53 protein-coding genes (1 of these 53 running past the window's edge) are annotated in these 56660 nt (G+C 62.1%); 30 read left to right on the forward strand and 23 right to left on the reverse strand.

Features of this window, described 5'->3' with window-relative positions:
* From G3O01_RS39640 to G3O01_RS39650, 3 genes are all read right to left on the reverse strand, one after another.
* On the reverse strand, positions 1-248 hold a 248-nt coding region (locus G3O01_RS39640), incomplete at its 3' end, for a DUF3348 family protein (RefSeq protein ID WP_205812933.1).
* A gap of 191 nt (positions 249-439) precedes the next feature.
* Entirely contained in the window at positions 440-1456 is a 1017-nt protein-coding gene (locus tag G3O01_RS39645) for an alcohol dehydrogenase (protein ID WP_205812934.1), read from the reverse strand.
* Between the two features lie 220 nt (positions 1457-1676).
* Entirely contained in the window at positions 1677-2771 is a 1095-nt protein-coding gene (locus G3O01_RS39650; protein ID WP_241024666.1) for a nucleoside hydrolase, read from the reverse strand.
* 321 nt (positions 2772-3092) lie between these two features.
* Between G3O01_RS39650 and G3O01_RS39655 the strand changes: the two genes are divergently transcribed.
* The 4 genes from G3O01_RS39655 to G3O01_RS39670 are packed head-to-tail and all read left to right on the forward strand — an operon-like array spanning position 3093 to position 8117.
* On the forward strand, positions 3093-5513 hold the full coding sequence (locus G3O01_RS39655) for a penicillin acylase family protein (RefSeq protein ID WP_205812936.1): 2421 nt from the start codon (positions 3093-3095) through the stop codon (positions 5511-5513).
* On the forward strand, positions 5510-6508 hold the full coding sequence (locus G3O01_RS39660; RefSeq protein ID WP_205812937.1) for a diacylglycerol kinase family protein: 999 nt from the start codon (positions 5510-5512) through the stop codon (positions 6506-6508). The genes G3O01_RS39655 and G3O01_RS39660 overlap by 4 nt, the downstream gene beginning before the upstream one ends.
* Entirely contained in the window at positions 6505-7359 is an 855-nt protein-coding gene (locus G3O01_RS39665; RefSeq protein WP_205812938.1) for a metallophosphoesterase, read from the forward strand. The genes G3O01_RS39660 and G3O01_RS39665 overlap by 4 nt, the downstream gene beginning before the upstream one ends.
* Positions 7359-8117 (forward strand): phosphatase PAP2 family protein, encoded by a 759-nt coding sequence (locus tag G3O01_RS39670; protein WP_205812939.1) that lies wholly within the window; start codon positions 7359-7361, stop codon positions 8115-8117. The genes G3O01_RS39665 and G3O01_RS39670 overlap by 1 nt, the downstream gene beginning before the upstream one ends.
* Before the next feature lie 12 nt (positions 8118-8129).
* Here the strand turns inward: G3O01_RS39670 and G3O01_RS39675 are convergent, their stop codons facing one another.
* The 3 genes from G3O01_RS39675 to G3O01_RS39685 all read right to left on the reverse strand — a co-directional run bounded on the left by G3O01_RS39675 (position 8130) and on the right by G3O01_RS39685 (position 10194).
* A complete protein-coding gene (locus G3O01_RS39675) occupies positions 8130-9077 on the reverse strand; it encodes a DMT family transporter (RefSeq protein WP_205812940.1) in 948 nt (315 codons plus the stop codon).
* A 227-nt stretch (positions 9078-9304) separates the two neighbouring features.
* Positions 9305-9814, reverse strand: a complete 510-nt coding sequence (locus G3O01_RS39680; protein WP_205812941.1) for a DUF1269 domain-containing protein — start codon at positions 9812-9814, stop codon at positions 9305-9307.
* A 128-nt stretch (positions 9815-9942) separates the two neighbouring features.
* Positions 9943-10194, reverse strand: coding sequence for a hypothetical protein (locus G3O01_RS39685; protein ID WP_205812942.1), 252 nt, complete (start codon positions 10192-10194; stop codon positions 9943-9945).
* Positions 10195-10380: 186 nt separating this feature from the next.
* Between G3O01_RS39685 and G3O01_RS39690 the strand changes: the two genes are divergently transcribed.
* The 6 genes from G3O01_RS39690 to G3O01_RS39715 all read left to right on the forward strand — a co-directional run bounded on the left by G3O01_RS39690 (position 10381) and on the right by G3O01_RS39715 (position 16655).
* Positions 10381-10866, forward strand: coding sequence for an adenosine-specific kinase (locus tag G3O01_RS39690; RefSeq protein ID WP_205812943.1), 486 nt, complete (start codon positions 10381-10383; stop codon positions 10864-10866).
* A gap of 26 nt (positions 10867-10892) precedes the next feature.
* The gene (locus tag G3O01_RS39695) at positions 10893-11795 is read left to right on the forward strand and encodes a DUF4922 domain-containing protein (RefSeq protein ID WP_205812944.1); all 903 of its coding nucleotides are present in this window, start codon (positions 10893-10895) and stop codon (positions 11793-11795) included.
* A 114-nt stretch (positions 11796-11909) separates the two neighbouring features.
* Positions 11910-12752, forward strand: coding sequence for a MaoC family dehydratase N-terminal domain-containing protein (locus G3O01_RS39700; RefSeq protein WP_205812945.1), 843 nt, complete (start codon positions 11910-11912; stop codon positions 12750-12752).
* Between the two features lie 33 nt (positions 12753-12785).
* Complete coding sequence (locus tag G3O01_RS39705; RefSeq protein WP_205812946.1) at positions 12786-13949, forward strand: acyl-CoA dehydrogenase family protein; 1164 nt, start codon at positions 12786-12788, stop codon at positions 13947-13949.
* Positions 13950-13963: 14 nt separating this feature from the next.
* The gene (locus tag G3O01_RS39710; protein ID WP_205812947.1) at positions 13964-15142 is read left to right on the forward strand and encodes a CaiB/BaiF CoA-transferase family protein; all 1179 of its coding nucleotides are present in this window, start codon (positions 13964-13966) and stop codon (positions 15140-15142) included.
* 118 nt (positions 15143-15260) lie between these two features.
* Positions 15261-16655 (forward strand): MFS transporter, encoded by a 1395-nt coding sequence (locus tag G3O01_RS39715; protein ID WP_205812948.1) that lies wholly within the window; start codon positions 15261-15263, stop codon positions 16653-16655.
* A gap of 13 nt (positions 16656-16668) precedes the next feature.
* Here G3O01_RS39715 and G3O01_RS39720 read toward each other — a convergent pair whose 3' ends face one another.
* The gene (locus G3O01_RS39720) at positions 16669-17616 is read right to left on the reverse strand and encodes a LysR substrate-binding domain-containing protein (protein ID WP_205812949.1); all 948 of its coding nucleotides are present in this window, start codon (positions 17614-17616) and stop codon (positions 16669-16671) included.
* A gap of 311 nt (positions 17617-17927) precedes the next feature.
* On the opposite strand from G3O01_RS39720, the gene G3O01_RS39725 reads away from it, so the two are divergent.
* The 3 genes from G3O01_RS39725 to G3O01_RS39735 all read left to right on the forward strand — a co-directional run bounded on the left by G3O01_RS39725 (position 17928) and on the right by G3O01_RS39735 (position 24061).
* The gene (locus G3O01_RS39725) at positions 17928-21932 is read left to right on the forward strand and encodes a hemagglutinin repeat-containing protein (RefSeq protein WP_205812950.1); all 4005 of its coding nucleotides are present in this window, start codon (positions 17928-17930) and stop codon (positions 21930-21932) included.
* Positions 21933-21947: 15 nt separating this feature from the next.
* Positions 21948-22217, forward strand: a complete 270-nt coding sequence (locus tag G3O01_RS39730) for a hypothetical protein (protein ID WP_205812992.1) — start codon at positions 21948-21950, stop codon at positions 22215-22217.
* Positions 22218-22279: 62 nt separating this feature from the next.
* Positions 22280-24061 (forward strand): ShlB/FhaC/HecB family hemolysin secretion/activation protein, encoded by a 1782-nt coding sequence (locus G3O01_RS39735; protein WP_205812951.1) that lies wholly within the window; start codon positions 22280-22282, stop codon positions 24059-24061.
* Positions 24062-24179: 118 nt separating this feature from the next.
* Here G3O01_RS39735 and G3O01_RS39740 read toward each other — a convergent pair whose 3' ends face one another.
* From G3O01_RS39740 to G3O01_RS39750, 3 genes are read right to left on the reverse strand one after another with little or no spacing between them, the layout of a single operon-like run.
* Entirely contained in the window at positions 24180-24998 is an 819-nt protein-coding gene (locus G3O01_RS39740; protein WP_205812952.1) for a CoA ester lyase, read from the reverse strand.
* Between the two features lie 24 nt (positions 24999-25022).
* Positions 25023-25955, reverse strand: coding sequence for an electron transfer flavoprotein subunit alpha/FixB family protein (locus G3O01_RS39745; RefSeq protein WP_205812953.1), 933 nt, complete (start codon positions 25953-25955; stop codon positions 25023-25025).
* A 28-nt stretch (positions 25956-25983) separates the two neighbouring features.
* Entirely contained in the window at positions 25984-26733 is a 750-nt protein-coding gene (locus tag G3O01_RS39750; protein ID WP_205812954.1) for an electron transfer flavoprotein subunit beta/FixA family protein, read from the reverse strand.
* Between the two features lie 218 nt (positions 26734-26951).
* Between G3O01_RS39750 and G3O01_RS39755 the strand changes: the two genes are divergently transcribed.
* Positions 26952-27599, forward strand: coding sequence for an ABC transporter substrate-binding protein (locus G3O01_RS39755; RefSeq protein ID WP_205812955.1), 648 nt, complete (start codon positions 26952-26954; stop codon positions 27597-27599).
* A gap of 42 nt (positions 27600-27641) precedes the next feature.
* On the opposite strand, the gene G3O01_RS39760 is transcribed toward G3O01_RS39755, so the two are convergent.
* Positions 27642-28553, reverse strand: coding sequence for a LysR family transcriptional regulator (locus tag G3O01_RS39760; RefSeq protein WP_205812956.1), 912 nt, complete (start codon positions 28551-28553; stop codon positions 27642-27644).
* A gap of 181 nt (positions 28554-28734) precedes the next feature.
* Here G3O01_RS39760 and G3O01_RS39765 point away from each other — a divergent pair, with 181 nt between their 5' ends.
* From G3O01_RS39765 to G3O01_RS39775, 3 genes are read left to right on the forward strand one after another with little or no spacing between them, the layout of a single operon-like run.
* Positions 28735-29262: a lactoylglutathione lyase family protein gene (locus G3O01_RS39765; protein ID WP_205812957.1), complete on the forward strand. Its 528-nt coding sequence runs from the start codon at positions 28735-28737 to the stop codon at positions 29260-29262.
* The gene (locus tag G3O01_RS39770; protein WP_241024663.1) at positions 29259-30269 is read left to right on the forward strand and encodes an alcohol dehydrogenase catalytic domain-containing protein; all 1011 of its coding nucleotides are present in this window, start codon (positions 29259-29261) and stop codon (positions 30267-30269) included. The genes G3O01_RS39765 and G3O01_RS39770 overlap by 4 nt, the downstream gene beginning before the upstream one ends.
* A gap of 21 nt (positions 30270-30290) precedes the next feature.
* Positions 30291-31412 (forward strand): NADH:flavin oxidoreductase/NADH oxidase, encoded by a 1122-nt coding sequence (locus G3O01_RS39775; protein WP_205812958.1) that lies wholly within the window; start codon positions 30291-30293, stop codon positions 31410-31412.
* 22 nt (positions 31413-31434) lie between these two features.
* Here the strand turns inward: G3O01_RS39775 and G3O01_RS39780 are convergent, their stop codons facing one another.
* Positions 31435-32343 (reverse strand): LysR family transcriptional regulator, encoded by a 909-nt coding sequence (locus G3O01_RS39780; protein ID WP_205812959.1) that lies wholly within the window; start codon positions 32341-32343, stop codon positions 31435-31437.
* An 87-nt stretch (positions 32344-32430) separates the two neighbouring features.
* Between G3O01_RS39780 and G3O01_RS39785 the strand changes: the two genes are divergently transcribed.
* Positions 32431-32943, forward strand: a complete 513-nt coding sequence (locus G3O01_RS39785) for an SRPBCC domain-containing protein (RefSeq protein WP_205812960.1) — start codon at positions 32431-32433, stop codon at positions 32941-32943.
* Positions 32944-32953: 10 nt separating this feature from the next.
* Here the strand turns inward: G3O01_RS39785 and G3O01_RS39790 are convergent, their stop codons facing one another.
* Positions 32954-33415, reverse strand: coding sequence for an Rrf2 family transcriptional regulator (locus G3O01_RS39790; RefSeq protein ID WP_205812961.1), 462 nt, complete (start codon positions 33413-33415; stop codon positions 32954-32956).
* 265 nt (positions 33416-33680) lie between these two features.
* Here G3O01_RS39790 and G3O01_RS39795 point away from each other — a divergent pair, with 265 nt between their 5' ends.
* The 6 genes from G3O01_RS39795 to G3O01_RS39820 all read left to right on the forward strand — a co-directional run bounded on the left by G3O01_RS39795 (position 33681) and on the right by G3O01_RS39820 (position 39469).
* Positions 33681-34763, forward strand: a complete 1083-nt coding sequence (locus tag G3O01_RS39795) for an alkene reductase (RefSeq protein ID WP_205812962.1) — start codon at positions 33681-33683, stop codon at positions 34761-34763.
* A 138-nt stretch (positions 34764-34901) separates the two neighbouring features.
* Positions 34902-35198 carry a hypothetical protein gene (locus G3O01_RS39800; protein WP_205812963.1) on the forward strand — a complete coding sequence of 99 codons (297 nt, stop codon included), beginning with the start codon at positions 34902-34904 and terminating at the stop codon, positions 35196-35198.
* Between the two features lie 347 nt (positions 35199-35545).
* Positions 35546-36385 carry an ABC transporter permease subunit gene (locus tag G3O01_RS39805; protein WP_205812964.1) on the forward strand — a complete coding sequence of 280 codons (840 nt, stop codon included), beginning with the start codon at positions 35546-35548 and terminating at the stop codon, positions 36383-36385.
* A complete protein-coding gene (locus G3O01_RS39810; protein ID WP_205812965.1) occupies positions 36382-37125 on the forward strand; it encodes an ABC transporter ATP-binding protein in 744 nt (247 codons plus the stop codon). Before G3O01_RS39805 ends, G3O01_RS39810 begins: the two co-directional genes overlap by 4 nt.
* A gap of 40 nt (positions 37126-37165) precedes the next feature.
* A complete protein-coding gene (locus G3O01_RS39815) occupies positions 37166-38170 on the forward strand; it encodes an NrtA/SsuA/CpmA family ABC transporter substrate-binding protein (protein ID WP_205812966.1) in 1005 nt (334 codons plus the stop codon).
* 51 nt (positions 38171-38221) lie between these two features.
* On the forward strand, positions 38222-39469 hold the full coding sequence (locus G3O01_RS39820) for an acyl-CoA dehydrogenase family protein (RefSeq protein WP_205812967.1): 1248 nt from the start codon (positions 38222-38224) through the stop codon (positions 39467-39469).
* Between the two features lie 46 nt (positions 39470-39515).
* Here the strand turns inward: G3O01_RS39820 and G3O01_RS39825 are convergent, their stop codons facing one another.
* The 6 genes from G3O01_RS39825 to G3O01_RS39850 all read right to left on the reverse strand — a co-directional run bounded on the left by G3O01_RS39825 (position 39516) and on the right by G3O01_RS39850 (position 47096).
* Positions 39516-40580, reverse strand: a complete 1065-nt coding sequence (locus G3O01_RS39825) for an LLM class flavin-dependent oxidoreductase (RefSeq protein ID WP_205812968.1) — start codon at positions 40578-40580, stop codon at positions 39516-39518.
* A 125-nt stretch (positions 40581-40705) separates the two neighbouring features.
* Positions 40706-41836, reverse strand: a complete 1131-nt coding sequence (gene ssuD / locus G3O01_RS39830; RefSeq protein WP_205812969.1) for an FMNH2-dependent alkanesulfonate monooxygenase — start codon at positions 41834-41836, stop codon at positions 40706-40708.
* Positions 41833-43251, reverse strand: a complete 1419-nt coding sequence (locus tag G3O01_RS39835; RefSeq protein WP_205812970.1) for an LLM class flavin-dependent oxidoreductase — start codon at positions 43249-43251, stop codon at positions 41833-41835. The genes ssuD and G3O01_RS39835 overlap by 4 nt, the downstream gene beginning before the upstream one ends.
* Positions 43251-44495: an SfnB family sulfur acquisition oxidoreductase gene (locus tag G3O01_RS39840; RefSeq protein ID WP_205812971.1), complete on the reverse strand. Its 1245-nt coding sequence runs from the start codon at positions 44493-44495 to the stop codon at positions 43251-43253. Before G3O01_RS39840 ends, G3O01_RS39835 begins: the two co-directional genes overlap by 1 nt.
* A 3-nt stretch (positions 44496-44498) precedes the next feature.
* Positions 44499-45749, reverse strand: a complete 1251-nt coding sequence (locus tag G3O01_RS39845; protein WP_205812972.1) for an SfnB family sulfur acquisition oxidoreductase — start codon at positions 45747-45749, stop codon at positions 44499-44501.
* 162 nt (positions 45750-45911) lie between these two features.
* Positions 45912-47096 (reverse strand): acyl-CoA dehydrogenase family protein, encoded by a 1185-nt coding sequence (locus G3O01_RS39850; protein ID WP_205812973.1) that lies wholly within the window; start codon positions 47094-47096, stop codon positions 45912-45914.
* 308 nt (positions 47097-47404) lie between these two features.
* On the opposite strand from G3O01_RS39850, the gene G3O01_RS39855 reads away from it, so the two are divergent.
* Genes G3O01_RS39855 through G3O01_RS39865 form a run of 3 tightly spaced genes read left to right on the forward strand, consistent with a single transcriptional unit; the run spans position 47405 to position 50059 of the window.
* A complete protein-coding gene (locus G3O01_RS39855; protein ID WP_205812974.1) occupies positions 47405-48436 on the forward strand; it encodes an aliphatic sulfonate ABC transporter substrate-binding protein in 1032 nt (343 codons plus the stop codon).
* Positions 48437-48452: 16 nt separating this feature from the next.
* Positions 48453-49307, forward strand: a complete 855-nt coding sequence (locus G3O01_RS39860) for an ABC transporter permease (RefSeq protein WP_205812975.1) — start codon at positions 48453-48455, stop codon at positions 49305-49307.
* Positions 49304-50059 carry an ABC transporter ATP-binding protein gene (locus G3O01_RS39865; RefSeq protein WP_205812976.1) on the forward strand — a complete coding sequence of 252 codons (756 nt, stop codon included), beginning with the start codon at positions 49304-49306 and terminating at the stop codon, positions 50057-50059. The genes G3O01_RS39860 and G3O01_RS39865 overlap by 4 nt, the downstream gene beginning before the upstream one ends.
* Before the next feature lie 199 nt (positions 50060-50258).
* Here G3O01_RS39865 and G3O01_RS39870 read toward each other — a convergent pair whose 3' ends face one another.
* The gene (locus tag G3O01_RS39870) at positions 50259-51764 is read right to left on the reverse strand and encodes an MFS transporter (RefSeq protein WP_205812977.1); all 1506 of its coding nucleotides are present in this window, start codon (positions 51762-51764) and stop codon (positions 50259-50261) included.
* Between the two features lie 188 nt (positions 51765-51952).
* Positions 51953-52585 carry an ABATE domain-containing protein gene (locus tag G3O01_RS39875; protein ID WP_205812978.1) on the reverse strand — a complete coding sequence of 211 codons (633 nt, stop codon included), beginning with the start codon at positions 52583-52585 and terminating at the stop codon, positions 51953-51955.
* A gap of 193 nt (positions 52586-52778) precedes the next feature.
* On the opposite strand from G3O01_RS39875, the gene G3O01_RS39880 reads away from it, so the two are divergent.
* The 3 genes from G3O01_RS39880 to G3O01_RS39890 all read left to right on the forward strand — a co-directional run bounded on the left by G3O01_RS39880 (position 52779) and on the right by G3O01_RS39890 (position 55485).
* The gene (locus tag G3O01_RS39880) at positions 52779-53633 is read left to right on the forward strand and encodes an alpha/beta hydrolase (protein ID WP_205812979.1); all 855 of its coding nucleotides are present in this window, start codon (positions 52779-52781) and stop codon (positions 53631-53633) included.
* A gap of 76 nt (positions 53634-53709) precedes the next feature.
* Entirely contained in the window at positions 53710-54681 is a 972-nt protein-coding gene (locus tag G3O01_RS39885) for a zinc-binding alcohol dehydrogenase family protein (protein WP_205812980.1), read from the forward strand.
* 33 nt (positions 54682-54714) lie between these two features.
* Positions 54715-55485 carry an SDR family oxidoreductase gene (locus G3O01_RS39890; protein ID WP_205812981.1) on the forward strand — a complete coding sequence of 257 codons (771 nt, stop codon included), beginning with the start codon at positions 54715-54717 and terminating at the stop codon, positions 55483-55485.
* Positions 55486-55518: 33 nt separating this feature from the next.
* On the opposite strand, the gene G3O01_RS39895 is transcribed toward G3O01_RS39890, so the two are convergent.
* Together G3O01_RS39895 and G3O01_RS39900 are read right to left on the reverse strand one after the other, a co-directional pair.
* Positions 55519-56304, reverse strand: coding sequence for a DUF2182 domain-containing protein (locus G3O01_RS39895; RefSeq protein WP_241024665.1), 786 nt, complete (start codon positions 56302-56304; stop codon positions 55519-55521).
* 29 nt (positions 56305-56333) lie between these two features.
* A protein-coding gene (locus G3O01_RS39900) for a DUF899 domain-containing protein (protein ID WP_205812983.1) crosses the window boundary here: on the reverse strand, positions 56334-56660 show its 3' portion. Its footprint extends 438 nt past the window's final position; only the last 327 of its 765 coding nucleotides appear in the window; its start codon lies off the right edge, out of view; it ends in the stop codon at positions 56334-56336.

The raw sequence follows: 56660 nt of genomic DNA on the forward strand, positions 1-56660 counted from the left end.
CCCAGCGACGCGCGCAACCGCACGCACTCGCCTTCCGCGCTGCCCGCAGCCCGCGCGCCGGAGGCAACGGCGGGCGGCTTGCTGTTGAGCGCCGTCGACAGCCCAATCGCGTCCGTCCAGCCGAGCCACTGGCTCAACTGGTCTGACAGCGACTGGCCCGAAGCGGAAACATCGGCAGCCGTCAGCCGCGCGAGCAGGCGGACGAGCGTCGGACCGCTTACCGCCGTGCGCTGGAGGGCTTGAACCATACGACCAAAATCTCGAAAAGGCAGCATTTTACGCGCTGCGGGAGGTGAAATTGCCTGGCGGGGTGTCGATCGGGAGCCAAGGGCATGCGAGAGTCGCCGCAAACCCCGGCGAACATTGGCAGAGCGCGATTTACAGCCGCCGTCGCGAAGTTCGCGACGGCGGCCTTCTGGCGCCTTGTAAAACGAAACGGCTACTGCATCGTCAGCACGACACGGAAACGCGCGGCGCCGCTCATCATGCGGTCGTATGCTTCCGCCGCGCGTTCGAGCGGATAGGTTTCGATCATCGGCTTGACATCGGAGAGTGCGCTGAAGGCGAGCGTGTCCTCGGAATCCGCCGACGAACCCGACGGCCAGCCCACCACCGCATTGCGCCCCATGATGAACTGCACCGGCGGCACTTCGATCGGCTTGTCGGCCACGCCGAGGATGATCAGCTTGCCGTCGAGCCCCAGCCCGCCCAGGGTCGCCGTCATCGCGTCGCCGCTCGTCACTGTCGCGAGAATGACCTTCGCGCCGCCGAGCGCCTTCAGCGCGTCCGCGACATTCTGCGTGCGGCTGTCGATGTAATGATGCGCGCCGAGTTGCTTCGCGAGCGGCGCCTTGTCCTCGCCACGCGCGATCGCCACCGTCCGGAACCCCATGCGCCGCGCGAACTGCACACCGAGATGCCCCAGCCCGCCGATACCCAGAATCGCCACCGTATCGCCCGCTCGCGCACCACTGTTGCGCAGCGCGTTGAACGTCGTGATGCCCGCGCAAAGCAGCGGCGCGGCGTCGACGTCGTTGAGATCTTCGGGCATGCGCGCGAGCGCTTCGACGGGCGCGACGAGATAGTCCGCGTAACCGCCGTCGTAGCTGATGCCCGGCACCTGCGCCTTCTCGCACACCACGAAATAACCGCGCCGGCAATTCGCGCAATGACCGCAATGGCCGCCGTGCCAGCCCACGCCAACACGTTCGCCCGCCTTCCACCCTTCGACACCCGCGCCGACGGTATCGATCACGCCCGCCACTTCATGCCCCGGCACGCGCGGAAACTGCAGACCCGGCCACTGGCCTTCCTTGGTCAGCGAGTCGCTGTGGCAGATGCCGCACGCCTGCACCTTGATCAACACCTGGCCCGGTCCCGGCGACGGCACCTCACGTTCCACGAGTTCCAGCGCGCCGCCTGCGCTGCCCACCTGTACCGCTCTCATCTTTCGCATCGAATTTGCTCCAGTCGAAGAACAGTCCCTCCAGCGCGGCCTGTACGCCGATATGCAGCGGCGAATACATCCGACGTGCCGCATCGCAACGCAGCCGGCTGGTCCGAAATGGATACTAGGTGGTGAATGGTGCGTGTGCAATTGAACGGTCGCTTACACACTCGCCTGCCCGCTTGTGTGCCCGCTTGTGTGCCCGCGCGTCTGCCCGATCACGCGCGTGTCACGGCAGTTTCACAGGCACGGGTCGCGTCAGCAGATCGACGTAGAAATCGAAAAACCGTGCGTTATCGAAACGCTTGACGATCGTCATCTTCTGCAACCCTGCGGGCGGCGCACTCGCGTATCCCGTCGACTTGCCGTCGTTCGCGCCGAAGCTCGTGTCGACGTCGACCCAGCGTTCCTCCGTCTGCGTCGCGAAAGTCGGGTCCATCAGATACGCGATGGTCAGCGTGTCCCAGATATCCGTGGTGTAGTTCGGATTGGTTTCGAAGCCGTTCTTGCCGTCGAACCCGTAGCCGTTCAACTGCCTGAACAGCTTGGTGATGATGGTCTGTCTGTTCGGATCGCGCACGACGCGGTCGTAGATGGACTTGTCCATCTTCACGGTGTCGGTGACGTCGAGCGGGATCACCGTCTGCCTGATGGGCAAACGCAGTACTTCGCGCGCTGCTTCGGGATCGAACCACCAGTTGAATTCGGCGGTTGCCGTGGTGTTGCCGGGGACGTCGATCGCGCCGCCCATGTAGATGATCTGCTTGATCAACGGCACGATCTCGGGATGCCGGCGTGCCGCGAGCGCGATGTTCGTCAGTGGACCGATAGCGAGGATCGTTATCTGGTGCGGGTTCGCCTTCACCGTATCGGCGATGAAATCGACTGCGCTCTTGCTCTGCACACGCGTGTGCAGAGCAAAGCCATCGGGCGGCGCGACCAGTTGTGCGTCCGAAGTCGGCTCCGGCGTGCCCCATGCGCCGAGATAACCGTCACCGCCCGGGAACTGCGCGCGTTCCCGCTGGATTTCCGGGTACGGATGCGCCAGCGCGTAATTCGCACCCGCATACACGCCGATGCGATCGCCAACGCCCAGGCGCTCCATCGACTTCAACGCATCCGAGACACCCTGCCTGAGCCACTGGTTGCCCGACACCACCGTGATGCCAAGCAACTCGATCCTGCCTTGCGCCTGCAGTTGCGCGGCCATCACGCCGAGCTGACCGTCGTCGCTCATCGTGTTGTAGTCGCTGTCGAGAATCACCTTCGGCGCCGCATGCGTGTTGCCGCGCGTCATGCCATTTCCGCCGCAGCCCGACAGCATGACCGCGCATGACACCGTGACGAAAAGTCGCTTCAATGACGTCTCCCTGTTCTCGTTCGTAATCGTGCTGCGCGACGGTGGCTGCATCGACAGAAGGCTCATCATAGTGGGAAAGCCAACGTGCGCAAACCGCCGATCGCGCTAAAAGGCGCATGGGCCTTGCTTCTGCTGATGCTATCAATGCCCGTTGCATGCACATGCATAACGTTGCATCCACAAGCAACATCGGACACGCGATGTTGTGATCAACAAACGAAGAAACGTCGGGTACAGTCAATATCCTCACGGAGACATTGCGTTGCGAACATAAGGAGGAAACAAGTGCAGGCAAGACACACTCTCGCAGTCATATTTGCATGCGCGACGCTTGGCGCGCTGTCGGCTCAACCGGCTCGCGCGGACAGCGCGCCCGACGAAACGATCACGGTGGAAGGTCTGTCGCGCCCAACCGACATCCTCATCGACAAATGGGGCGTACCGCATATCTTCGCGCAGAACGAGCACGACGCGTTCTTCGTGCAGGGCTTCAACGCGGCGCGCGACCGCATGTTCCAGATCGACCTGTGGCGGCGGCGCGGTCTCGGTGAACTGGCCGAAGTGTTCGGCCCTGCCTATGTCGAGCAGGACAAGGCGACGCGGCTCTTCCTGTATCGCGGCGACATGTCGGTCGAATGGAAACGTTACGGGCCCGACGCCAAGCCTGTCGCAACGCAATTTGCCGCGGGCGTGAATGCGTATATCGACTGGCTGGCCGCGCATCCGGACCACTTGCCGTATGAATTTCGCACAGTCGGCTACTGGCCCGCGAAGTGGTCGGCCGACGACGTCGTGCGTATCCGCAGTCACGGCCTCACGCGCAATCTGGAGAGCGAAGTGGCGCGCGCGAAGGTCACGTGCAAGAGCACGCTTGCCGCGGATTCGATCCGTTTCGGTCTGCAACCGCAGTGGCAGCCGCATATGCCGGAAGGACTCGATCCGTGCCTGCCCGACAACGTGCTCAAAGTCTTCGACCTCGCCACGCAGAATGTCCGCGTAACGCGCGATTCACTGAAGAGCGCCGATGCATCGACCACCGTGATCGCCGCTGCGGAAAACCTCGAAGAAGTCACGGAGGGCAGCAACAACTGGGTGATCGCACCGGAGAGATCGGCGACAGGCCGCGCGATCATGGCGAACGATCCGCACCGCGCGTATGCCGCGCCGAGCCTGCGCTATATCCAGCAGATCAGCGCGCCGACGCTCGACCTGATCGGCGGCGGCGAGCCTTCGTCGCCGGGTGTATCGATCGGACACAATGGCTCGATCGCATTCGGCCTGACGATCTTCAACATCGATCAGGAAGACCTGTACGTCTACGAACTCAACCCGGCGAATCCCCATGAGTATCGCTACAAGGGGCGCTGGGAGCCGATGCGCATCGTGCGCGAACAGATCGCGGTGCGCGGCGGCGCGCCCGTCACAGCGGAACTGGCGTTCACGCGGCATGGGCCTGTGATCTACACGGAAGACGCGAAACATCGCGCGTTTGCCGTGCGCACCGCGTGGCTCGAACCCGGCATGTCGCCGTACTTCGATTCCGTGCGCTACATGCGCGCGAAGAACTACACGCAGTTCAGAAACGACCTGTCGACGTGGGGCGCGCCGACCGTCAATCAGGTCTATGCGGACACGCAAGGCAACATCGGCTGGGTGCCGAGCGGGCTTGCGCCAAAGCGGCCGAACTGGGACGGCCTGCTGCCAGTGCCGGGCGACGGTCGCTACGAATGGGCCGGCTTCTGGCCGCGCGACGACATGCCGTCCACATTCGACCCGAAGCAGGGCTACTTCACGACGTCCAACGAAATGAACCTGCCCGCCGGTTATCCGTACGCGGAACGCAAGCTCGGCTTCGAATGGACGAATGGCTCGCGCCATCAACGTATCGATGAAGTGTTGAAGGCGTCGACGAAAGTATCGATCGAAGACAGCGAGCGCCTGCAGAACGACAACGTATCGATCCCCGCGCGGCGTCTCGTCGCGCTGCTCACGCCGCTCTCATCCGACGATGCCGACACGCGCGCGGCGCTCGCGCTGCTCAAGGGCTGGGACGCGCAGATGGGCGCGAACTCCGCGCAGGCAGCGCTGGAGGAAGTGTGGCTGTCGCGACACCTGGGCCGCGCGTTCAAGCAAGCGGTATTGCCGAAGGACGCCGCCGATGCCTTCGGCGCGCCCGACACCGCCGTGCTGCTCGATTCGCTCGAACATCCCGACGCCCGCTTCGGCGATAACGCACAAGGCAAACGCGACACCGTCATGCTGACCAGCCTGCGCGACGCGTATCGCGAGATGGTCAAGCTGCAGGGCGCGGACGCGAGCGCATGGCAATGGGGAAAACTGCAAACCAACCTCAACGCCCATCCGTTCGCCGATCTCGTCGACGCCGACATGCGCGCGAAGCTCAACGTCGGGCCGACAGGCAAAGGCGGCAGCGCCTATACGCCGAATCAGTCCACGTATCGCGCGAGTGACTTCCGGCAGACCAACGGCCCGTCGTTTCGCGTGATCGTCGATGTCGGCAACTGGGACAACTCGCGCGCAGTGAATCTGCCGGGCGAATCGGGCGATCCCGACAGCCCGCATTATCGCGATCTCGCGCAGATGTGGCTGCACGGCGAGTATTTCCCGCTGCTCTACACGCGCGCCGCCGTCGAACAGGTGACGGAAAAGCGCATCCATCTCGTGCCCGGCGCGCAGACGCAATGAACCAGGCCGCGCGTCCATCCACCGATCTTGCGCACGGCGAAATCCGCCAGATGGACCCGCGTGCGCCGTTCGTGATCGTGATGAACGCGGGCTCGGGCCGCAAGCAAGGCGGAAGCACGGCCGCATTGATCGCGGACAAGTTCGGCAAGGCGCAGCGCGAGTATGAGCTGATGCTCGTCCACGATCCGTCGCAGCTCGGCGCGACGGCGCAACGCGCGGTCGAACGCGTACGGGCGCGCGGCGGCGTGGTGGTCGGCGCGGGCGGCGACGGCACGCTGTGCGCCCTCGCGCAGACGGTGATCGGCAGCGGCTGCGCGTTCGGCGTGCTGCCGTGCGGCACCTTCAACTACTTCAGCCGCGACCACGGCATTCCCGCCGACCCCGCGCGTGCCGTCGATCTGCTGCTGACGGCACGCGCGCATCCCGTACAGGTCGGCTACGTCAACGAGCGCATGTTCCTCGTCAATGCGAGCCTCGGGCTGTATCCGAAGATGCTCGAGCATCGGGAACTCTACAAGCGGCAATTCGGGCGCAGCCGGCTGGTCGCACTGTGGTCGGCCGTCACGATGCTGTTGCGCCGGCACCGGCATCTGCGGCTGCACGTCGATCACGAAGGCACGATGCAGGAGATTCGCACATCGACCCTGTTCGTCGCGAACAACCGGCTTCAACTCGAACAGGTCGGCGCGGCGGAAGCGCCGTTGCTGGCGCAAGGCTTGCTGGTTGCACTGGCGCCGCGCGCGATCGGCCGCATCGCGCAAATCGTGCTGTCGTTGCGCGGCGCGGCAAGCCGGATGAGCGATGCGGACAATGTGATCGCATTTGCGTTTCACCGCTTCACGGTGACGCGTCCGTCGAAACGCAGACGGCGTGTCAAAATCGCCATGGATGGCGAGGTCACGCGCATGCCGATGCCACTCGAATTTCGTGTCGGCGAAACGCCGCTTTATCTGCTCAAACCCGAGGCCGATGTCGCCGCCCTAAACCGCTCATGACGCTGTTGCTCCAGATCTCCGATCCGCATTTCGGCACCGAACGGGCTGAGGTGGTGGAAGCCTTGCTGCAACTCGCCGCGCGCGAGCGGCCCGATCTCGCGGTGCTGTCCGGCGACATTACGCAGCGCGCGCGGCGCAACCAGTTCGCAGCGGCGCGGGCCTTCGTCGATCGTCTGGGTGCGACACCCGCGCTGGTGATTCCGGGCAATCACGACATTCCTCTCTTCAACCTGTTCGCGCGCGTGCTGCATCCGTATGCGAATCATCGGCGTGTGTTTGGCGATGAACTCGAACCCATATTTTCATCGCACGACGCGCTCGTGATAGGCGTGAACACGACACGCGCTGCGCGGCACACCGATGGCGAAGTGTCCGCGGAGCAGATCGAACGGGTTGCGCAACGCCTGGCGCGCGCGACGCCGCTGCAATTGCGCGTGGTCGTCACGCATCAACCCGTCGCATCCGTCACGGTTGAAGATACGCACAACCTGTTGCACGGCCACGAACAGGCTATCCGCCGATGGGCGCAGGCGGGCGCGGACCTGATCGTCGGCGGGCATATTCATTTGCCTTATGTGCTGCCGCTCGCGAGCCGGATGAATATCGCGCGGCCCGTGTGGGCCGTGCAGGCGGGCACAGCCGTGTCGACGCGCATTCGCGCGCAGATCCCAAACTCGGTCAATCTGATTCGCTACGAAGCCACCGAAGCGAACACGCGCACGGCCATCGTCGCGCGTTACGACTTTGCAGAAGACGGCAAGGCTTTCGTGCCCGTGCTGGAGCATGTGCTCGAACTCGCGGGAACGGAAGCCGCGCCCGCGCCCGCCTCCGTGCGCGCGGCGGGCACGTGATGATGGAAGTAGCCAGTCTCGCGGGCCGGCACGCGCTCGAACTGATGGTGCTGACGTTGCTCATCGGAGAGTGCATTGCGTATGGCGCGTTTCGCATTGGCCGCGCACGCGTGTTGACGTTTGGTGCGGGTATCGGCTTAGGCGTAGTTGTCATCGCCGCAGCGACGGCTGCCTTCGCTACGATCACGCACGTGCTGTTGACCAATCCCGTGTTGACCCACTTCGACCTTGCGTTCGCGCTCGAACTCGGCGCCTCAGTCCCGCGCGATGTCAAACACTTCTTTGCCGCCGCGACACACGTCGGCGATCCGTGGGTGCTGGCCGTGTGCTGCGCGGCGGGCGTCATGGCACTGCTGTGGAAGCGTCACACGCTGCTCGCCTGCGCGCTTGCCGCGGCATCAGGCGGCAACGGGCTGCTGAACATGACACTCAAGCAACTGATCCGCCGTGCGCGGCCCGAATACGACACGGCGCTTGCATCCGTGCATAGCTGGAGTTTTCCGAGCGGCCACACATCCGGCTCGCTCGCGACGTTCGGCGCGCTTGCCTACGTGCTCATACGTACGTTGCCCGCGCGCTGGCGGCTGCCCGTCGTGCTCGGCGCGGTGGCAGTGATCGGCACGATTGCGTGGAGCCGTCTGATGATCGGCGTGCATTTCGCCAGTGATGTGCTTGCCGGCGCGTTGTCGTCGACGGCATGGCTTACGGCGTGCGTGCTGGCTGCGGAATACCTGCGTCGACGCACGATCAGCCAATAACGCGCTTCACGTTCACACCGACCCGATCTTTCCGTCGCGCCGCTGCCGTGCAAACACGAACTTGAGCCACTCGCGTCCATTGACCAGCAGCATGCCGGCCAGCACGAACGCCGAGCCCGCGAGGAAGGTCGGATCGAGCCGTTCGTGCAGCAGCAGCGCGCCAAGCGCGACGCCGAACATCGGCGCCATGAACGACAGCACGCCAAGCCGCGACGCAAGATACACCCTTAGCAGATAGAACCACGCGACATAGCTGAAAAAGCAGACGACGAGTGCCTGAAAGCCGAGGCTCGCCCACACCAGCGTATTGCCATGAAACGCGGACTGGCCGGACAGGAACGCAAACGGCAACAGTACGATAAAGGCCCATACGAGCTGGATGAACAGCGTCTGCGTGGCGGGCGCTTCACTCAGACGCGTCGCGCGGACGATAACGGTCGTCACGCCCCACGCAGCCCCTGCGCACAGACCGAGCAGATCGCCCAGCATCCAGTTCGGCGCCGATGAACTCGCGCCACGCCCCGCGCCCGGCCCGACAAAGGTAATCACAATGCCGACGAATGCGATAGCAATACCCGACCACTGCATGCGCGTCAGGCGCTCGGAGGGCAGCGCGAGTTGCAGGCCAATGGCGGCGAACATCGGCGCGGTGTAAATGAAGACGGCCATGTGCGACGCCGTGGTGTAGCGCAAACCTTCGGCGATGAACAGAAACTCGGCCGCAAACAGCAACCCGACCAGCGTTCCCGGCCCGAGCGCAACACCCTTGAGCCATGTATCCCGCACGATCAGACGGCCGAACACCCACACCAGCACGGCGGCAACCCCGGAGCGCAGCGAGACCTGAAGCATTGGCGCGACATCGGCCGCAATCGATTTCATCGCCGCCTGTTGCAGTCCCCATATCAGGCACAGCAGCACCATGCTTGAAACGGCGAAGCCGTCCAGAGTCTTTCTCATTGAGTTATTCGCCAGCACGTCTTTGCGCGAAAGCGCCCGTTCCGTATAACGGGCGTGAGTCGCGTGGATAGAAACTGCGCGGCGGGTAAGTGCGTCGACGGCCAAGGAATGCCGTCAGGACGAATCGTGTCGACCCAGATAGTGGAAGCGCTCACCGCGCGCAAGGCATTCGATTCTGGACGATTTGGACGGTGTTGTCGAATGCCTTACAGCGCGCAATGGGTTTGCTAAGGAAAGATCGGCGTAGTCGGCTCCGCGCCTTCGAGATCGGCGCGCGGCACATGCTGCGCGATCAGTTCTTCGATCTCATGTTCGCGCGATCCCGGCACGTCCGCCATGATGAGCAACTGCCCTTCGCGTATCGCTTCGCGGAAGCGCTCAAGCTGCGTATTCGGCTCGTTCACGCCGATCATGGTGGCCGTCCACGCGCCGAAACCGGCGCCCGTCAACGTCAGCATCACCACCGCGCCGCCCGCGATGGCAAGTTGCGCAGGCGGAAATGCGAGCGCCACGAGGCCCAGCAGCGCGCCCGTGGCGCCGCCGAGCGCCACGCCGCGCTCCAAAGCATGCACGACGTCGCTGCTCTGCAGCAAAGACGCTTGCGGCAACTGTTCGAGGGTGACGCTGTGATTTGCGAGCACATGAATGTGCCGCCAGGTGATCCGCGCGCACAGCAGGTCATCGACGATGGCCTTTGCTGTGGTCGTGTCGGGGGCGAGAAAATAAAGGCGTCTCATATCGGCTCTCCGTCAGATGGCGGGTGTCCGCAACGGGGCGATGCCTTTAATCGTACGCCTGATTGGGCTGTTCAGCGGGCTGCGCTCATATGTTGTCGCGCATATGGCGCAGTGCCGCAATGCAACAATCAGCTATGTCCCGTCACGAATTTCTTCGTTGCGTGATAACCGTGCTTGCTCGCGTCGGCAACGGCATGGCCCGCCGACTTCGCGCCGCGTCCGATCGCATGCACGCCGTCGCGAACGGCGTGCCCGGTCTCCCGGCCCGCGGTCTTGGCGTCGGTCTTGAACTGGTGGGCGCCGCTCGCGAGGCTCGCGTGCGCCAACGGGCTGGCCATGGCAAGCACGGCCACGATGATGGAAATTTTGCGCGTGTTCATGCCCCTGATTTTCCCATATCGGGTCATTGCAAACTTTTCGACTTTGTATCGCGATGTTTCGGCATTGGGCTATCCAACGATCCGCTTACATCAGCGGCTTTCGCTCGCGTGCGCTTGCGTCTAGGCTAGAACAAGCGCAATACACATCTTCACCGGCGTTCTGCCGCACACGGAGCGAGGCCCGCCATGCAATTGTCCGCCGTTACCGTCGTCAAGCCCGAAGCGACCAACTTCATACTCGGGCAATCCCATTTCATCAAGACTGTCGAGGATATTCACGAAGCGCTGGTTGGCGCCGTGCCCGGCATCAAGTTCGGACTCGCATTCTGCGAAGCGTCCGGCAAGCGGCTCGTGCGGCGCTCCGGCAACGATGACGGGCTGATCGACATGGCCAGCCAGAACGCGATGAATGTCTCGGCCGGACATAGCTTCTTCGTGTTTCTCGGCGACGGCTTTTTTCCCGTCAACGTGTTGAATACGCTGAAGAGTGTGCCCGAGGTGTGCCGCATCTTCTGCGCGACGGCCAACCCCGTCGAGGTGCTGGTTGCGGAAACGGATCAGGGACGCGGCATCGTGGGTGTAATCGACGGCTTCTCGCCGCTTGGCGTCGAAAGCGCGGAAGACGTGCAATGGCGCAAAGACCTGTTACGCACGATCGGCTATAAACTCTGACGCAACCAATCTTCGCATCTGGAACGATGGATCATTTGCGCCTGACTGCTGGAACGTTATGGGCCGCCATAGAACGGCAGACTGAACACGCGCTGCGTTGCGGCGCGCTGCAACCTATCGATACCGTTCAGACCGTCATCGAAAGCGTCGGCGTGCGGTTCGTCGTACGGCAAGTGTCGAGCCTCACGCGCAAGGAACAGCAACGCGAGCAGGCGCGCAAGCTTCAGACACAGGATCGGCCCGCAGCGAACCCGTTCCTGCCGTACGAGCCCGATCTGTTCGTCGCTGATATCTCCGACACGCATCTCGCCTTGCTCAACAAGTTCAACGTGATCGACCATCATCTGCTGATCGTCACGCGTGATTTTCAGCGCCAGGAAGCGCTGCTCACGCTTGCGGACTTTGAAGCGCTGATGGCTTGCATGCGCGAATTCGACGGCATTGGTTTCTACAATGGCGGGCCTGAAGCTGGCGCGAGCCAGCCGCACAAGCATCTGCAGATCGTGCCGCTGCCGCTTGGCGACCCGGCGGACGCGGCCGTACCGGTTGAGCACCTGTTGGCGCAGGCCTGCGTCGAAGGGCATAGGGTGCCCGGTTTTCCGTTTCGGCATGCGTTTGCGCGTATTGCGCTCGACCGCGCCGATGCCGCTCACGCCGCGCTTTCCTGCTACCGCACGCTGCTAGATTCAGCAGGCCTGGGCGCGATCGATGTTGATGGCGAATCGTGCCAGGCGTCTCCATACAACCTGCTTGTCACGCGCCGCTGGATGCTGGTCGTGCCGAGATCCGCGGAACGTGTTGACGGAATCTCGGTGAACGCGCTCGGCTATGCAGGCTCGCTGTTCGTACGCGACGCGGTGCATAGGGCGTTGATCGAGCGGCTCGGCCCGATGACCGTGTTGCAGCGTGCGGGCGTACCCCGTCCGTAATAGGATCGTCCTATGACTGGCACATGAAACTGGTATTTCCGCCCTATTCCTGCTTCACCTAAAGTCTCCATATCGAGAACGAACGCGCTGGCACAGCCGGCGACGGAGACGAGCATGAACTCGCAGTCCGCTGCAACCGATACGCATTGCGTGATCGCCGCCGATATCGTCGTGCCCACTTCGGCTGTCGCGATGAGCGCCACGCTCGACTACGACACCCCGCCTCTTCCCGGCGACGCGCTTCCCCTTCTCTGGCACTGGATCTTCTTCCGCCCCACGGTCCCGCAATCGCAGATTGGCGAAGATGGCCATCCGAAGAAAGGTGGCTTTCTTCCCGATCTTGGCTTGCCGCGTCGCATGTGGGCGGGCGGCCGCTTGCGTTTTCATGCGCCGCTCACGGTAGGCAGCGCGATCACGCGCGAATCGTCGATCCTGAACATCAGCGAAAAGGAAGGCCGTACCGGCAAGCTCGGCTTCGTGACCGTGAATCACAAGGTCTATTGCGAAGGCACGCTCGCGATCGACGAAGAACATGACATCGTGTACCGCGCGCCGGCCGTGCCAGGCACGCCCGCTCCAGCACCGACAGCCGCGCCCGAGGCGGCGCAGTGGCACAGGCAGATCGTCCCGGACGAAGTGCTGATGTTCCGCTACTCGGCGCTGACCTTCAACGTGCATCGCATTCACTACGACAAGACCTACGTGACTGAAGTGGAAGGCTATCCGAACCTCGTCGTGCACGGACCGCTGATCGCCACGCTATTGATGGACCTGTTACGCAGGCATGCGCCTGACGCGACAGTGCGCGAATTCTCGTACAAGGCGCTGCGTCCGAGCTTTATGGGCAACACGCTGCATCTGTGCGGCCAGCCGTCGGCGGATGGAAAGACTGTCGAACTCTGGTCGAAAGATCACGAAGGCTGGCTGACCATGACCGCACGCGCCACGCTCGCCTGATTCCGCAATCTAGCAACCGCATTCGATTTCAACATGATCCATACCGTTACCGATCCGTTTCAGGACATCCGCGAAGCCGTTCGCGATCTTTGCGCGCAATTCCCGGCCGAGTACTTTCGCAAGGTGGATGAAGAACGCGGCTACCCCGAAGCCTTCGTCGATGCGCTAACGAAAGCGGGCTGGCTCGCCGCCTTGATCCCGCAAGAATACGGCGGCTCGGGGCTGGGGCTGACGGAAGCGTCCGTCATCATGGAAGAAATCAACCGCTCGGGCGGCAACTCGGGCGCGTGCCACGGCCAGATGTACAACATGGGCACGCTGCTGCGCCATGGCTCGGACGAACAGAAGCGTCTGTATCTGCCGAAGATTGCGAGCGGCGAACTGCGCCTGCAATCGATGGGTGTCACCGAGCCGACCACCGGCACCGACACGACGAAAATCAAAACAACGGCTGTTCGCAAAGGCGACCGCTATGTCGTCAACGGACAAAAGGTGTGGATCTCGCGCGTCCAGCATTCCGACCTGATGATCCTGCTCGCGCGCACCACACCGCTTTCCGACGTCACGAAGAAAAGCGAAGGCATGTCGATCTTCATCGTCGACCTTCGCGAAGCGATCGGCCACGGCATGACGGTGCGTCCCATTCCCAACATGGTCAATCACGAGACCAACGAACTGTTCTTCGACAACCTCGAGATTCCCGCCGACAACCTGATCGGCGAAGAAGGCATGGGCTTCAAGTACATCCTGGACGGACTGAATGCCGAGCGTACGCTGATCGCAGCCGAATGCATCGGCGACGGTTACTGGTTCATCGACAAGGTGTCGCAGTACGTGAAGGACCGCGTCGTGTTCGGCCGCCCGATCGGCCAGAACCAGGGCGTGCAGTTTCCGATTGCACGCTCTTACGTCAACATCGAAGCGGCGAACCTGATGCGCTTCGAGGCCGCGCGCCGCTTCGACGCGCACGAGCCATGCGGCGCGCAAGCCAACATGGCGAAGCTGCTCGCCGCCGATGCATCGTGGGAAGCAGCCAATGCCTGCCTGCAGTTTCATGGCGGCTTTGGCTTCGCGGCTGAATACGACGTCGAGCGCAAGTTCCGCGAGACGCGGCTCTATCAGGTCGCACCGATTTCGACGAACCTGATTCTGTCGTACGTCGCCGAGCATATCCTCGGTCTGCCGCGTTCTTTCTGACAGCGAGTTCGACTATGCGTCCGCTACAAGGCATCAAGGTCGTCACGTTCGAACATGCGATCGCCGCGCCCTTCTGCACCCGCCAGCTCGCGGATCTCGGTGCGCGCGTCATCAAGGTCGAGCGACCCGGTGTGGGCGACTTCGCGCGCGGCTACGACGAGCGCGTGTCGGGACTCGCGTCGCATTTCGTGTGGACGAACCGCTCGAAGGAAAGCATCACGCTAGACGTCAAGCAGCCGCAGGCGCTCGACATCGTGCACAAACTGCTCGCCGACGCTGACGTGTTCGTGCAGAACCTCGCACCCGGCGCGACGCAGCGCCTCGGTCTCGACTACGCGACGCTCAGCGAGAAGTACCCCAAGCTGATTGTTTGCGACATTTCCGGTTATGGACTGGATGGTCCCTATCGCGACAAGAAAGCTTATGACCTGTTGATCCAGAGCGAATCTGGCTTCCTGAGCATCACGGGTTCGGACGGCCAGCCGGCCAAAGCGGGTTGCTCCATCGCCGACATTGCAGCGGGCATGTACGGCTACACCAATATTCTCGCTGCACTGCTGGAACGCGCGCAGACGGGGCGCGGCAAGCATATCGATGTATCGATGCTCGAAAGCATGGTCGAGTGGATGGGTTATCCGCTCTACTACTCGATCGACGGACAGACGCCGCCTGCTCAGGCTGGCGCCGCGCACGCAACCATCTTTCCGTATGGTCCGTTCATGGCCGGCGATGGCAAGACCGTGATGCTCGGCCTGCAAAACGAGCGTGAATGGAAGAACTTCTGCGAAACGGTGATCGCGCGTCCCGATCTGCTCGCGGACGAGCGTTTCGCTTCGAACAGCGGCCGTACAAAGCATCGAGAAGAACTTACACGGATCATCGTCGACGCGTTTTCCGGGCTGACAGCGGTGCAAGTGATCGAGCGCCTCGAAAAGGCCAGCATCGCGAATGCGCAGATGAACGACATGCACGACGTCTGGAACCACGAGCAACTGAAAGCGCGTCAACGCTGGACCCATGTGCAGACGGCCGCGGGCGAGATTCCCGCGCTGTATCCGCCCGGTGTGTCCGCCGACAGCGAACCGCGCATGGACGCCGTCCCGGCGCTCGGCGCGCATACGAACGCGATCCTGCAGGAACTCGGCTTCAGTCCATCGGAGGTGGAAGCGCTGCGTGCAGCCAAAGCCGTGTAGCAGAACGGCAAGCGCTCGAAGCGCCTTTCACACCATCCGGGCAATCACTTCAAAACAATAGTGCCCGCCTTGCCCTCTTCCAATTGGCGGCAAGGCATCCAAACCAGGAGACAAACCTATGTCAGTCAATGCCGCTGGCCGGCTGGACCGTCTGCCCATTTGCCGCTTCCACTGGAAGATACTCGGCCTGATCGCGGGTGGCGCGTTTCTCGATGCATTCGACATCTATCTCGCCAACGGCTCCGTCGCGGCGATGGTCAAGGAGGGCTTCACCGATCTGCAGCACGGCGCGATGTTCGTGTCTGCGACCTTTGTCGGCATGATGCTCGGTGCGTATGCGGCGGGACACGTCGGCGACCGGCTCGGACGGCGGTACTCGTATCAGTTGAATCTCGCGATCTTCGGCATCGCCTCGATTGCGGCCTGCTTCGCGCCGAATATCGAATGGCTGATCGGATTGCGCTTCATCATGGGTATCGGGCTCGGCGCGGAACTGGTGGTCGCTGCCGGCACCCTCGCCGAATTCGTGCCGCCCGCGACGCGCGGCAAATGGGTGTCGCTGCTTGCGATCATCATCAACAGCGGACTCTTTGCGGCGCTTGCGGCGGGTTACTGGATCATTCCGAACCTCGGCTGGCGCTATATGTTTGCGATTGCGGGTGTCGGCGCGCTGGTGGTGTGGTTCCTGCGTCACCGGATGCCCGAGTCGCCGCGCTGGCTCGAATCGACGGGCAAGCTCGATGAAGCCGAAGCGACGTTGTCCGCGATCGAGCGTGAAGTGGAAGCGCGCGTCGGCAGCTTGCCGCCCGTGCAGCGCGTGGTCAATCTGAACGTCGGCGCGGTGCCGTTGCGCGCGCTGTTCGCGCCGGGCATGCGTGGACGTACCTGCGTCGCGGCGCTCACGGCAATTGCCGTCAACATCGGGCTGTACGGATTCATTGCGTGGCTGCCGACCTTCTTCGTCAGCGAAGGGTTGTCGATCGTCAAGTCGCTCGGCTTCGTGATGCTGATGTCGATCGGCTCACCTGTCGGTGGTCTCGTCGGATATCTGATTGCGGACCGCATCGGCCGCGCGAAAGGCATCGTGCTCGCGGCGCTGGTGAGTATAGTGCTGGGCTGGATCTACGTGACGTTGCGCGAGCCGGCGCAGATCATCGTGGTCGGCTTCTGTCTGGTCACGACGATCTACACGATCACGACACTCGGCCTGTTCGGCTACATTCCCGAACTGTTCCCGACCGAAGTGCGCTTGCGCGGCACGGGCGTCGCGGGCACGTGCGGACGCGCTGCGTCGATTGCAACGCCCTATCTTGCGCTGCTGCTGTACCAGCGTGTCGGCGTGTCCGGCGTGATTGCGATGGTGAGCGTGATCTTCGCGGTGCTGTGCGTTGCGGTTCTCATACTTCGCGTCGAAACGAGCCGCCACGCGCTCGAAGACGTCGCACCGGGAACGGCCGACGCCGCGTCGAATACCCAGGACCGCGATGCCGCGCGTGCGGCGGAGCATGCGTAACTACGTGTGAATGTCAGCCCGGCGTGGCCTGCTTGCGCAGCGTCACGCCTTGCCACGCCTCGCCCTCGACCAGTTCCGCGATCAGCTCGACGAGCGTTTGCCGCACGGCCACCGTCGCGGAATGCATCGGTACGCCGTTCGGCCAGCAAATGCTGGCGGGACGACGAATGACGGGATCGACGATCTTGCGCATCTTCGGCATGCGCGCCCGATCGAGTTGCGCGAGCGCAGACGAAGGAAGAATCGTGCAGGCCCGGCCCGAATGCGCGATAGCGAGCATCGACGGCAACGAATCGATATCGGCGATGATATTCAGTTCGACCTTTTCGCTCGAGAACGTCCGCTCGATCAGCAGACGCAAGCCGTTCAACACACCCGGCGCGACCAGCTTGACGCCCGCGAGCTTCGCTAGTGCGCAGGTACCCGAGCGCGGCGAGACCACACCGCCTGGCTCGCCGAGCAGGTAGAGCGCCTCATCGAGCACCGGCAAGGCCGAAATGCCCGGCGTGTCGGACTCGCGAAACAGGATGGCGAGGTCGAGTCGTCCATTGGCGAGCAATTCGTTGAGATATCCGCTCATGCTTTCGAAGAACTGCAGCCGGATGCCAGGATAGCGATCCTGCACGCGCTCGAAGAGCGGCACGGCGAGCACCGACGCCATGGTCGTTGGCAAACCGACGGCGACCGTGCCTGACTCACTGCCCGCGCCTTTTGTCACTTCCTGCCTGAGTTGCTCCATTTGCCGCAGCACGAGCCGCGCGTGTCGATACAGTGCGTCGCCTTCGGCTGTCGGTGTCACGCCGTGATTGCTGCGCAGTAGTAGCGGCACGCCGAGTTCTTCTTCCAGACGAGCCATCTGCTGGCTCAGCGAAGGCTGGGCGACGAAGAGCTTTTCGGCCGCTTTCCCGAGACTGCCGTAATCGACGATGCTGACGAAGTAGCGAAGCTGGCGAACATCCATAAGCGGGAGTCGATTTGAGCGGTTGAGTGGCTGGATTTGGTGGTTATTTTATACCGTGCTTTTGTGCTTGTTGGGGCGATCGGAGCTGAATGCATCGTTGAGACGATCAGGACTCTCGCGCTGCGCCGATGCTCGTCGCGCGCGTCCCACGGGTCATGATCACGTTCGGGATTGCACTCTGCTTTGCTTCTATCAGATAAGACTGATTTTGCCGGTTTTGTTGTTTTTGCTTTCACCTTGACACATCTCAACAATGATTCAAGCGGGCGTACGCTAGGGTTACCGGCCCAACAATAAGCAAAACGAACAAAATGCATCGAAATAGCCACCGGCTCGTGTTCAGCCGGTTGCGCGGCATGCTCGTGGCCGTCGAGGAAACCGCAGCTGCAACGGGCAAGTCAACGGGAGAAACGAATGCAAACCACGACGCATGGGTAGCACAGGAAACCAACGCTTCGTTGTGCCGTTTTATTATTGCGCCGCTATTGCTCGCGGTCGCACCGCTGCTTTCATTCGCACAGATCGTACCGGGCGGCTCGCATGCGCCGGGCGTCGTCACGACGCAGAACGGTATTCCTCAGGTCAACATCAACAAGCCTGCCGGTTCGGGCGTGTCGGTGAACACCTACAGCCAGTTCGACATCCAGAAGAACGGCGCAATCCTCAATAACTCGCCGACCATCGTCAATACGCAGCAGGCTGGATACATCAACGGCAATCCGAACTTTGGGCCGAACGATGCCGCGCGTGTGATCGTCAATCAGGTCAACGGCAATTCGCCGTCGCAGTTGCGTGGCTATCTGGAAGTCGCGGGCAAGAATGCACAGGTTGTCATCGCGAATCCGAACGGGTTGATGGTCGACGGTGGCGGCTTCATCAATACGTCGCGCGCGACGCTCACGACGGGCACGCCAAACTTCGCGGCCGATGGCTCGCTTTCGGGATTCAATGTCACCGGCGGCAATATCACCGTGCAGGGCGCGGGGTTCAACGGCTCCAATATTGACCAGGTGGATCTGCTGGCGCGCGCGGTACAGATCAATGCCGCAATCTACGCAAAGAACCTGAACGTCGTGACGGGTTCGAACGCGGTCGACTACAACACGCTTTTCGCCACGCCCGTTGCGGGAAACGGCGCAGCGCCTGGCGTGTCGATTGACGTTAGCAACCTGGGCGGCATGTACGCGAACCGTATCGTGCTGGTCGGCACGGAGAACGGCGTCGGCGTGTCGAATAAGGGCGTGCTGGCGGCACAGTCCGGTGACCTGATCCTCACCACGCAGGGCAAACTGGTTCTCGCCGGTCAGACCAACGCAAGCGGCAACATCACGGCGAGCGCGCGCGATGGTATCGACAACAGCGGCACCACCTACGCGCAGCAAAGCGTCAGCACGAACACGTCGGGCGCGCTCACCAACAGCGGCACACTCGCCGCGCAACAGAACCTTACGATCGATGCCGGTAGCGTTGCATCGACGGGCACGCTTGGCGCTGGCGTGAACGGCGACGGCACGATTGCCGGTTCCGGCGACCTGTCTGTGACGGCTACGGGTGCAGTCACCGCAACTGGCCGCAATGCAGCGGGCGGCAATGCAACGCTGAAAGGCTCGACCGTCGATCTTGCAGCCAGCAACACGTCAGCCAAGGGCGCTCTGACGCTTACGGCGAGCAGCGGCAACCTGAACCTGTCCGGCGCGACCGCGGCAGGCGCTGACCTGCACGTCACAGGCAGTGACCTGATTGCCGCAAAGAACATCACGGGTACGGGCGCGAACGTGACCATCGACGCCGCGACGAACGCCGCGCATCACGACGAGACGCAGGAAGTCAGCAAGAGCGGTTTCACGCTGGCCGTGAAAGCGCCTGAGATCGACGCCATTTCGAACACCGTCGACCAGGCGCGCGCGGCGAGCCGCAGTCAGGATGATCGCGCGTCGGCGCTGCACGGCATGGCGGCGGCAAGTGGCGCACTCGACTCCATCGGCGCGGTGGGTGGCGCAATGAGCGAACTCGCCAATGGTCAGACGCCGTCAGCGAAGATCGAACTCAGCTACGGCAGCAGCCATAGCAAGAGCACGTTCACGGAGGACAGCACTTCGAACCGGGGTTCCAGTGTCACGGCAGGTGGCACGGCGGCATTCGTTGCGACCGGCAATAGCACGGCAGGAAGCGGCAATGTCACGATCGCGGGTTCGAACGTGAATGCGAACGATGTGATTCTCGCCGCGAAGAACCAGATCAATCTCGTCAATACGACCGATACCGATTCGACACGCAGCACGAACCAGTCGAGCAGCGCGAGTGTCGGTGTGTCGTATGGCACGCAGGGGTTCGGCGTGTCGGCTTCCATGGCAAAGGCACACGGCGACGCGAACAGCGACGCGACGATGCAGAACAATACGCACGTCACGGCCACGAATACCGCGACGATCATCTCGGGCGGCGATACGAACATCATCGGCGCGAACGTGAATGGCCGTCAGGTGAATGCCGATGTCGGCGGCAACCTGAATATCGCGAGCGCGCAGGACACGATGACAAGCGCAGCGCATCAGAGCAGCACGGGCGGCGGGTTTAGTATCAGTCAGGGCGGCGGTAGCGCCAGCTTTAGCCATAGCAGTGGCAGCGCGAGCGGCAGCTACGCGGGCGTCAACGAGCAGGCAGGCATCCATGCGGGTGACGGTGGTTTCAACATCAATGTCAAAGGCAATACGGACCTGAAAGGCGCGACCATCGCGAGCGATGCCGATGCGTCGAAGAACAATCTGTCGACGGGCACGCTGACCTACGCCGACATACAGAACCAGTCCAGCTACAACGCGCATTCGAGCGGGTTCAGCGGTGGCGTGACGACGGGCGACGGCGGCTCGAACTACACGACGCACGGCCCCACTTCCCGCAAGAACGCGGGCGGCGGCGCACCGATGTTGAGCCAGAACGATAGCGGCAGCGACAGCGCCACGACGCGCAGCGGCATCAGCGCGAGCACGATCAACGTGACGGACAGCGCGCATCAGATGCAGGACGCTGCAAGCCTGAACCGCGACACGGCGAACACGAACGGCACGGTCGCGAAACTGCCGGACGTGAACAACCTGCTGGACAAGCAGGCCGACATGATGGCGGCAGCAAGCGCGGCGGGCGAAGCAGTTTCGCGGCGCGTGGGTGACTTTGCGGACTCGAAATACAAGGAAGCGGAGAAAGCAGGCGATCAGGCGGGCATGGATGCGTGGAAGGAAGGCGGCACGGCGCGCGCGGAGATCCAGGCAGCGGGCGCGGCGATCGTCACTGGCCTCGCGGGCGGTAACGCGCTCGGAGGTGCGGCCGGTGCAGGTATCGCGTCGATGGCTGCGGGCAAGCTGAACGAACTGAGCGGCGCGATTGCGAGTTCGAATCCGACCGGCAACGAAGGCATGAACGAAGCGCTCGGGAACATTGTCGCGAACGCTGTCGCAACGGCCGCAGGCGGCGCGGTCGGCGGTAACGCGGGCGCTTTCTCCGGTTATGACGTTGACCGTTACAACCGGCAGTTGCACCCACAGGAAAAGACACTGGCAAAGCAACTGGCGGAAAAGGCAAAAGCTGACGGGTTGAAAAACCCGGACGGATCGTCCATCACGGCGGCACAGATCGAAGACCAGATGCGGATTATGGGCGGATCATTTGATGCAAGTCGTGAATCTGGCAGCGCTGTTACATTGATTGGCGAAATGCCGACCGACTCAGGTGCGCGTTGGCTTGCTGCTCCAGAAACCAGCGATGGAAAGCCGGTCCTCACGCAGATTACCGCGCAGCCGAATCTGGGGTTGCAGAACTATATCGCTACCAATGCCGGATCGGTGTCTGCTGGCGATGTGCCGAGTATCGTCTATGACCCAACCGCAAAGGGCGGCGGCGTGAATGTGACAGGGCCGTTTGCCAAGCTGGACAAGTCCGATGTTGATTACGTGAGAGAAACAACCGCGAACGTTGCGGGTTTTGCTGGCACTCAATTCGATCGCACATCGGCGATGGCCACGGCGCTTGCTTCGGCGGGGCTACCGTTCCCGTTCGTTTCGACATCCGCCGAAGCCATAGCCGTAAGTGCATCGTTCGTTTCATGGGCCGCAGGCGGGATTCAGCAACTCGCTAAGCCCGACGCTGGCAACTATGCTGTCGCGAACCTGATTTCTCAGATGACCGGGAAGGCAATGGGAACATACCCATTCGCAGCACCTGTAATTAACGAAGTTGGTAATCTCATTAGCAACAGCGGAGTCGCGCAAAGCGCGCAAGATTGGGTTAACTCAAAATGGCCCACGTCTAACAAAAAATAAGCGTTGCATAAGCCTATGAAACTCAAATTGATTGTTGATGGAAACCTTGCGGGATGGGCGCAGACAGCCTTGATCGTGATTGGGATAGCAATGCTCTATTTCGGCTTATCCGTGGAACGGCTACCCCGACCATTAGCGCTAGCGATAGTCATACTTGCTATACCCGTGGCAGCGATAGGAGGCTACTGTGGCCGCGCAAAGGCACTCGGATTGAAGCCGTTCGACAACAGCTACAAGAAGGCTCGCGACAGCTACAAGGTCAAAGACGGCGAAAACAACAAGTGATGAGAGACGCGGCGATCACATCGGTCGCCGCGTAGCAGCACGAATCAGGATTCAGTTCTCACATGAAGATAAGCAAGAGGCTGGCGGCTTTGCCGCTCTCAGCCATGGTCACACTCGCGTCCGCACAAAACGCACCGTCACCGGCGGACAAGGCAGCAGCTGCACGTGCAAACGCTGAACAGAACCAGCAACTACAGCAACAACACGACGCACAGCAACGCGAGCAGAATGTCAACGCGCCCGCCGTGCGCTCGACCGTGCCGAACGCCGGGCTGTATCCCGAACTGCCTCACGAATCGCCGTGCTTTCGCATCGACACGTTCACGCTCGATGTGCCCGCCACGCTGCCTGATATCGCACGCAAGCATGGCGCGTCCAATCTCCCGCTCGATCCTTTCTGGTTCGGGCGTGAATGGCTCGACCATTACAAGGGCCAATGTATCGGCAAGGCAGGACTCGACATACTCACAAAGGGGCTGCAACAGTCAATCCTCTCGCGCGGCTACGTGACAATGCGCGTGCTGTTGCCTGAACAGGATCTGTCGACAGGCACGCTGAAAGTCGCACTCGTGCCGGGTGTCGTGCGTCATCTGCGCTTTGCCGATCCCGACACACGCGGCACATGGAAATCCGCGTTTCCAACACGCGACGGCGACCTGCTGAACCTGCGCGACCTTGAGCAGGGGCTAGAACAGATGAAGCGCGTCGCGAGTCAGGACGTGGACATGAAGATCGAACCGACCGACACGCCAGGCGAAAGCGATATCGTCCTGAACATCAAGCGCGCGAAACCCTGGATCTTCGTCGTATCGGCGGACAACTCGGGCACGAAGGCAACGGGCAAATGGCAAGGCAACGTGAGCCTCGGCATCGACAATCCGCTCGGCCTGAATGACATATTCACGTTCGGCGCAAATCAGGACCTGTCCTTCGGCAACAAGACACTCGGCTCGCACGGTTTCAATGGATCGTATTCGGTGCCTTGGGGTTACTGGACGGCTACGCTGTCGGGCAACACGAACACCTACTATCAGAACTTGGCGGGAGTGAACCAGACGTTCGTATCCAGCGGCAACTCGCAGACCGCTGCGTTCAAGATCGCGCGCGTGCTATCCCGCAGCCAGGCCGATGTATTCGGCGCATATGTCCAGTTATCGAAGCGCTTCGGCGAGAGCTTCATCGAAGGGACAGCCATCCCTGTTCAGCACCGCAACAACACGTTCATAGAAGTGGGCACAACCGACCGCCATTACTTTGGCAGCGCACAGTTCGACGGCACGCTCGCCTACCGTCAGGGCATTCACGGCCTCGGCGCGACGGGCAACCCGAACCCTGATCTCTACAACCCGATTGACCAGGCCGCATTACACCCGACCTATCTGTACAAGATGGCGGTACTCGACACGAACCTGGCGATACCGTTCGCCATTGCGTCACAGAACTTCCGCTACGTGACGACGTTTCACGGTCAGTTCACGAACGACCTGCTGTTCTACATCGACGACCTGACCATCGGCAGCCGCTACACGGTGCGCGGTTTCGACGGCGAAACGATGCTCGCGGCAGAGAAAGGTTTCTACTGGCGCAACGAACTGCAATGGCCCGTCTTCCAGACGGGACAGACGCTTTACGCGGGGATCGACTACGGGCGCGTGTTCGGGCCAAACACGGCGATTCTGGCGGGTACCCAACTCGCGGGCGCGGTGATTGGCATTCGCGGCGGCATACCGGCGAAGTATGCGGGCCTCTCCTATGACCTGTTCGCGGGCACGCCCATGTACAAACCGGCCGGATTTCCTACTGCGCGGTTGACGGCGGGCGTACAGGCAACGATGCAGTTTTGATCGAAAAATGTCGGCCTTTAGCAATGGAGCGACAGGCGGGCATGCCCGTCTGTCGGCCTACCTCTTGACCGCGCATGCCGCCAAATAACAACACCCTTTGACCAACCATCCCGCCAACTCACAAACGCACCGCCTCAAGAATACTCCGCGCCCGAAGCACTACAGGCCGATCGACCATCTTCCCATCAACAGCAACGGCCGCACCATTAGCTCTTTCGAACGCATCGAGCACTCTCTTTGCCCACGCAATCTCCGTTTCATCAGGAGCAAAGCACTCGTTAACACCAGCCACCTGTCGAGGATGAATGCAAAGCTTGCCTGCAAACCCCCAACGCTTCGCGCGCAGTGTCTCCGCCTCGAGCGTATCGGCATCGTCAATAGCAGCAGTAACACCATCGACAGGCGGCCGGATATCCGCAACCCGAGAGATCATCACAAGCTGTGCGCGAAACGTATCGAGTTCATCTCCATCGGACGCCATACCCATATCGGCACAGAAATCCAGCGTACCGAACATCAGTTGACGCACAAATGGAGCCTTGGCAACCTCAAGCGCGTTCCACATCCCCTTTGCACTTTCGATCAACGGAAACACCGGCATCGTGCTTCTGGTACGCGAAACGAGTATAGAAACATCACTAGCCCGCTCGGCTTTTGGCAACACAATCCCCGCAACGCCACGCAATTTACCCAGCAAGGCATCCTGCTCAAACCACGGCGTACCCACTGCGTTCACGCGGATCAATACTGGGCGTTCCGCAGAGAACCACGCTGCGACACCCTCTCTCGCCCGGTCCTTGTCTTCGGGAGAAACTGCATCCTCAAGATCGACAATAACCGCGTCCGCACCGCTCCCCAGCGCCTTCTCGAAGCGCTCCGGACGCGTACCAGGCACAAACAAAAACGAACGAAGCGGCCGATCAAACAGTTGCGACATCTCGACTCCTGGTAACCATATTCGTCACAGCGTGGAAGCGAGTTCCGGCACGATCGAAAACAGATCGCCGACGAGGCCGTAATCCGCGACGCTGAAAATCGGCGCTTCTTCGTCCTTGTTGATTGCGACGATCACCTTCGAATCCTTCATACCGGCCAGATGCTGGATTGCACCCGAAATGCCAACAGCGATATACAACTGCGGCGCGACGATCTTGCCGGTTTGGCCGACCTGATAGTCGTTCGGCACATAGCCAGCATCGACGGCTGCGCGCGAGGCGCCCAGCGCAGCTTGTAGCTTGTCTGCCAGCGGTTCGAGCACCTTCGTATAGTTTTCGCCGCTGCCAAGACCACGGCCACCCGACACGATAACGCTTGCCGAAGTCAGTTCCGGACGGTCCAGCTTCGTCACTTCGCGGCTCACGAACTGCGAGATGCCTGCATCGGCTGCTGCTTCGATCGTCTCGACGGATGCGCTGCCGCCTTCCGCTGCAACCGGGTCGAAGCCCGTCGAGCGAACCGTGATGACCTTGATCGGATCGGCCGATTGCACGATCGCGATGGCGTTGCCAGCGTAGATCGGTCGCTCGAACGTGTCGGCGCTGACGACAGCCGTGATGTCACTGATCTGCGCAACGTCAAGCTTTGCAGCGATACGCGGCGCGATGTTCTTGCCGCAAGCCGTCGCCGGCGCGAGGATGTGCGAATAGTCCTTTGCGATGTTCAGCGCCGTAGCTTCGACGTTCTCCGCAAGCCCTTCGGCCAATTGCGGTGCGTCCGCCAGCAGCACCTTCGATACACCTAAGACCTTCGCAGCCGCATCAGCCGCGCCTTGCGCATTGTGCCCAGCGACCAGCACATGCACGTCGCCACCGATCTTCTGCGCAGCAGCAACCGTATTCAGCGTCGCTGCCTTGAGCGCCGCGTTGTCGTGTTCAGCAATTACCAGAATCGTCATTTCATTCGTCTCCGAGTGCCTGAAAAAATCAAAGCACCTTGGCTTCGGTCTTGAGCTTTTCGACCAGCGTCTTCACGTCAGCCACTTTCACGCCAGCGCTGCGCTTCGGCGGTTCACTAACCTTCAGCATCTTCAGACGCGGCGTGACATCGACGCCAAGATCCTCAGGCCTCACGATTTCCAGCGGCTTCTTCTTCGCCTTCATGATGTTCGGCAGCGTCACATAACGCGGCTCGTTCAGGCGCAAATCAGTCGTGACAACAGCGGGCAATGTGAGCGATACCGTCTCCGCGCCGCCATCAATCTCACGCGACACAGTCGCCTTGCCATCGGCAATGACGACTTTCGATGCAAACGTCGCTTGCGGGAATCCAGCCAAAGCAGCCAGCATCTGCCCCGTCTGATTCGAATCATCATCAATGGCCTGCTTGCCGAGCACAACCAGAGACGGCGCTTCCTTATCGACCAACGCCTTCAGCAGCTTCGCCACAGCCAGCGGCTGCAACTCGTCATCGGACTCGACCAGCACAGCACGGTCAGCACCAATCGCCAGTGCCGTACGCAACGTCTCCTGACACTGCGCGACGCCACACGACACCGCAATAACTTCGGTAGCGATACCTGCCTCTTTCAACTGCACCGCCTCTTCAACAGCGATCTCATCGAACGGGTTCATCGACATCTTCACATTCGCGATATCGATGCCCGTGCCATCCGACTTCACGCGGACTTTCACGTTGTAGTCAACCACTCTCTTGACGGGGACCAGGACTTTCAAAAGACGTCTCCTTTATACGGACCGTTTGCGAGTCGAAGCCTCGCAGCAGCCTCTATTTGAAAGCCCGCCCCGCCGCAACGCAAATACCAGATTGCTCTGCCCGCCATAGGTTTCGTCGATGCCTGTCACCCTCGCTGCCGATTTCCCGCAACACCCCTACAATAGGTGTCGCCACGGCGAAACCCTTCGCCGCCGTCGTTAGCCCAAGCATTTACATCATGAATATTGCCCACATCAGATCGCGATTTCTCGGTGCCGTCCTGTTCTTTACGATGCTCGCCTTCGGCCATGCGGCGTCGGCGCAGACCGTCGACAGCTCCGACCCGCAGATTCTGATCAAGTCAGTGACACAACAGGTGCTCGACGAAGTGCACACAAAGTCGATCGATCCGTCGGATATTCCGCGCATCATGGACATCGTGAACCGGGACATCCTGCCCTACATCGATTTCGAGCATACGACGCAGCTCGCGCTGGCCCGCTACTGGCGCACCGCGACGCCCGAGCAACAGCAACAGCTCGTTCAACAGTTCAAGATGCTGCTGATCCATCTGTATTCGGGCGCGCTCGCGCAACTGAAGCCGGATCAGAAAATCGAATATCCGCCGATGCGGGTCGGGCAATCGGATACCGACGCCGTCGTGCGTACGATCGCCTCCACCAACGCCCAGCCGATCGAGATCGACTACCGTCTGCGCAAGACGCCGCAGGGCTGGCGCGTCTATGACCTCAACGTGATGGGCGCATGGCTCGTGCAGACCTATCGCCAGCAGTTCGGCGAGACGATCCAGCAGAGCGGTATCGATGGGCTGCTGCGTTTCCTGACGGATCGCAATCAGCAGCTTGCGTCGGGCAAACCGCAATAAGCACTGTCATTCAAACTGACGGTTCGTGTTAGGCGCGAACCGTCAGGCACGCGCACGCGCTCCTTTCACGACCTTGCAGTGCGCACCCGCGAAGCGCTCGCGCAGATAGTCCACGGTCTTCTGGCAGCGCGTGGAGAGCGGCCATTCCGCACGATGAATCAGCCATAGCGTATCGACCACAGGCGCGCCGCATTCGACGACGGCAATCGCCTCCGGCTTCGGAAACACGGTACGCGCATAACGCGGAATCACCGTAAAGCCGAGCCCGCGCGCGACGAATTCCAGAATGAGCCCGACCTGATTGCTGAAGCCATGCCGCGGCAGGCTGGCGACGCCCGGATTGCGTGGAAAGCGGCGGCTCAACAGGCGGTTGGCCATCGCCTGGCCATCGGGATGATCGATAAAGCCGAGACGTTGCAGATCGCTCCACTCGTGCGCGGTCTCACCCGCCGGCACGACCAGTTCCAGCGGCTCTTCGGCAAACTTGCTGGCGGCAAGGCGCGCGTCGTCAGGTTTCAATGTGACGAAACCGAGTTCGTACTGATTCGCCAGCACCGCGCTGATCACCTCCGGGTCGGGTGCAAAGCGATGCCGCATCTTCCAGTTCGGATTGTCCTGCTGCAAGTCGAGCAGGATCGGAAACAGAGCGAGCCCGATGCTGCCCGGACTGATCAGGCCGATTTCGCCATCGGCATCGTCGTCGTCGGACAGCCGCAGGCGCAGCTTCTTGTCCGCCACTTCAATTTCCTTGCAATAGTCGAGCAGCGCCTGTCCCGCGGGCGTCAGTTCGATGCCGCGCGTGCGCCGGATCACGAGCAGGCCAAGCCTGTCTTCGAGCTGACGCAGATGCTGGCTCACGGCCGCTTGCGTGATCTGCAGTTTCTCTGCTGCGCGCGTGAAGCTGCCGAGTTCGATGAGCGCGGCGAACGTCTGCAACCATTGCGGATTGAGCATAGCGATTCTTCAAAAACGGTAAGCATGATGTGCCTGCCATTCTAGACGCGTGCCAGATCACGCGCTGGCAGGGCATAAGCAGGTTTTATCGAACGCATTAGGCTGGCTGTGTTTCTTTTATGAGGCACCCGCCTTACGCTTGCGGACTCTGGAAGCCGTTTTCGCCGCAAAAGGAACGCCTATGCCCTCGCCTTATCCCCGCTCGTTTTCCCACATCGGTCTTTCCGTCACCGATCTCGACGCCGCCGTGCAGTTCTATACCGACGTAATGGGCTGGTATCTGATCATGCCGCCCACCACGATTACCGAAGACGACAGCGCCATCGGCGTGATGTGCACCGACGTTTTCGGCGCGGGCTGGGGATCGTTCCGTATCGCACATCTGTCGACGGGCGACCGCATCGGTGTCGAAATCTTCCAGTTCGCGAACGCGCAAAAGCCCGAAAACAACTTCGAGTACTGGAAAACAGGCGTGTTTCACTTCTGCGTGCAGGACCCCGACGTCGAAGGACTGGCCGCGAAAATCGTCGCGGCGGGCGGCAAGCAGCGCATGCCCGTGCGCGAATACTTCCCTGGTGAGAAGCCGTACCGGATGGTCTACATGGAAGACCCGTTCGGCAATATCGTCGAGATTTACAGCCACAGCTATGAGCTGACGTACGCCGCCGGCGCGTATCAATCACCCGCACGCACGGCGGAGAACGCATGAGCGATCGACTTCACGAAGCCGTGCCAGACACATGGCGCGCATGGACGTGGACGGGCAACGGCGATCCTCTTACGCTCGCGCTTCGGAGTGTGCAGGCCATCGTGCCAGGACCTGGCGAAGTACTCGTGCGTAACGCGGTGATCGGACTCAACCCGGTCGACTGGAAGGTTCTCGGCGGCGATCTCGTCGACTGGCAACCCGGCAAGGTGCCGGGCGTCGACGGTGCGGGCGTCGTCGTAGCTGTGGGCGCGGGCGTACCGGATGCGTGGATCGGACAGCGCGTCGCGTACCACACGAACCTCGCGACGCCCGGCAGCTTCGCCGAATACACGCCCGTCAAACAACGCGCGTTGCTGCGCATCCCGCAGACGCTCGATTTCGCAACGGCGGCCAGCTTCCCGTGCCCCGCACTGACCGCGTGGCTCGCGCTCGACAAGCTGCCGCCGCATGCGGGCCAACGTGTGCTGGTAAGCGGCGCGGGCGGCGCCGTCGGCCATTACGTGGTGCAGCTTGCCGCGGCGCGCGGCTACGACGTGAGCGTGATGTGCAATGCGCGTCACTGGGCACGCTTGCGCTCGCTGGGCGCGCGTGACTGTTTCGACGGGCCGCTTGCGGATCACGCGCCCTCGCCCGCTTCGCTCAATGCGCAATGCTTCGCGGTGATCGACAGCGTCAACGAAGCGCACGCGGCGCGTCTCGCGCCCGCATTGCGCGCGAACGGCCACCTCGTCTGCATTCAGGGGCGCGTGTCGGACTGGCCGTGCGCACCGTTCGGCCGCGCGTTGTCGCTGCATGAAGTCGCGCTCGGCGCGTTGCATCAGCATGGCGACGACGCCGACTGGCAACGCCTCGTCGCTGCGGGCGAACAGATGCTGCAATCCATCGCCGATAGCCGCATCGTCGCCGAAGCACATGTTGTCGGCGACTTTGCCGCCCTGCCCGAACAACTCGACGCCCTGCGGCAGCGCTCGTTCTCGGGCAAGCCGCTGGTCGCTGTTTCTCACTGATTCCGGAATCAAGAGGTTCGCATGTCAGCGCTTTTTTCCCGCTACAAACTGAAGGATCTCACGCTGCGTAATCGCGTCGCCGTGCCGCCCATGTGTCAATACAGCGCCACCGACGGTCTCACCGACGACTGGCATCAAGTGCATTACGCCGGACTCGCGCGCGGCGGCGCCGGGCTGGTGATCGTCGAAGCGACGGCTGTGTCGCCGGAAGGCCGCATCACGCCCGCCTGCACCGGCCTGTGGAACGACGAGCAGGCCGAAGGCATGGCGCGTATCGCCGCGTCGATCAAACGAAGCGGTGCCGTGCCCGGCATCCAGATCGGACACGCGGGGTGGAAAGGCAGCGCCAACCGCCCGTGGGATGGCGACGACCACATTCCCAACGACGACCCGCGCGGCTGGCAAACCCTGTCGCCGTCGGCGATCGCGTTTGGCGGCAAGCTCGACAAGGTGCCGACCGAAATGACGCTCGACGATATCGCCCGCGTGCAGGCCGATTTCGTCGCCGCCGCGATTCGCGCGCGGGATGTCGGTTTCGAATGGCTCGAACTGCACTTCGCGCACGGCTATCTCGCGCAGAGCTTCTTCTCCGTACATGCGAACCGCCGCACCGATCACTACGGCGGTAACGCCGAAGGGCGCGGCCGCTTTCTGCTCGAAACGCTCGATGCCGTGCGCGCCGTGTGGCCCGAACGTTTGCCGCTGACCGCGCGCTTCGGCGTAATCGAATTCGATGGGCGCGATGAAGAAACGCTCGCCGAATCGATTGAAATGGTGCGACGCATGAAGCGCGGCGGTCTCGATCTGCTGAACGTCAGCATGGGCTTTTCGACACCGCAGGCGAACGTGCCGTGGTCGTCCGGCTTCATGGTGCCGATTGCCGCGCGCGTGCGCCGCGAGGCCGACATTGACGTTGCAACTGCATGGGGTATCGACGATCCGCGCGAAGCGCAGCAGGCTATCGGCGACCAGCAACTCGATCTCGTGATGATGGGCCGCGCGCATCTCGCCGATCCGCACTATCCGTTCCGCGCGGCGCGCGAGCTGAACGTCGGCAAGGCGTCGTCGTTGCTGCTGCCCGAGCAGTACGCGTACTGGCTCTCACGCTATCCCGGGCCGCAAAACGGCGATCCCGTCGAGTGATCCGACCGACTGCGCGGCGCGCTTACTCCAGCGCCGCGCAGGTCTTGAACAGCAGCTCGCGCACCCATTGGTGAGCGGGCGCGCGATGCGTGCGCTCGTGCCACGCAACCGTCTTCGTGAAGCCGGGAATATCGAGTGGCGGTTCGACTGTCACGAGACCTCGCGTACGCGCGACCAGCCGTTGTGGCACGACAGCGATCAGATCGCTGCTCTTCAGAATGCGCGGCAGCACGAGAAAGCTCGTCACCGACACAGTCACCCGTCGCTCGCGCCCAAGCCGCGCGAGCGCGTCATCCGTCACGCCGCGAAAGCTTCCGCCGGTGTACGACACCAGCGCGTGATCGAGCGTGCAAAAGCGATCGAGCGATAACACGCCGCCTTGCGCGTCAGGATGATTCGCGCGCATCGCGCACACGTAGCGTTCGTCGAATAGCCGTCGCGCATGCAGATCCGGCAGCGTGCTCTCCGGCGTGACCAGCGCGAGATCGATCTCGCCGCGCTCGAACTGCGTCTGCAACAACGCGTCCTGCACAGGCACCACGGCGACGCGCACGCCCGGCGCCTTGCGGCGCAACGCTTCGAGAAATGGCAGCACGACAGCCTGCATCGCGTAATCGGTCGATGCGATGGTCAGCGTGAGTTCGGCCGTCGCCGGCTCGAATGCCTGCGGGCGCAGCAATGCATCGATTTCACCGAGGATCTGCTTGAGCGGCGCGGCCAGTTCGAGCGCGCGCAGCGTCGGCACGATGCCGCGCTGCGTACGCACGAACAGCGGATCGTCGAAGCTTTCGCGCAGGCGCGTCAGCATGCCGCTCACAGCCGGCTGCGTCAGCGCGAGACGCTGCGCGGCCTTCGTCACGTTGCGCTCGTCGAGCAGCGCATCGAGCGTGCGCAGCAGGTTCAGATCGATAGTTCTGATATCAGATTGCATGATGGCGAAAATCATCAAACGCGATTGGATTTATTTCAGGATAGCGCCGATCATGGTTCCTGTTCAACCATCGACAGGACACGCATCATGCATGACATCGTTTGGCCCGAAGGCTACGTGCCGGGCTTTTCCGACAACTTTGCATCGAACGAAATGATTGTTACGGGACTAAGCGTTGCCGACGTGTGGCAGCAACTCGACGACACGACCGCATGGCCGGGCTATTACAGCAATGCGTCGGAAATCCGTTTTTACGAAGGCAAAGGCCCGAAACTCAGCCAGGGCGCACGCTTTCGCTTTACGACGTTCGGCTTTCCTGTTGAAGCCGAAGTCACCGAATACGTGCCGCCCGCTGACGGCTCGCCCGCGCGAGTGGCATGGCACGGCTGGGTGGAAGGCGACGCGCAGTCACGTCTCGACGTGCACCACGCGTGGCTGTTCGAAGACTTGCCGGGCGGTCGCGTGCGTATCCTCACGCAAGAGACGCAAAACGGCGCGCCCGCGAAAGAACTGGCGCAAACGCGGCCGAACCCGATGATCAACGGGCATCAGGAATGGCTCGACGGGCTGGTTGCCGCAGCGCGACGCGCACGCGGTTGATGTGTCCGGCTTACGGGCGCGATTGAGATGCGTCCGATGTTTGCGATGCAAGAATCTCTTCAAGCACCGCCGCGACCGTTTTCGATGCCAGCGTGGTTCTCGTGGATTCGTGGATCGAATCGTAGACGTGGGTCAACGTCGAGCCGATACCTCGCCCGACAGGGCAAATCTGGCTCGGTTGCGTGGGATGCAGCGCGAACTGGCTGCCCTCTTCGAGCGCGTCGAAAACGTCGAGCAGCGATATTTCCGTAGCGGGCCTGGCGAGGCGCCAGCCCGCGTTGATGCCGCGATAGCTTTGCACCAGCCCGGCTTTGGACAGCACGCCGAGCGTCCGCCGGATGACGACGGGATTGGTCTTCACACTCGCGGCGATCCGCTCGGAGGTGACGGGCTCATCGGGTTGCTTGCGTGCGACGAGCGCCATCCAGGCCAGAATGTGGGTAGCAACCGTCAGGCGGCTATTCGCGCTCATATCACAACCTATTGATCGATTCAGATATAACTATATTAGTTACATCTAAATCTGTCAAATTGCTTCCAGACAGCGATCTGGCTTAACGGCGCACCTCCACAGCATCCTCACACGATCGAACATCGTTCTATTGCGAAATTTGAATCTTGTCGTTACGATACGATTCAACTACGATGTAACTACATTAGTTACATCGAATGAGGTTGTAATGCAGATCAAATGTGCATTGCTGCCTTTCATCGACAATCCAGACGAGGTTCACGCAATGTCCACACTCTTCGATCCGATCCAGATCGGCGCACTGAAGCTGCCTAATCGCATCATCATGGCGCCGCTCACCCGCATGCGTGCGTTCGACGAACGCGCGCCCGGGCCGCTCAACGCGCAGCATTACGCGCTGCGCGCGAGCGCGGGGCTGATCATCACGGAAGCCACGTCGGTGACGCCGCAGGGCGTTGGCTATCCGAACACGCCGGGCATCTGGAGCGAGAAGCAGATCGAAGGATGGAAGAAGGTCATATCGTCGGTTCACGCCAACGGCGGTTTGATCGTGTCGCAACTGTGGCACGTCGGCCGCGTATCGGACCCGGTCTACCATGAAGGACAGGCACCCGTCGCGCCGAGCGCAATTGCACCGGAAGGCCACGTGACGCGCATTCGCCCGATGCGCGGCTACACCGTGCCGCGCGCACTGGAGACGGACGAAGTCCCCGGCATCGTGGAAGATTTCCGGCGTGGCGCGGAGAACGCGAAGCGTGCCGGTTTTGACGGCGTCGAACTGCATGCGGCGAATGGCTATCTGTTCGATCAGTTCCTGCATGACGGCTCGAACAAGCGCACGGACCGCTACGGCGGTTCGATCGAAAACCGCGCGCGCTTCCTGCTCGAAGCCGTCGATGCGCTGCTCACCGTGTGGCCGGCCAATCGCATCGGCGTGCATCTGAACCTCATGTCGACTTCGTATTCGATGCACGACTCGAATCCCCGCGCGCTGTTCTGCTATGTCGCCGAGCAACTGAATGCGCGTCACATCGCGTTCATCTTTGCGCGCGAGTCGCTGGATCGCGGCGATGAGCGCATCGGGCGCGACGTGCGGCGTATCTTCAATGGCGCGTACATCCTCAATGAAGGCTTGACGAAAGAAAGCGCCGAGCAGGCAATCGAACGTGGAGAAGGTGACGCTGCCGCATTCGGACGTCCGTTCGTCGCCAATCCCGATCTGGTAGAGCGCTTCCGGCTCGGCGCGGCGTTGAATACGATCAACCCGGAAACGATCTATACCGACGACGAAGCGGGCTACAACGACTATCCGCTGCTAGGCGAAGTCGCTGAAGCCACGGGTGGTTAAAAGACCGTCTGACCGCTCAAACTGAGACGCGCTGTCAAGCGACGGCGCTTTCAGGCCCTATCATGGTTCGCTGAGTCCATCTCCTGAAGCAGGAAGCAACGGACACCAACGATTCCCCAATAGGGCACGAAAGCGGATATGGACGCAGACTTCCTCGACTATGACGCGCTGACACTGATGCTGGAAAAGCGGATTGCCGTCCATATCACGACGGCCCGCAAGAAGCGCTCACACAATGAAGAAAAGGAACATCAGTTCTTCGTTGCCGCTGCCAACGAGGCCCTGTTCGTCTGGATGCTGCTTGCAAGCCGCATCAAATCGGCTCACTACGATGCCGACAAGGCGCGACTGATCCGGATGATCGAGGATCTCGCGCCTGTCAGCACACTGCCCGCCGGCGAAGATCGCCAGACTGGATTTCTGTCAGTCGTATAGGCCGTCCGCAATGGACGGCTTTTTGCGTTGCACTGCAACGCTTCCAGCTCTTGCCAAAGCGTTTTATCCGCGATAACAGATGCGCGTGCATCGATCGTTCGTTTGCCTCTCTTCTTATAAGCAATGCATGCAATGCCGTTCGAGCCATGCATTTGCCACTCTCCGTCAGAACTGAAAAGCAAAGCACAATAAAGCGTTTGTCTTTGCAGCGCTAACCAGCTTTAAATATCAAGCTCGCCTTCGCGAGAAGCACACCTTTCCTGACGCATCACATGTTGTCTTCGGATTGGGTGCCGTCATGGCTCCGCAGCGGAGCGATCTCTTTTCATCGCGATCATGGAGCACATGTGTCTGATCTAACTTCTTCGCGTCACGGGCATGTTTCGCCCTTGCGCACGCGCGCCGGCGTGTCGAAAGTCACACTGTACAAGTGGCTTTCGTGGGCTGTTCCAGCGCTTGTCGTCGTGTTGTGGGAAGCCGCGGCGCGTCTGGGTCTCATCACATCGCAGGTGCTGCCGGCGCCCAGCAGCGTGCTCGGAACGGCAATCGACCTCGCGCGTAACGGCGAACTGTTCGTCCACCTCGGCGTGTCGTTGCTGCGCGCTGCCGCGGGCTTTGTGATCGGCGGAACGATCGGGCTGGCGCTCGGCATTCTCGTCGGCTTCTCGCCGTTCGCGCAGGCGCTATTCGACCGCTCGATCCAGATGGTGCGCGCCGTACCCTTTCTCGCGATGCTGCCGCTCGTCATCGTCTGGTTCGGTGTTGGCGAAGTCGCGAAGATTTTTCTCGTCGCGCTTGCCGTGCTCTTTCCCATCTACATCAACACGATGCTCGGCATCCGCCAGATCGATCCGAAGCTAATGGAACTTGCGAAGGTGATCGGGCTCGACTGGACCGCCATCGTGCGGCGGATCATCCTGCCCGGCGCGATGCCGTCGATCCTCACCGGCGTGCGCTACGCGCTCGCTCATGCATGGCTCGCACTCGTGATCGCCGAAACGCTCGCGACAACCAAAGGCATCGGCTTTCTCGCGATGGATGCCCGTGAATTCCTGCAAACCAATGTCATTCTGCTGACCATGATCATCTACGCGATTATCGGCGTGATCGCCGACGCCCTGGTGCGATCGCTCGAAGCCCGCTTTCTGTCGTGGCACGCGAACTACGCGCAAGGAGTACGCCAATGAGCGCGAGCCTCGCTTTATCCCGTGAATCGAATGTCCTTGAACTCAATGAAGAGCGTGCGGCGCGGCCAGGGCTCGCCGTATCGGTACGCGGTCTGCAACGCCGTTACGGCGCTCGGGTCGTCATCGATGCGCTCGATCTCGACATCAACAAGGGCGAATTCGTCGCGCTGCTAGGAGAAAGCGGCTGCGGCAAGACCACGCTGCTGCGCGCGCTGGCCGGACTCGATCGGCCCGATGCGGGACAGATCCGCGCGCCAGAGCGGCCTTCCGTCGTGTTTCAGGAGCATCGGTTGCTGCCGTGGGCCACGCTATGGGAAAACGTCGCGCTTGGCCATGAAGCGACCGTTGGCCGCGCGGGTGCCGCTCATGCGCTCAATGAAGTCGGCCTGTCCGGCCGCGAAAACGACTGGCCGCGCAATCTGTCGGGCGGCCAGGCGCAACGCGTCGCGCTGGCGCGCGCACTCGTTCGCGATCCTGCGCTGCTCCTGCTCGACGAACCGTTCGCGGCACTCGACGCGCTCACGCGCATCAAGATGCACGGACTCGTCAAGGAACTCGTGGCACGCCATCAGCCCGGCGTGCTGATCGTCACGCATGACGTGGACGAAGCGCTCACGCTCGCCGATCGCATTCTGGTGATGCGCGCGGGGCGCATCGCCGCTTCCTTCCAGCCCAAACACCACACACCCCAGGAGTTGCGATCCGTCCTGCTCGACGAGCTGGGCGTACGTGCTCACTGATCGGATCGCTTTTCAGCATCACATCGAGGACTTTAAAACAATGAACGATCACTCATCTGGCCGCCGCCAGGTTTTGCGGGCGGCGGGTGGACTGCTGGCCGGTCTCGCCACCAGCAGCGTGCTGCCCGTGCGCGCCGCCGAGCCGCGCAAGCTGACGCGCAACACCGACACGGTGCGCATCGGCTGGGGCTATGGCAGCCTGCCCGACATCGCGAAGCAACGCGGCGTGTTCGAAAAGACGCTTGCCGCGAAGGGCATCAAGGTCGAATGGATCGGCCCGTTTCCGAACCACGCACCGTCGATCCAGGCCGTGGTCGGCAACAGCGCTGACTTTGGCTTCTGGGGCTCGACAACACCAGCGCTAGCCGCAATGCTCGCCGGCTCGCCTATCGTCTTCACTGCGTTCGACGTCTATTCGCCGCGCTCGACGGCCATCATCACGAAGAAGTCGAGCGGCATCAATTCGGTCGCGGATCTGGCAGGCCGCAAGGTTGCCGTCAACCGCTCGGGACTCGGCGAGTTTTTGCTGATTGCAGCGCTGGAGAAGAACCATATCGATCGCGACAAGGTTCAGTTCGTCTATCTGAATCCACCCGATGCCGCACCCGCGTTCGCGCAAGGCAAGGTCGACGCATGGTCGATGTGGTCGCCCGCCGTCGATATTTCGCGCTTTTCGAACGACGCGCACGACATCTTCAACGAAGGCCGCGACCTCGAATTCCTGATCGACTATAGCTCGCTGGTGACGCGCCGCAAGTTCGCCGACGAGAACTCGGAACTGGTTCGCGCGGTGATTGACGCGTACTACGTCGAAGGTGCGTGGCAGTCGGCGCATCCTGTCGAATCCGAACAGCTCGTGCAGCGCGAAGCGAAATATCCGGACCAAGTACGCGATTATCTGGCAAGCCTCAAGCGCGTCAATCAGTTCCACGAACCGGACGACGCAGCATTCATCGCGCAGTTGCAGCGCGCCGCCGACTGGCTCGCCGAACGCAAGATCATCAACTCGCGCATCAAGGTCGCGGATTACAGCGTCAAGGTCTGATGCAGCCGCCGATGAACGCACACCACACTATCCGCGAGGAGCGCCACACGCATGGCTGACTCTGATCCAACCATTGCTCATAGCGGACAGCCGAAGCTGGTTTCGCCGTTGTCCGTTGCGCTCGGCTTGTCGGGTGTCATCGACGAAATCGCATCGACTGCGGCGCAGCGTGAACTGGCACACCGTCTGCCGCACGACGAGATCGGCACACTCAAGGCACACGGCTTCGGCGCGTTGCGCCTGGCCGCCGATGCCGGCGGCCAAGGCTTGACCTTGAGCGAACTTCTGACGGTAGCCCGCGATGTAGCGGCGGCAGATTCGAATATCGCTCATGCGTTTCGCAATCACTTGTGGCAAGTCGAAGCAGCGCTAAGACGGCGAGATCATCCCTTTCACGCTCACGTGCTTGCATTGACTGCGCAGAAGAAAACCATCGGACTGAGTTTTGCCGAAACCGATGCGCCCGCAGCAGGCGCACGATCGAGCCGCGTGCTCAGCAAGCTCGAATGGGACGATACGCAACAGCACTACGTCGGCTCAGGCGACAAGGTCTACGCAACGGGCAATCTGTATAACGACGCCTTCGTCGGCGTCGCTATCGAAAGCCGCGAGGGCCGCACCGTGCAATACGTGCTAGAGCGCGGCGAAGGCGTCGGCGACTATGACGACTGGCAGGGTTTCGGTCAACGTCTGACGGGCTCCGGCACTGCGAGATTTCGCGCTGTGACGGTCCCCGCCGCGCAGGTTTATCCGCAGGATCCGCCGCGCTCTGACGAAGCTGCGCCTTGGGGATTTACCTTCCATCAGGTGTATCTGACGAACTGCATTGCGGGCATCGCGCGACGCGTCGCGTTGGACGCGGTGGAAGTGCTGCGCGCGCGCAAGCGCAACTTCTATCACGGCGAAACCACGCATCCCGCCGACGAGCCTGTGCTGCAGGCCTTGCTTGGCCGGATCCGCGCCTATGCCGCGAGTGTCGAGGCAACAGCCGATCGGGCAGTCGGCGCGCTGCAACGTGCATGGGACGCTTTTGGCACGAGCGACGAATACGACGCGACACTCGCGGCAACGTTCGCGGCGTCGGAGGCCAAGGTCGTGATCGACGATCTCGCGCCGCAGATTGCCACCTGGCTGATCGATCTCGGTTCAGGCTCGGTTGTCTCGCGCGTCGGTGCGCTCGACAGGCACTGGCGCAATATCAAGGTGATTGCCTCGCACAATCCGCGGCTCTACAAGGAGCGTCTGCTTGGGCAAAACCTGTTGAACGGGAAGCTTCCGCCGACAGGCGCATTCTTCTGATAGCAGCGGGCCACGTCGTAACGTGGCCTGTTGCTCTCCTTTGAGCTCATTCGCCAAGCAGGCGGCGCACTCGCGGCGCCACTTCTCGCGCGAAGACACGCATATCGGCCTCGAAGGGCTGAAACTGGAGCATAAACAGTTCGATGCCCGCACGATGGAACTCGGCGATACGCCGCGCCACCGTGTCATAATCACCGACCAACCCCGCGGCCGTCCCGCCGTTCGATCCCACACGCGCCGATTGCGCGAAAGTCTGGATCATCACCACGTTGGGATCGATATTCGCCTTCTGCCGCTCGCGCAATGGCTTGTCGAGTTCGGCGAGTGCAAAGAGATGCGCGAGGTGTGCGTCGGCTTCGGCCTGCGTCGGTCGTGCAATCACGAACGCCGACAAACCGAAGCGCAACGGAGCCTGCCCCGCTCGCCGGGTTCGCGCCGATACATCGCCGATCAGGCGTGCGACATCGTCATACGGCTGGCCATTGATGAACCACACATCGCCATGCGCCGCCACCAGCGAGCGCGCCGGCTCCGACTCGCCGCCCACATAGATACGCGGACGTGCGCGGAACGGGTCGGCGGGCCGCAGCGCGTAGTCGTCGATACGGAAATGATCGCCGTGATGATTCAGCGTTTCGCCGCGCAACAGCGCATCCACCACGGCGATCCATTCGCGGCCGTATGCATAGCGTTCATCGTGTTCAGGAAACCCGATTCCCGCGCGTTCGAGTTCGGGACGATTCCACGCGTTCACCAGATTGATCGCGAACCGTCCGCCGCTGATGTGCTCGATCTGCTGCGCCATCTTGGCCAGCACGACAGGATGATAGAGATACGGCTTGATGGCAGCGATGATCTCGATGCGCGAAGTCAACGCCGCCAGTGCCGCCGACGCCGTCCACGCTTCGAGCTGATCGAGCGAAGCGTCGTGCGGGTTGATCGTATGCTGCGCGACGAGCACCGAATCGTAGCCGAGCTGCTCGGCCTCCAGCACGAGTGCCTTGTTGCGGGCCCACGATGCGTCGTAGGGTTCGTCGGGGTCCTGCAGCGCTGCACGGCTGCCGTGCACAAGCGCCCAAATGCCGAAGCGCGGGAGTGAGGTTGTTGCCATCGGTGCCTGATCGATACACGTCCATTGAGGACGTGTATGCTACCGCCGCATCCGTTCGCGCGATCTATTTTGTGCTGCTATCCATTTATCGAAATGGCATGTTGCACCCATGCCGTCGATGCCGGTTAGCGCACGTTCTGACCTGCACGCACATCGAATGCGCCGCCGGTTAGCACCTGATCGCGCAGTGTCACCGGCTTCTTGCCGGGCAAGAGCGGAAACACCAGCTCAGCGAAGCGAATCGATTCTTCCAGATGCGGATAGCCGGATAACACGAAGCTGTCCGCGCCTGCATCGACATATTCCTTCAGCCGTTGCGCCACCGTCTGTGGATCGCCGACCAGCGCCGTGCCCGCGCCGCCGCGCACCAGCCCCACACCTGCCCAGAGATTCGGGCTGATCTCCAGCTTGTCGCGACGCCCGCCATGCAATGCGGCCATGCGCTGCTGACCGACGGAATCCATGCGCGCGTAGTTCTCCTGCGCGCGGCGAACGTCTTCGTCGTCGAGCTTGCTGATGAGGCGATCGGCTTCCGCCCACGCCTCTTCGTTGGTCTCGCGCACGATCACATGCAGACGCACGCCGAGACGCAGTTTGCGTCCGTGCTCCGCGGCGCGGCGCTGGACATCGGCGAATTTTTCGGCGACGGCAGCGGGCGGTTCGCCCCACGTCAGGTAGGCATCGACATGCTTCGCCGCCAGTTCATGCGCAGCCGGCGACGACCCGCCGAAATACAGCGGCGGATAAGGCTGCTGCACAGGCGGATGAAAATTGCGCGCCTGCTCGACATGAACATACTTGCCCTTGTAGTCCACCGTCTTGCCGGACAGAAGCTCGCGCCACACCGTCAGAAATTCATCGGCGGCGGCGTAGCGTTCGTCGTGCGGGAGAAACACGCCGTCGGCGGCGAGTTCCGTCGCATCGCCGCCCGGCACGACATTGAGCAGCAGGCGCCCGTTCAAGGCCTGATCGAGCGTCGCCGCCTGGCGCGCGGCCGCCGTCGGTCCGGTGATCGACGTGCGCAGCGCGACCAGCAGCTTGATGCGCTGTGTCACGGGTATCAGGCTTGCGGCCGTGACCCACGGATCCTGGCAACTGCTGCCCGTCGGAATCAGCAAGCCGTCGTAGCCGAGCTGGTCGGCCGTGACGGCGATCTGACGCATATATTCGTTGGTCGGCGCCCGGCCGAAGTCGGACTTGCCGAGATAGCGGGTATCGCCCGAAGTCGGCAGAAACCAGAAGATGTCGAGACTCATGAGTGTTCCTTTGCGAGGCGCTGCGATGCGCCTGTCGTATCTGTATTCGCAGGCTCCGTCGCACGGCGCCGAAAGCTTGCCGCCGCGTGACGTTCCGGGAGTTGATCGCCTTCGCCGAATAGACGCTGGCGCAGCGTGCCGTCGGCGTACGCGGTCTTGTAGAGGCCGCGGTTCTGCAACTCGGGCACGACGAGATTGATGAAATCCTCGTAGCTCTCCGGCACCACCGTGCGGCTCAGATTGAAACCGTCGATACCCGTTTCATCGATCCACGATTCCAGTTCATCCGCGACCTGCGCGGCACTGCCGACAATGGCCGGATACCGCCCGCCAAGCTCGAACATTTCCAGCAGCTTGCGACGCGTCCAGCCATGCTGCTTCGCGGTGCGCGTGGCCGATTCGATCGCATTGCCGGGCGCGTAGTCGACAGGCGCGTCGAGATCGTATTGCGAATAGTCGATGCCCGTACTCGCTGCAAAGTGCGCAAGCCCCGCTTCACGGCTCGCGTAGCGCAGATAGTCGGCGTATTTCTCGCGCGCCTCGTGTTCGGTTGCGCCCGCCACGACGGCGGCACCGGCAAACACCTTCACATCGTCGGGCCGGCGTCCTGCCTGCACGAGCTGCTCGCGCAGCGTCTGCACGGTTTCGCGCGCGACCTTGCGATTCGGCGGCGAGATGAACACGCATTCGGCGTGACGTGCGGCAAAGCGCTGGCCACGCCCGGAACTGCCCGCCTGAAACAGAACCGGCGTCCGTTGCGGCGACGGCTCCGCGAGGTGATAGCCGTCGACGTTGTAGTAACGGCCTGAATGCCGAACCGGATGCACCTTCGCCGGATCCGCGTACACGCGCGCGGCCTTGTCTCGCCGCACGGCATCCGCTTCCCAGCTGCCTTCCCACAGCTTGTAAAGCACGTCGAGATATTCGTCCGCGCGTTCGTAGCGTTCATCGTGCGGAAGCTGTTCGCTGAGTCCCATCGCGCGCGCCGCGCTGTCCAGATAACCGGTGACGATGTTCCAGCCGATGCGCCCTTGCGTCAGATGATCGAGCGTCGAGAAGCGGCGCGCGAGCAGATACGGCTGCTCGTAGGTGAGATTGACCGTCACGCCGAAGCCCAGATGTTCGGTCACCGCCGCCATCGCCGAGACCAGCAGCAACGGATCGTTGACGGGCAACTGGATCGACTCGCGCAAAGTGACATCGACGTTGTGCTGATAGACGTCGTACACACCGACGATATCGGCGAGAAAAAGACCATCGAACAGGCCGCGCTCCAGCGTACGGGCAAGATCGGTCCAATACGGCAACTGACGATAATCGACCGAGCGATCGCGCGGATGCGTCCACAATCCGTGATTGATGTGGCCCACGCAGTTCATGTTGAACGCGTTGAGCAGGATCTGTTTGCGTGCCATTACAAGGCTCCGTGCCGGGGCGGCAGCTTGTCGTTGAGGTAGTAGTTGCCGACCGCGTGATACTTCCAGCGCACCGGGTCATGCAGCGTGTGCGTGCGGGCGTTGCGCCAGAAACGGTCGAGACCGAGGCCATCGAGCGTCGCGGATGTGCCAGCCAGTTCGAACAGGCGCGAGCCTGCATCGAGCGAAATCGTCGTGGTGAGCGCGCGTGCCTCGGCAACAGCCACCGATGCTTCCGCCACTGAACGCTCCGTCGGACCCGCCTGCGCGGCATCGACGAAGCGCGCGGCGCGGCGCAGCAAAGCCTCGGCGGCACGCAGGCGCACAGCGAGATCACCGAACTGTGCGATGGTCAGCGGGTCGTCGGTGGCGCGGTCCACCTTCGCGTCGATCCACGGCCGCGAATGCTCGCGCACGAACTGCAATGCGGCCTGAAACGCGCCACGCGCCTGGCCCAGATCGAGTGCTGCATGCATGATCTGCGCGACCGGTCCGATGGTGGTCGGTCGTTCAAACGATGCCTGAAACGGCACGACCCATTCCGGTTCGACCCGCACGTGATTGAACTGCACCGAGCCGCTGCCCGTAACACGCTGGCCGAAACCATCCCAGTCATCGATCACCTCGACGCCGTGCGCGTTACGCGGCACGAACGCAAGACAGGTGATGTCACGCCCGCGCTCTTCCGTGATGACCAGCGTTGGAATCCAGTGCGCGTAGAGCGCGCCGGTGCAATAGAACTTGCGTCCGTCGATATGCCAGCCAGCCGTCGTGCGCGTGAGCCGCGTGCGTCGTTTGAAATCCTTGTGACCGGTTTCGGCGAGCGCATTGCCGAAGCGCTCGCCCGCCAGCACACGGTCGAAGAAAAAGCGCTGCTGCCCGGCACTGGCGCCGACGCGCAGCACTTCGAGCGCATAGAAATGATTCTGCGGAATCTGACCGAGCGAGCCGTCGGCGGCGGCGATCGTTGCCGTCACTTCGGCGAGCGTTGCGCTGCTTACGCCCGCGCCGCCGAACTCGCGCGGCACGGTCATGCCCCACAGCCCGCTCGCGACGAACGCATCGAGCTCGGCCCACGGCAGCCGGCGTTCACGGTCGCGCGCCGCCGCTTCGGGTGCGAACTCATCGGCGAGACGCTTTGCAACACGCAGCGCGTGGGCATCGTCGGTAATGAGATCGGGCGTGCGTTGCACCTGCAGCTCGTGCGTATCTGCGGCCGTGTCTTCGGAAATATCGATGCTCATGGTTCAGTTCCACGAATGCCGCGTCGGCAGCACATGATTCAGGTGATAGTTGCCGAGCAGATGCAGCTTCCAGCGCACGGGATCATGCAGCGTATGCGTGCGCGCGTTGCGCCAGTGACGATCGAGGTTTTGTGCGGCGCGTGTCGATGCGGAACCGGCCAGCTCGAACAGCTTTTCGCTCGCTTCGAGTGAGATGCGCGTGGTCAGCACTTTGGCCTCGGCGACGGCGACGGAGGCTTGCGCGCTCGCTTCGGCATCGATGGGCGCGGCAGCGATTGTGTCAAGCGTGCGCCCTGCTTCCAGCAGCACCTCGCGTGCGGCATGCAAATCGATCTGCAGACGGCCGATGTCGGCAATGATGTACGGATCGTCGGTTGCGCGCTCCAGACCCGAATCGATCCACGGACGCGCGCGCTCGCGCACGAAGGCGAGCGCATCGGCAACGGCAGCCTCGGCGATGCCCTGATCGATCGCGGCCTGGATCAGTTGCGAGTTGGGACCGAACAGGCCCGGACGGTCGGCGAGTTGCCACAGCGGCAGCACGTCCTGCGGATCGACGCGGACGTTATCGAACACCACGCTGCCGCTCGCCGTCGTGCGTTGGCCGAACGAACTCCAGTCGTCGATAACCGTGAGGCCCGGTGCATCGCGCGGCACCCAGACCTGCACGGCGCGTCCCGCGTCGTCGGTTGCTCGCGCGGGAACGCGATGTGCGAACAGCGCGCCCGTCGAATAGAACCGCTTGCCGTCGAGGCGCAGTCCATCTTGCGTCTCACGCAGCCGTGTGGTCCCTTGCAGCACCGTGGACACCGCCGCCGAGCGCCGTTCCGGGCCCGCATTGCCGAGCCGGTGGCCCGCCAGCACTTCGCCATACAGACGCGCTTTCTGCGCCGGTGTGCCGATTTCGCGCAGCACGCCCAACACGCCGAAATGATTCTGCGGTATCTGGCCGAGCGCGGGATCGGCGGCACAGAGAATCACGAACACTTCGGCGAGCGTCGCGAACGAGACGTCCGCGCCGCCGTATTCACGCGGCACGGTGATCGAACCAAGGCCGCTCTCGGACCACTGGTCGAGTTCCGCCCACGGCAGAACGCGCTGACGGTCGCGCTCAGCCGCGCCTGCAGCAAAGCACGCCGCGAGCGCGTGGGCGGCCGCCAGGGCGTCGGCGTCGCTGGCAATGCGCTTCACGCGCATGGGATCGGGACGCCGCGGCGATTGCGCAGCGGCAACAGGGGATTCGACACTAGACATGATGGCTCACACGAAGACGGAAAAGCCCTTCGAGCCCATCGCGGCTCGCTTCGAACAGGGCCAATCCTGTATTGGATCAGCCCTCGCGTGCCAGCCCTACTATCGAATTTGCAAATGCTTATGACAGGCGCCGATTTTCCCTGCCATCGGACGCCCGGCGTTTCAGGAATAGAACGACGGCGTCGGCAGTTCGTCGTTGACGGCCCATTCGCCGAGTTCCTGCAACTTGTAGTCGACGGGATCGTGCAGCGTCTGCGTGCGCAGATTGCGCCAGAAGCGATCCAGCCGCAGCGCGCCATGCGTGGCCCGCGCGCCCGCTACTTCGAACAGGCGGGTGCTGAGATCGAGACCGACGCGCGTCGCCGCCACCTTCGCCGTGGCGACGGCAACGGCAACGTGGCCACGCGCCGTCTCGTCGAGCGATGCACCGCGCGCCCACGTTTCGTCGAACATCTGCACGGCGCGCGCGGCCAGCAGACGCACGCTTTCCAGTTCGACCCAGAACTCGCCATAGTGACGCAAGATGTGCGGATCCTTGCTGGCCTGCTGTGCGGGAGACTTGAACCACGGGCGCGATTCATGGCGTGTGTAATGCTTCATCTCCGCAAAGACGCCCTCGCCGATGCCAAGAAACATCTGCGCGAAGATCAGTTGCGCGAGCAACGGACGCAGGCAAGCGAACGGCGTGCTCAGCGGGCCCGGATCGAGCAGCAATTCATTCTGTTCGATCCGCACGTTTTCGAACAATGCGCTGCCGCTGTCCGTCTGACGTTGCCCGAAACTGTTCCAGTCGTGATTCAACGTGATGCCAGCGCGCGACGTGGGAATCGCCGCGATCAGCAGCTTGCGGCTCTCGGCGTCCAGACCCGACGCGACCAGCATGTCGGAATCGAGCGCGCCCGAGCAGAAGCTTTTTCTGCCGGAAAATTCAAAGCCGTAGTCCGTGCGCTGCGCGACAGTGCGCGTATCCAGCGGGTTCAGCGTATTGCCCCAGAACCAGTTGTTGCGCGCGGTCTGCTCGAGCCACGGCTCCCATTGATCGGGGCGTCCGAACAACCGCACCGTCGCCAGCAGCAGATGATGAAAGCCGAACACATGCGCAATCGAACTGTCGACCCGCGCGAATGTTCTGACGACACCGAGTGTCTCGGTCCACGTGGCGCCCGTTCCGCCGTATTGCCCGGGAATCGACAGCGCCAGCAAACCGCTCGCCCTGATCGCGTCGCGCTCGGCCTTCGGCGTGCCGCCCTTTTCGTCGCGCTCGACGGCGCTCGCGGCAAATTGCTGCGCGAGTGCCTGCGCCGTTTCGTTCTGCGGTGCGGGATTCAGTTCGAACTGGTTTGACATGGTATGCAAGGCCGAAAAAACATCAGGCGGCGCGAATCGGCGCCGCTTCGAAGCGGACTGCGTACGACATATCAAACAGTCCGCGGCTAACCGGCAAGTGTAAGAAAGCCTCCCGCGTCCCGCCTACTATCGGGTACGCGAATGCTTATACGAATCTGTGCTTTAGACGTGAGAACCGTTGGGATTGAAGCACCATTTCTGCAATAGCGCCAGGACAGCTTTGATTCTGAACTTTTATTGGTTCGCGAATGCGGTCGGCTTCGTTACATTGAAAGCTCACACATCACACGCGACCATAAGGACAATCGATGGCATCGGTTCGGGGCTTGGCATTCTTCGCACGCGCGCGACGCGCGTCCGTGCTGCGCAACTTCATGACGACGGCGGCGGCCGCGCTCGCGCTGTGCCACTTCGGCAGCACGCAGGCAGCGCCGCTCACCGAACTGAAGCTCGATTACGCGTACTACTCGCCGGAAAGCCTCGTCATCAAACGTAATGGCTGGCTGGAACAGGAATTCGCCGCCGATCACACGCAGGTCAAGTGGGTGCTGAGCCTTGGCAGCAATCGCGCACTCGAGTACCTGAATAGCGGCGCGGTCGATATCGGCTCCACTGCCGGTCTCGCTGCCGTGCTCGGCAAGGCGAACGGCAATCCCATTCGCGCCGTGTACGTGTTTTCGCGTCCCGAATGGACGGCGCTGGTGGTGCGCAAAGATTCGCCCATCAAGAGCCTCGCCGATCTGAAAGGCAAGAAGATCGCCGCGACCAAGGGCACCGATCCGTTCCTCTTCACGTTGCGCGCACTCCATACCGTTGGCCTGTCGCGCGATGACGTCGAGATCGTGAATCTCCAGCATCCCGATGGACGCACAGCGCTCGTCAATGGACAGGTCGATGCATGGGCCGGCCTCGATCCGCATATGGCCGCTGCCGAGATCGACAACGGTGCGCGCCTGCTCTATCGCAATGTCGATTTCAACACGTGGGGCCTGCTCAACGCGCGTGAGGACTTTATCCGCGAACATCCTGAGCAACTCGCTCGCGTGTTGAAAGTTTATGAAAAGGCACGTGTGTGGATCGCCGGGCATCCCGACGATACGGCGAAAATCGTCTCGGAAGAGTCGAAGGTATCGCTTGCGGTCGCGAAGCTGCAATTGAGCCGCAACGACTTCAGCCATCCGCAACCGGGCGCGCAGCAGATCGCCGCGCTGCAGGCCGCCGCGCCGATTCTCATCGACGAACAGCTCGTGAAAAGCGGCACCGATCTCAATCAGGTCATCGACGCGCTGATCGATTCGAAAGTCGCGCAGCCCGTGATCGCGAGCAATGGCGTGAAGTAACGCACAGGCGAGAGTAATGCAAGTCACTGAACAGACGCTCGCGTTCGATACGCGCGATGCAAAGATACACACTGCAAACAGGCTGGCGCCACGCAACACATTGCGCCTGTGGCGCTACGCAGGCTTTGCGTTGCCCGCCGTCTTTCTCGCCTTGATCGAAGTACTGGTGCGGACATCCGTCCTGCCGATGCATCTCGTGCCCGCGCCGAGCACCATCGTGCAAACGCTATGGGATCTCGGCGGCGCACGCGTCGCGCGCCATATCGGCGCGAGCGTCGCGCGCGTCTATGCGGGCTTTGCACTCGGCTCGGCGCTCGCGTTGCTGATCGGCGCGGCAATGGGACTGAGCCGCCGCGTCGATGCATTGCTCGATCCGACGTTTCAGGCACTGCGCGCGATTCCATCGCTCGCGTGGGTGCCTATCCTGTTGCTCTGGATGGGTATCGACGAAGCGCCCAAGATCACGCTCATCGCGATTGGCGCTTTCTTTCCTGTGCAACTGAGCGTGGTTGCCGGCATTCATGGTGTCGACCGCAAGCTGATCGAATTCGGTGAACTCAACCGGCTGACGCCGCGCGCCATGTTCACGCGCATTCTGCTGCCCGCGTCGATGCCGCAGATCTTCACGGGATTGCGCACGGGTCTGAGCCTCGCGTGGATGTTCATGGTCGCCGCCGAACTGATCGCTGCAACACGCGGCCTCGGCTATCTGCTCAGCGACGGACGCGAGACGGGACGGCCCGATCTCGTCTTCGGTGCCATTCTGTTGCTCGCACTGCTCGGCAAACTGAGCGACGGTGTGTTCAAGCTCATCGAAACGCGTGCGCTGTCATGGCGCGACGCCCGCTATGTGTCGGGAGACGCGCAATGACATTGCATTCATCGACCTTGCTGGAAGTACGCGGACTCACGCGGCGCTTCGGCGGGCGCACGGTGTTCGAACGCGTATCGTTCGAACTGGCGCGCGGTGAGATCGTCAGCCTGGTCGGTCCCAGCGGATGCGGTAAAAGCACGCTGCTGCGCGCGATTGCGGGCCTCGACCCGCAATCGGAGGGCTCCGTCCTGCTGGAGCGGCAGTTGCAGCGCGGACCGTCCGAGCGGATCGGCGTGATTTTTCAGGAGCCACGATTGCTGCCATGGCTCAGCGTGGCCGACAACATCGCGTTCGCCGCCGGACCACGGCGGGGACATGATCTGCGCGTCGATGCGCTGCTTGCTGAAGTTGGATTGGCCAATGTTCGTGACGTGCTGCCGAAGCAACTGTCGGGCGGCATGGCGCAACGCGTCGCACTGGCGCGCGGGCTTTTCGCGGAACCTGATCTGCTGTTGCTCGATGAACCGTTCAGCGCTGTCGATGCCATCACCCGCTCCCGGCTTCAACGCGTGTTGCTCGCATTGGCGTACGCGCATGGCACGACGGCTCTGCTCGTGACGCACGATCTCGACGAAGCGCTGCATCTGTCCGATCGGGTTCTTTTGCTGTCGCCAGAGGGTGAAGACCGGCCGAGTCATATCGCGCGCGACATCCGCATTGAGGCGCCAAGGCCACGAGACTTGCGCGATCCCACGATGGATGCGTTGCGCGAGACCTTGCTGGGCGGAATAGCGGCCGGTCCGGCCTGATTACGCTAGAAAACAGCAACGATCGGAGGGCACGAGATGGTTCGCCGTTGCCGACGAGATAGTTCAAATCCGCGTCGACAACAGCCTGTTCTTCGATGACGACTTCGCTCATTGCGACGCTCCTGCTTGTGTCATCCATCGAATCCAGTCACCAGGGCGCGCGTTTACAAACAAGCATTTATGCAATGCCATGCAAGCGTCACGCGCTCACGCGCCCTGCCACATTCGCATCGGCACTCACGTCCCGATAATCTTCTCCATCGATGTCGTAGCCCGACGGTTCCCAGCGGATCGCCAGCAACACCAGCAGCGACGTGAGCGGCGCAATAGCGATGACCCAGAACACCTTCGTGCCGAGAGCAGCCGCTAGCACAGGAAACAGAAACAGCGAAATGGTCGACGCCGTACGCACGAGCGTCTGATTGAAGCCCACGCCGATACCGCGCAGCGACGTCGGATAGCTGAGCGATGCATAGGTCATCGAATGTGAGCCGGGACCGAAGCCTTGCCCGAACAGATAGCCGCCCAGCAGCAGAATCGCCACGACCACCAGCGCGCCGCCGCTCGGTTTACCGATCAGTGCGAGACCGATCAACGAAGCGAACTGCAGCGAATGCCCGAGCACCGTCATTTTCCACGCGCCGACCGTCGGCGCCGTACGCACGCCGATCAGCCCACCGACAAACGCGAACAGCAGATTCAACGCCAGCGATGCGACGATCGTTGTCAGTGGTCCTTGCGCGAAGAAGCTCGTGATGATGACGGGCAAGCCGAAAATGATCGCGTTGTACCCGAACGACGACGCACTGCCGATCACGGCGGCAAGTATCGTGCGCTTGCGATAGGTGGCGTTGAACAGCACGCCATAGTTCCGCCACGAAGCGCGGCGCGGTTGTGCGACGGGCGTCGCGGTGCGCTCGACGACTGCATCGACACCATAGGTACGCTTGAGGATGCGCGCCGCGCCTTCCAGATCGCCCTGATTCGCCGCCCAGACAGGCGATTCGCTGATATAGCGGCTGCGCACCAGAATGATGACGATCGCAGGCACCGCGCCGAACGCGAGCGTGAACCGCCATAGCCAGCCCAGATGATGCTCGGGCAGGATCGCGTAAAGACCGAGAATCAGCAGATAGCAGGTACTGGTCGCCGCATACCACGCTGGGCACCACGCGGCGACACTCGCCGCCTTGTTGCCTTTGCCTGCAACGCGTGAGAACTCGGCGAGAAACGCCATTGCAACGGGCAGGTCGAGCCCGACACCGAAACCCATCAGAAAACGCGCTGCGCCGAGCACCCATGCGTTGGGCGCCAGCCCTGCCGCAATCGCCGCGACGACGAAGAACAGCATGTCCGCCATGAACACGCGATAGCGGCCAATCCGATCGGTCAGATAGCCGCCGAACAGCGCGCCCAGAATCGCGCCGAACGTGATCGCCGACGACACGAAGCCGACCTGCACGGGCGACAACGCGAACTGCTTTGCGATGTCCTTGATGCCATAGGCGAGCGACGTTAGATCGTAGGCATCGAGAAACACGCCGCCCAGCGCGATCGCAATCACGATGCGGGCATTGCTGCCCTTCGCAGCGCCCGCGTTGACGATACGCGATACGTCCTGCGCGGAACGAATCACGGCGTGAGCTGGATACGCCGACTGCGCGGCGGCATCCTCTGCGTGGGATGGAATAGCGACGGTAGACATGGCTGTCGAACATGAAAGTCAGAGGTCCAAGCATGCTAGCGGCGCCATTCGCGACTTCAAAACGACGAATGCGTATATGCAAATTGCAGGCGGATGCGATGTCCGCCGCGAAGAAACTGATAACGATATGACTGCGAGCGAATACGCGCCGCTACCTCGAACGCGTGCGTTAAACCTCGCTCGCTGCGTCACTCGCCCTTCTTCTCCTTGAGCCGCGCGCGATGCGCAGCCACCTTCGCGCGATTGCCGCACACGGCCATGCTGCACCACCTGCGTGCGTGGCCCCGCGTGTGATCGGCGAACATCAGCGTGCAGGCCGGGCCCTCGCACGCCTTCACATGCGTGAAGTCCTCCTCGCACACGAGCTTCGCCATCGCCTCCGCAATCGGCATCAGCAGCGATTCCGTTGTTTGCCAACGCCTCGTCGAACGAAACGAAAACGCGATCGCCGCATCCGGCCCGTTCGCGACGATCTCGCCATGCTGTTCGTCGCGCGCGAGCAGTGCGTTCAACGGTTCGAGTTCGCGCAGGTCTTTGGCTACGAGCGCGCGCCCTTTTCTCTTACGCACATAGTCGCGAAACCACTCGCGCAGGCTTCGCGCCTTCCCTGCCACCTCGTCGAGTTCGGCGGGCGTCGCGCGTGAGCGGATTGCCGCGAGCGCATCGGGCGGCACCATGCCCGCCTGCGCCAGCCAGGCTATCAGTCCCTCGCCGTCGGCGATCCAGTCGACGGGCTCATCGACGGGCGTCGCAATCGAGTTCAGGAAATCGAGGCCCGGTGCGTCGGCCAAAAACATCGGCGGTATCTGGCGGTAGTCCATTGCTATGACGAATCTTCGTGACGATGGCTCCATCGTAACCACTAAAAAACCTCTTGACAAGTTACATCGTCGATTCGTAACCTGTAAAACATCGATTATACGGTTACACAGGTTTGTACGATTGTGAAGCACAGCAACGGCCGCCTCGCACAGCCGGAGCCGACAGAAGTCCATCTTTTACGGAGAGAACGCCATGTCCACGATTGCCCATCGCCACGCCGACGTCGACGGTTTCAACGTCTTCTATCGGGAAGCCGGCCCCACCGGTGCGCCGAAACTGCTGCTGTTGCACGGCTTTCCGAGTTCCAGCCACATGTTCCGCGACCTGATTCCGCTGCTCGCAGACCGGTTTCATATCGTCGCGCCCGATCTGCCGGGCTTCGGGCAGTCGGACATGCCGGAGCGCAAGGATTTCGCCTATACGTTCGACAATCTCGCCAACGTGATCGACCGCTTCACGGAAGTGATCGGCTTCGACCGCTACGCCGTGTACGTTTTCGACTACGGCGCGCCGACGGGCTTCCGGCTCGCGCTAAAGCACCCCGAGCGCGTCACGGCGATCATTTCGCAGAACGGCAACGCGTATGTGGAAGGACTAAGCGACGGCTGGAACCCCATCCAGGCTTACTGGAAGGATCCGACGCAAGCAAATCGCGACGCGTTGCGCCCGATGCTGGAGCGCGACACGACGATCTGGCAGTACACGCACGGCGTGAGCGACAAGACCCGTGTTTCGCCCGACGGCTATTCGCTCGACGACTACTACATGAGCCGCCCTGGCGCGCACGAAATCCAGCTCGACCTGTTCGGCGACTATCAGAGCAACGTCGCGCTGTATCCGGCGTTCCAGCAGTATTTCCGCACGCACCAGCCGCCGTTCCTCGCGGTGTGGGGCAAGCACGATCCGTTCTTTCTGCCGCCGGGCGCCGAAGCGTTCAGGCGCGACATCCCGAACGCGGACGTGCGTTTCTTCGATACGGGCCACTTCGCGCTCGAAACCCACGCGGCCGAGATCGCCGCGGCCATCGCCAGCTTCCTGACCCGTTGAACGCAATGGGCGAGCGGCTCGCTTGCCCGACAACACACTGCGTCGTCCGACGCGATATCACCTTAGGAGAACCCTCATGCGCGCAATCGTGCTCGAAAAGTTCGGTGGCCTCGATAGCCTCGTCTATACGGACCTGCCGGAACCGGAGCCGCTGGAAGGCCACGTCGTCATCGAAATCAAGGCCTTCGGCATCAACCACGCCGAGATGCACATGCGGCGCGGCGAATGGGCCGAAGCGGCGAAAGTGAGCGGGATCGAATGTGTCGGCATCGTGAAGTCGTGTCCGGGCGGCGAGTTTCCGGTCGGCGCAAAAGTCGCCGCGTTGATGGGCGGCCTCGGGCGCACGATCAATGGCAGCTATGCCGAATACACGCGGGCGCCCGTGTCGAACGTCGCGCTGATCGAATCGGACCTGCCATGGGCCGAACTCGCGGCAATACCCGAAACGTATGCGACAGCATGGACATGCCTGTTCCGCAATCTCGAACTCAGCGAAGGACAAACCATCGTGATTCGCGGCGCGACCTCGTCGTTTGGCCAGGCCGCCGTCAATCTCGCCGTGAACGCGGGCGCAAAAGTAATCGCAACGACGCGCAGCGCGGCGCGCTTCGACATGCTGAAGGCGCTCGGCGCGTCGCGCGTCGAACTGGAAGGACCGGACCTGTCGAAGCGTATTGCAGAGTCGAAGCAGATCGACGCTGTGCTCGATCTGGTTGGCAACAGCGTGATTCTCGATTCGCTCGCGATGCTGCGCCGTGGCGGCCGCGCGTGTCTCGCGGGCTGGCTGGGCGGCCTCGCGCCGATTCCGGACTTCAATCCGTTGCTGCAGATGTCGAGCGGCGTGTATCTGACGTTCTTCGGCAGCTTCGTGTTCGGCACGCCCGGTTTTCCGCTGTCCGATGTGCCGCTGCAAACCATCGCCGCCGATGTCGCGGCGGGCCGCCTCAACGCGAAGCCGTCGCGCGTGTTCCCGTTCGATCAGATCCATGAAGCGCACCGCGTGATGGAAGCGAATGAAGCGGGCGGCAAGATGGTTGTTGTTCACTGAAACCTGTCGGTTCGTTCATCGAGGAGAAGAGACATGGCAAGCAAAGTAGCAATCGTCACGGGCGCGAGTCAGGGCATCGGCCGTTCGACGGCAATCAGACTGGCAAAGGATTTCAGCGCGATCGTGCTGGTTGCGCGCAATCGCGAGAATCTGGAGGAGACGGCGCAGGCCGTCATCGACGCGGGCGCGCAGGCGCTTGCAATCGATATCGATCTGTCGCTGCCGAACGCAGCGCAGGAAGTCGTCGATCAGGCGCTTGCATCGTTCGGGCGAATCGATGCGTTGCTCAATATTGCGGGCGCCGTGCCGCAGATCGATGTATTCGACATGACCGACGAGCAGTGGGAAAGCGGCCTCTCGTTGAAGCTGCACGGCGCGCGGCGGATCACGATTGCGGCGTGGCCTGCGTTGAAGGCAAGCTCGGGGTCGGTTGTGCTGATGTCGGGGAATTCGGCTATTTTTCCGAAGGCGCCGTATGCAGCGGTTGGCACGATCAACGCGGCGATCGTCGCGCTGGCGAAGGCATTTTCGGATCGCGGGATCGAGGACGGCGTGCAGGTCAATAGCGTGCTGCCCGGCCCGGTCATGACGGGGCGTCGCCGTTCGTATCTGGAACATTGGGCGCCGCTGCACAACATGAGCGTTGAAGAAGCGACGGCGAAGTTTCCAAAGGAAGCGGGCATTGCGCGCTACGGCACGCCGGAGGAAATCGCCGAACTGATGGCGTTTGTCGTCTCGCCGGGCGCGCACTGGATGACGGGATCGACGCTGCGCATGGATGGCGGTGAAGTGAAGTCGATCTGAGGTTAGAAGCGGCATGCAACACATCGCGTTGCGTCAGATGCGCAGGAAGGCTCGTGCCAGCATCCAGGAGCCTTCAACGATCATCACGGCTCCAATCGCTCGCGCGACACGGTGCGGAAATCGCGCGAACCGCTCAGCGGTGATTGCAAGCGTCACGAGTGCCATTGCGCGCAAATCCATCACGCCGTTGATGAGAAGAACAGCCGTCAGTCCCACGCAGCAAAACATGCAGTGGAGGCCAAGGCGCAGGCCTTGTGTCCACGCCGCGCTTGCTCGGTGTGATGCATCGATGCTGACATTCAACAGGCGGCTGCATGCCAGATATCGCAACTTCCACGCACTGAATTGCATCGCGCCCGCAAGCAGCGCGATAACGCCTGCGCCGAAAGGAACGACGCGCGCCAGTTCGGGAACCTGCAAAGCCAGCGACATCAGCAAGAAGCCCAGCGCGAATACGGCCATGCCTTGCAGTGCCCACACGAAAAAATACCCCGCGCCCGCCAGCACAGTCAGCCTGCCCGCTCTGCCCATGGCTTCGTGATAGCGCCACAACACGGGCGCAAGCGACGGCAACATCATCGCCACCATCATCACGATCCACGTGCCAACGAAGGACGCCGCGACGCGTGGCCACTTTTGTCCGCACATGGGTGTCCATGCCATCGACAGCGACCAGCCTCCCGGCATCGGCAGTTCGTCCATCTTGGCCATTGCGAAGCACCAGACTACCGTCAACGTCGCACAGGCCGCGAACACGAGTGTCATAACACCGAAGAACGCCAGCACCCTCACCCATGTGCGGTCCGTTCGCGTTCGCATGACCATGCCAGCGAGTTCCACGATCGACCTCAGCGCCGTTCGTATTCGTCGTGACGACGCCACCAGATGCCGCTCTCGTTGCGTCCTTTCGGCGCGCGGTCGAGCCACTGATACATGCCCCACACGCCGTCGACACCGCGGGCATACGTCGAATACGCGTGATACACGACGCCATCTTCCAGTACGAAGGTGCTGATGCCCGGCCGGTCGCGCGAGTATGTGGGCGCGTCGGTGCCGCAACTCGCCGCAAAGCGAACTACGGGTTCGGGCGCGGGCGACGTATCCATTGCATGGCCACCGCGCTCGAAGTTGTATTCGATATCGCCCGCACGCTGCTGCGCTTCCGTGTACGACAC

The sequence above is a fragment of the Burkholderia sp. Ac-20365 genome, assembly GCF_017104715.1.
In the GTDB taxonomy this organism is placed as follows: domain Bacteria; phylum Pseudomonadota; class Gammaproteobacteria; order Burkholderiales; family Burkholderiaceae; genus Paraburkholderia.

Excerpts from the sequence above, each read along its gene's own strand:
- G3O01_RS39645 (WP_205812934.1), bottom strand. The coding sequence starts at position 1,456 with ATGCGAAAGATGAGAGCGGTACAGGTGGGCAGCGCAGGCGGCGCGCTG.
- G3O01_RS39650 (WP_241024666.1), bottom strand. The coding sequence starts at position 2,771 with ATGCTGTCGGGCTGCGGCGGAAATGGCATGACGCGCGGCAACACGCAT.
- G3O01_RS39660 (WP_205812937.1), top strand. The coding sequence starts at position 5,510 with ATGAACCAGGCCGCGCGTCCATCCACCGATCTTGCGCACGGCGAAATC.
- G3O01_RS39665 (WP_205812938.1), top strand. The coding sequence starts at position 6,505 with ATGACGCTGTTGCTCCAGATCTCCGATCCGCATTTCGGCACCGAACGG.
- G3O01_RS39670 (WP_205812939.1), top strand. The coding sequence starts at position 7,359 with ATGATGGAAGTAGCCAGTCTCGCGGGCCGGCACGCGCTCGAACTGATG.
- G3O01_RS39675 (WP_205812940.1), bottom strand. The coding sequence starts at position 9,077 with ATGAGAAAGACTCTGGACGGCTTCGCCGTTTCAAGCATGGTGCTGCTG.
- G3O01_RS39680 (WP_205812941.1), bottom strand. The coding sequence starts at position 9,814 with ATGAGACGCCTTTATTTTCTCGCCCCCGACACGACCACAGCAAAGGCC.
- G3O01_RS39685 (WP_205812942.1), bottom strand. The coding sequence starts at position 10,194 with ATGAACACGCGCAAAATTTCCATCATCGTGGCCGTGCTTGCCATGGCC.
- G3O01_RS39690 (WP_205812943.1), top strand. The coding sequence starts at position 10,381 with ATGCAATTGTCCGCCGTTACCGTCGTCAAGCCCGAAGCGACCAACTTC.
- G3O01_RS39695 (WP_205812944.1), top strand. The coding sequence starts at position 10,893 with ATGGATCATTTGCGCCTGACTGCTGGAACGTTATGGGCCGCCATAGAA.
- G3O01_RS39700 (WP_205812945.1), top strand. The coding sequence starts at position 11,910 with ATGAACTCGCAGTCCGCTGCAACCGATACGCATTGCGTGATCGCCGCC.
- G3O01_RS39705 (WP_205812946.1), top strand. The coding sequence starts at position 12,786 with ATGATCCATACCGTTACCGATCCGTTTCAGGACATCCGCGAAGCCGTT.
- G3O01_RS39710 (WP_205812947.1), top strand. The coding sequence starts at position 13,964 with ATGCGTCCGCTACAAGGCATCAAGGTCGTCACGTTCGAACATGCGATC.
- G3O01_RS39715 (WP_205812948.1), top strand. The coding sequence starts at position 15,261 with ATGTCAGTCAATGCCGCTGGCCGGCTGGACCGTCTGCCCATTTGCCGC.
- G3O01_RS39720 (WP_205812949.1), bottom strand. The coding sequence starts at position 17,616 with ATGGATGTTCGCCAGCTTCGCTACTTCGTCAGCATCGTCGATTACGGC.
- G3O01_RS39725 (WP_205812950.1), top strand. The coding sequence starts at position 17,928 with ATGCATCGAAATAGCCACCGGCTCGTGTTCAGCCGGTTGCGCGGCATG.
- G3O01_RS39730 (WP_205812992.1), top strand. The coding sequence starts at position 21,948 with ATGAAACTCAAATTGATTGTTGATGGAAACCTTGCGGGATGGGCGCAG.
- G3O01_RS39735 (WP_205812951.1), top strand. The coding sequence starts at position 22,280 with ATGAAGATAAGCAAGAGGCTGGCGGCTTTGCCGCTCTCAGCCATGGTC.
- G3O01_RS39740 (WP_205812952.1), bottom strand. The coding sequence starts at position 24,998 with ATGTCGCAACTGTTTGATCGGCCGCTTCGTTCGTTTTTGTTTGTGCCT.
- G3O01_RS39745 (WP_205812953.1), bottom strand. The coding sequence starts at position 25,955 with ATGACGATTCTGGTAATTGCTGAACACGACAACGCGGCGCTCAAGGCA.
- G3O01_RS39755 (WP_205812955.1), top strand. The coding sequence starts at position 26,952 with ATGAATATTGCCCACATCAGATCGCGATTTCTCGGTGCCGTCCTGTTC.
- G3O01_RS39760 (WP_205812956.1), bottom strand. The coding sequence starts at position 28,553 with ATGCTCAATCCGCAATGGTTGCAGACGTTCGCCGCGCTCATCGAACTC.
- G3O01_RS39765 (WP_205812957.1), top strand. The coding sequence starts at position 28,735 with ATGCCCTCGCCTTATCCCCGCTCGTTTTCCCACATCGGTCTTTCCGTC.
- G3O01_RS39770 (WP_241024663.1), top strand. The coding sequence starts at position 29,259 with ATGAGCGATCGACTTCACGAAGCCGTGCCAGACACATGGCGCGCATGG.
- G3O01_RS39775 (WP_205812958.1), top strand. The coding sequence starts at position 30,291 with ATGTCAGCGCTTTTTTCCCGCTACAAACTGAAGGATCTCACGCTGCGT.
- G3O01_RS39780 (WP_205812959.1), bottom strand. The coding sequence starts at position 32,343 with ATGCAATCTGATATCAGAACTATCGATCTGAACCTGCTGCGCACGCTC.
- G3O01_RS39785 (WP_205812960.1), top strand. The coding sequence starts at position 32,431 with ATGCATGACATCGTTTGGCCCGAAGGCTACGTGCCGGGCTTTTCCGAC.
- G3O01_RS39790 (WP_205812961.1), bottom strand. The coding sequence starts at position 33,415 with ATGAGCGCGAATAGCCGCCTGACGGTTGCTACCCACATTCTGGCCTGG.
- G3O01_RS39795 (WP_205812962.1), top strand. The coding sequence starts at position 33,681 with ATGTCCACACTCTTCGATCCGATCCAGATCGGCGCACTGAAGCTGCCT.
- G3O01_RS39800 (WP_205812963.1), top strand. The coding sequence starts at position 34,902 with ATGGACGCAGACTTCCTCGACTATGACGCGCTGACACTGATGCTGGAA.
- G3O01_RS39810 (WP_205812965.1), top strand. The coding sequence starts at position 36,382 with ATGAGCGCGAGCCTCGCTTTATCCCGTGAATCGAATGTCCTTGAACTC.
- G3O01_RS39815 (WP_205812966.1), top strand. The coding sequence starts at position 37,166 with ATGAACGATCACTCATCTGGCCGCCGCCAGGTTTTGCGGGCGGCGGGT.
- G3O01_RS39820 (WP_205812967.1), top strand. The coding sequence starts at position 38,222 with ATGGCTGACTCTGATCCAACCATTGCTCATAGCGGACAGCCGAAGCTG.
- G3O01_RS39825 (WP_205812968.1), bottom strand. The coding sequence starts at position 40,580 with ATGGCAACAACCTCACTCCCGCGCTTCGGCATTTGGGCGCTTGTGCAC.
- ssuD (WP_205812969.1), bottom strand. The coding sequence starts at position 41,836 with ATGAGTCTCGACATCTTCTGGTTTCTGCCGACTTCGGGCGATACCCGC.
- G3O01_RS39835 (WP_205812970.1), bottom strand. The coding sequence starts at position 43,251 with ATGGCACGCAAACAGATCCTGCTCAACGCGTTCAACATGAACTGCGTG.
- G3O01_RS39840 (WP_205812971.1), bottom strand. The coding sequence starts at position 44,495 with ATGAGCATCGATATTTCCGAAGACACGGCCGCAGATACGCACGAGCTG.
- G3O01_RS39845 (WP_205812972.1), bottom strand. The coding sequence starts at position 45,749 with ATGTCTAGTGTCGAATCCCCTGTTGCCGCTGCGCAATCGCCGCGGCGT.
- G3O01_RS39850 (WP_205812973.1), bottom strand. The coding sequence starts at position 47,096 with ATGTCAAACCAGTTCGAACTGAATCCCGCACCGCAGAACGAAACGGCG.
- G3O01_RS39855 (WP_205812974.1), top strand. The coding sequence starts at position 47,405 with ATGGCATCGGTTCGGGGCTTGGCATTCTTCGCACGCGCGCGACGCGCG.
- G3O01_RS39860 (WP_205812975.1), top strand. The coding sequence starts at position 48,453 with ATGCAAGTCACTGAACAGACGCTCGCGTTCGATACGCGCGATGCAAAG.
- G3O01_RS39865 (WP_205812976.1), top strand. The coding sequence starts at position 49,304 with ATGACATTGCATTCATCGACCTTGCTGGAAGTACGCGGACTCACGCGG.
- G3O01_RS39870 (WP_205812977.1), bottom strand. The coding sequence starts at position 51,764 with ATGTCTACCGTCGCTATTCCATCCCACGCAGAGGATGCCGCCGCGCAG.
- G3O01_RS39875 (WP_205812978.1), bottom strand. The coding sequence starts at position 52,585 with ATGGACTACCGCCAGATACCGCCGATGTTTTTGGCCGACGCACCGGGC.
- G3O01_RS39880 (WP_205812979.1), top strand. The coding sequence starts at position 52,779 with ATGTCCACGATTGCCCATCGCCACGCCGACGTCGACGGTTTCAACGTC.
- G3O01_RS39885 (WP_205812980.1), top strand. The coding sequence starts at position 53,710 with ATGCGCGCAATCGTGCTCGAAAAGTTCGGTGGCCTCGATAGCCTCGTC.
- G3O01_RS39890 (WP_205812981.1), top strand. The coding sequence starts at position 54,715 with ATGGCAAGCAAAGTAGCAATCGTCACGGGCGCGAGTCAGGGCATCGGC.
- G3O01_RS39895 (WP_241024665.1), bottom strand. The coding sequence starts at position 56,304 with ATGCGAACGCGAACGGACCGCACATGGGTGAGGGTGCTGGCGTTCTTC.